The 53389-nt window shown below is 69.6% G+C and carries 39 protein-coding genes and 4 pseudogenes; 15 read left to right on the forward strand and 28 right to left on the reverse strand.

The window, feature by feature from the left end:
- A partial coding sequence (locus H504_RS41425; protein ID WP_342668789.1) for a helix-turn-helix domain-containing protein occupies nucleotides 1–245 on the reverse strand: 245 nt, incomplete at its 3' end.
- A 247-nt stretch (nucleotides 246–492) separates the two neighbouring features.
- Here H504_RS41425 and H504_RS0120385 point away from each other — a divergent pair.
- A protein-coding gene (locus H504_RS0120385) for an IS3 family transposase (protein WP_157440531.1) occupies nucleotides 493–1706 on the forward strand; the annotation gives its coding sequence in 2 pieces (ribosomal slippage) (nucleotides 493–745 and nucleotides 745–1706; 1215 coding nt in all).
- Between the two features lie 36 nt (nucleotides 1707–1742).
- Here the strand turns inward: H504_RS0120385 and H504_RS40315 are convergent.
- The 10 genes and pseudogenes from H504_RS40315 to H504_RS0120435 form a co-directional block, all read right to left on the reverse strand.
- A pseudogene (locus H504_RS40315) lies at nucleotides 1743–2517 on the reverse strand (transposase family protein).
- Nucleotides 2518–2779: 262 nt separating this feature from the next.
- Nucleotides 2780–3079, reverse strand: a complete 300-nt coding sequence (locus tag H504_RS0120390; protein WP_026424282.1) for a hypothetical protein — start codon at nucleotides 3077–3079, stop codon at nucleotides 2780–2782.
- A gap of 15 nt (nucleotides 3080–3094) precedes the next feature.
- On the reverse strand, nucleotides 3095–3709 hold the full coding sequence (locus tag H504_RS36110; RefSeq protein ID WP_051386074.1) for a toll/interleukin-1 receptor domain-containing protein: 615 nt from the start codon (nucleotides 3707–3709) through the stop codon (nucleotides 3095–3097).
- 96 nt (nucleotides 3710–3805) lie between these two features.
- On the reverse strand, nucleotides 3806–4495 hold the full coding sequence (locus H504_RS0120400; RefSeq protein WP_084467936.1) for a protein DA1: 690 nt from the start codon (nucleotides 4493–4495) through the stop codon (nucleotides 3806–3808).
- Nucleotides 4482–5456, reverse strand: coding sequence for a hypothetical protein (locus H504_RS0120410; RefSeq protein WP_026424284.1), 975 nt, complete (start codon nucleotides 5454–5456; stop codon nucleotides 4482–4484). Before H504_RS0120410 ends, H504_RS0120400 begins: the two co-directional genes overlap by 14 nt.
- Nucleotides 5453–6871: a protein phosphatase 2C domain-containing protein gene (locus H504_RS0120415; protein WP_026424285.1), complete on the reverse strand. Its 1419-nt coding sequence runs from the start codon at nucleotides 6869–6871 to the stop codon at nucleotides 5453–5455. The genes H504_RS0120410 and H504_RS0120415 overlap by 4 nt, the downstream gene beginning before the upstream one ends.
- Nucleotides 6871–7611, reverse strand: coding sequence for a vWA domain-containing protein (locus H504_RS0120420; protein WP_035305090.1), 741 nt, complete (start codon nucleotides 7609–7611; stop codon nucleotides 6871–6873). Before H504_RS0120420 ends, H504_RS0120415 begins: the two co-directional genes overlap by 1 nt.
- Before the next feature lie 11 nt (nucleotides 7612–7622).
- Nucleotides 7623–9230: a DUF4407 domain-containing protein gene (locus tag H504_RS36115; RefSeq protein WP_051386075.1), complete on the reverse strand. Its 1608-nt coding sequence runs from the start codon at nucleotides 9228–9230 to the stop codon at nucleotides 7623–7625.
- The gene (locus tag H504_RS0120430; RefSeq protein ID WP_026424287.1) at nucleotides 9227–10651 is read right to left on the reverse strand and encodes a hypothetical protein; all 1425 of its coding nucleotides are present in this window, start codon (nucleotides 10649–10651) and stop codon (nucleotides 9227–9229) included. Before H504_RS0120430 ends, H504_RS36115 begins: the two co-directional genes overlap by 4 nt.
- A 144-nt stretch (nucleotides 10652–10795) precedes the next feature.
- Entirely contained in the window at nucleotides 10796–10987 is a 192-nt protein-coding gene (locus tag H504_RS0120435) for a hypothetical protein (protein WP_026424288.1), read from the reverse strand.
- Nucleotides 10988–11299: 312 nt separating this feature from the next.
- On the opposite strand from H504_RS0120435, the gene H504_RS41430 reads away from it, so the two are divergent.
- A complete protein-coding gene (locus H504_RS41430) occupies nucleotides 11300–11443 on the forward strand; it encodes a hypothetical protein (RefSeq protein ID WP_157440532.1) in 144 nt (47 codons plus the stop codon).
- 1320 nt (nucleotides 11444–12763) lie between these two features.
- Nucleotides 12764–12883, forward strand: a pseudogene (locus H504_RS44080) (transposase); the annotation flags it as partial.
- Between the two features lie 334 nt (nucleotides 12884–13217).
- Here the strand turns inward: H504_RS44080 and H504_RS43245 are convergent.
- From H504_RS43245 to H504_RS0120505, 11 genes and pseudogenes are all read right to left on the reverse strand, one after another.
- The gene (locus H504_RS43245) at nucleotides 13218–13376 is read right to left on the reverse strand and encodes a hypothetical protein (protein WP_245614380.1); all 159 of its coding nucleotides are present in this window, start codon (nucleotides 13374–13376) and stop codon (nucleotides 13218–13220) included.
- A gap of 86 nt (nucleotides 13377–13462) precedes the next feature.
- A pseudogene (locus H504_RS43250) lies at nucleotides 13463–13899 on the reverse strand (IS701 family transposase); the annotation flags it as partial.
- 114 nt (nucleotides 13900–14013) lie between these two features.
- Nucleotides 14014–14820, reverse strand: a pseudogene (locus tag H504_RS40335) (IS5 family transposase).
- A gap of 72 nt (nucleotides 14821–14892) precedes the next feature.
- On the reverse strand, nucleotides 14893–15867 hold the full coding sequence (locus H504_RS0120470; protein WP_157440533.1) for a glycosyltransferase family 8 protein: 975 nt from the start codon (nucleotides 15865–15867) through the stop codon (nucleotides 14893–14895).
- A gap of 21 nt (nucleotides 15868–15888) precedes the next feature.
- Nucleotides 15889–18573: an alanine--tRNA ligase gene (gene alaS / locus H504_RS0120475; protein WP_026424291.1), complete on the reverse strand. Its 2685-nt coding sequence runs from the start codon at nucleotides 18571–18573 to the stop codon at nucleotides 15889–15891.
- Nucleotides 18574–18721: 148 nt separating this feature from the next.
- Entirely contained in the window at nucleotides 18722–19819 is a 1098-nt protein-coding gene (locus H504_RS42095) for a Gfo/Idh/MocA family protein (RefSeq protein ID WP_026424292.1), read from the reverse strand.
- Entirely contained in the window at nucleotides 19816–20766 is a 951-nt protein-coding gene (locus H504_RS0120485) for a zinc-dependent alcohol dehydrogenase (protein WP_026424293.1), read from the reverse strand. The genes H504_RS42095 and H504_RS0120485 overlap by 4 nt, the downstream gene beginning before the upstream one ends.
- A 49-nt stretch (nucleotides 20767–20815) precedes the next feature.
- Complete coding sequence (locus tag H504_RS36130) at nucleotides 20816–21037, reverse strand: MbtH family NRPS accessory protein (protein ID WP_035305095.1); 222 nt, start codon at nucleotides 21035–21037, stop codon at nucleotides 20816–20818.
- A gap of 153 nt (nucleotides 21038–21190) precedes the next feature.
- Entirely contained in the window at nucleotides 21191–21847 is a 657-nt protein-coding gene (locus H504_RS0120495; RefSeq protein ID WP_026424294.1) for a response regulator transcription factor, read from the reverse strand.
- Entirely contained in the window at nucleotides 21844–22923 is a 1080-nt protein-coding gene (locus H504_RS0120500) for a sensor histidine kinase (protein ID WP_035305097.1), read from the reverse strand. Before H504_RS0120500 ends, H504_RS0120495 begins: the two co-directional genes overlap by 4 nt.
- A 90-nt stretch (nucleotides 22924–23013) precedes the next feature.
- Nucleotides 23014–23928 (reverse strand): UbiA family prenyltransferase, encoded by a 915-nt coding sequence (locus tag H504_RS0120505; protein WP_051386076.1) that lies wholly within the window; start codon nucleotides 23926–23928, stop codon nucleotides 23014–23016.
- A 203-nt stretch (nucleotides 23929–24131) separates the two neighbouring features.
- On the opposite strand from H504_RS0120505, the gene H504_RS36135 reads away from it, so the two are divergent.
- Both H504_RS36135 and H504_RS0120515 read left to right on the forward strand, forming a co-directional pair.
- Nucleotides 24132–25022, forward strand: coding sequence for an AfsR/SARP family transcriptional regulator (locus H504_RS36135; RefSeq protein ID WP_245614383.1), 891 nt, complete (start codon nucleotides 24132–24134; stop codon nucleotides 25020–25022).
- A 35-nt stretch (nucleotides 25023–25057) separates the two neighbouring features.
- Nucleotides 25058–26434, forward strand: coding sequence for a hypothetical protein (locus H504_RS0120515; RefSeq protein ID WP_026424297.1), 1377 nt, complete (start codon nucleotides 25058–25060; stop codon nucleotides 26432–26434).
- Between the two features lie 120 nt (nucleotides 26435–26554).
- Here the strand turns inward: H504_RS0120515 and H504_RS0120520 are convergent, their stop codons facing one another.
- Genes H504_RS0120520 through H504_RS36140 form a run of 3 tightly spaced genes read right to left on the reverse strand, consistent with a single transcriptional unit; the run spans nucleotide 26555 to nucleotide 30379 of the window.
- Nucleotides 26555–27862: a hypothetical protein gene (locus tag H504_RS0120520; RefSeq protein ID WP_157440535.1), complete on the reverse strand. Its 1308-nt coding sequence runs from the start codon at nucleotides 27860–27862 to the stop codon at nucleotides 26555–26557.
- A 3-nt stretch (nucleotides 27863–27865) separates the two neighbouring features.
- Complete coding sequence (locus H504_RS0120525) at nucleotides 27866–29017, reverse strand: hypothetical protein (protein WP_026424299.1); 1152 nt, start codon at nucleotides 29015–29017, stop codon at nucleotides 27866–27868.
- A 3-nt stretch (nucleotides 29018–29020) separates the two neighbouring features.
- On the reverse strand, nucleotides 29021–30379 hold the full coding sequence (locus tag H504_RS36140; protein WP_169735430.1) for an MFS transporter: 1359 nt from the start codon (nucleotides 30377–30379) through the stop codon (nucleotides 29021–29023).
- Between the two features lie 338 nt (nucleotides 30380–30717).
- Between H504_RS36140 and H504_RS36145 the strand changes: the two genes are divergently transcribed.
- From H504_RS36145 to amaB, 8 genes are all read left to right on the forward strand, one after another.
- The gene (locus H504_RS36145; RefSeq protein WP_084467944.1) at nucleotides 30718–31749 is read left to right on the forward strand and encodes a TauD/TfdA family dioxygenase; all 1032 of its coding nucleotides are present in this window, start codon (nucleotides 30718–30720) and stop codon (nucleotides 31747–31749) included.
- Nucleotides 31746–34592, forward strand: a complete 2847-nt coding sequence (locus tag H504_RS0120540) for a non-ribosomal peptide synthetase (protein ID WP_026424300.1) — start codon at nucleotides 31746–31748, stop codon at nucleotides 34590–34592. The genes H504_RS36145 and H504_RS0120540 overlap by 4 nt, the downstream gene beginning before the upstream one ends.
- 12 nt (nucleotides 34593–34604) lie before the next feature.
- Nucleotides 34605–35561 carry a TauD/TfdA family dioxygenase gene (locus tag H504_RS0120545; protein WP_084467946.1) on the forward strand — a complete coding sequence of 319 codons (957 nt, stop codon included), beginning with the start codon at nucleotides 34605–34607 and terminating at the stop codon, nucleotides 35559–35561.
- A 22-nt stretch (nucleotides 35562–35583) separates the two neighbouring features.
- Nucleotides 35584–36411: a thioesterase domain-containing protein gene (locus H504_RS0120550; RefSeq protein ID WP_026424302.1), complete on the forward strand. Its 828-nt coding sequence runs from the start codon at nucleotides 35584–35586 to the stop codon at nucleotides 36409–36411.
- A complete protein-coding gene (locus tag H504_RS36150) occupies nucleotides 36404–41878 on the forward strand; it encodes a type I polyketide synthase (RefSeq protein WP_035305100.1) in 5475 nt (1824 codons plus the stop codon). Before H504_RS0120550 ends, H504_RS36150 begins: the two co-directional genes overlap by 8 nt.
- Nucleotides 41866–46581 carry a non-ribosomal peptide synthetase gene (locus H504_RS0120560; protein ID WP_026424303.1) on the forward strand — a complete coding sequence of 1572 codons (4716 nt, stop codon included), beginning with the start codon at nucleotides 41866–41868 and terminating at the stop codon, nucleotides 46579–46581. Before H504_RS36150 ends, H504_RS0120560 begins: the two co-directional genes overlap by 13 nt.
- Nucleotides 46582–46835: 254 nt before the next feature.
- Nucleotides 46836–47852 (forward strand): hypothetical protein, encoded by a 1017-nt coding sequence (locus tag H504_RS0120565; protein WP_026424304.1) that lies wholly within the window; start codon nucleotides 46836–46838, stop codon nucleotides 47850–47852.
- 65 nt (nucleotides 47853–47917) lie between these two features.
- On the forward strand, nucleotides 47918–49447 hold the full coding sequence (gene amaB, locus H504_RS0120570) for an L-piperidine-6-carboxylate dehydrogenase (RefSeq protein ID WP_026424305.1): 1530 nt from the start codon (nucleotides 47918–47920) through the stop codon (nucleotides 49445–49447).
- Nucleotides 49448–49715: 268 nt separating this feature from the next.
- Here amaB and H504_RS0120575 read toward each other — a convergent pair whose 3' ends face one another.
- The gene (locus tag H504_RS0120575) at nucleotides 49716–50246 is read right to left on the reverse strand and encodes a hypothetical protein (RefSeq protein WP_026424306.1); all 531 of its coding nucleotides are present in this window, start codon (nucleotides 50244–50246) and stop codon (nucleotides 49716–49718) included.
- Between the two features lie 796 nt (nucleotides 50247–51042).
- Between H504_RS0120575 and H504_RS40340 the strand changes: the two genes are divergently transcribed.
- Nucleotides 51043–51189, forward strand: a complete 147-nt coding sequence (locus H504_RS40340) for a DUF1059 domain-containing protein (RefSeq protein WP_084467948.1) — start codon at nucleotides 51043–51045, stop codon at nucleotides 51187–51189.
- 171 nt (nucleotides 51190–51360) lie between these two features.
- On the opposite strand, the gene H504_RS44175 is transcribed toward H504_RS40340, so the two are convergent.
- Entirely contained in the window at nucleotides 51361–51717 is a 357-nt protein-coding gene (locus H504_RS44175) for a sigma factor (protein WP_483756970.1), read from the reverse strand.
- A gap of 194 nt (nucleotides 51718–51911) precedes the next feature.
- On the opposite strand from H504_RS44175, the gene H504_RS36155 reads away from it, so the two are divergent.
- A complete protein-coding gene (locus H504_RS36155) occupies nucleotides 51912–52292 on the forward strand; it encodes a hypothetical protein (protein ID WP_051386078.1) in 381 nt (126 codons plus the stop codon).
- A 9-nt stretch (nucleotides 52293–52301) separates the two neighbouring features.
- On the opposite strand, the gene dbpB is transcribed toward H504_RS36155, so the two are convergent.
- Nucleotides 52302–53389 (reverse strand): DGQHR domain-containing protein DpdB (dbpB, locus tag H504_RS0120590; RefSeq protein WP_035305119.1); only part of this gene is annotated, 1088 nt, incomplete at its 5' end.

Below are 53389 nucleotides of genomic sequence, written 5' to 3' on the forward strand. Positions count from 1 at the left end.
TAGCCCCGCAGACGACCGGCTTGTTCCAGCTTCCGCGGTTTCGGCCGGGCCCGCATCACCCTCGCGCGTTTGCGCGCCACCCACGCCCGATAAGCGATACGACCACCATTACGGGCCACCTCGCGAGCGACCACCGAATGATGCCTACCCAACACCCTCCCGATAAACCGAAAAGACCGCCCGGCTCGCAACTCCCGCGAGATCGTCTCCCGCTCGTCAAACCCCAACACCACACGACACGCCACAGAAACGATCTCCGATCACTCGACCACGAAGATCATCCCACACCCGGCGCATCGACCCCTTGAGGTCAAGCACCCTTCGCCCGTCTTTGGTCACCACCCGGACTTACGCATTACTCGTCTAGCCGCCGATACCCCTGGCGGCCCCTCATTGATCGAGCCGCCCTCGACGCAGCGCAACACAGTGAGGTGCTTCGAAGTTTCCGGACAGGGGACCAAGTAGAATTGGGTTCTCTGGAAGGGGAAGATGGTGGCGCGATCAAGGAGGAGTTTCTCTCGGGAGTATCGGGAGGAGGCGGCGAAGTTGGTGATCGAGACCGGGCGTCCGATCGCGCAGGTGGCGAAAGAATTGGGTGTCGGCGAGGTCAGTCTGGGGAAGTGGGTCAAGGACTATCGCGCGGCTCATGACGGCGAGGAATCGCCGTTGGATGTGTCGGAGCGGGCGAGGTTGCGGGAGTTGGAGCGGGAAGCGCGTGATCTGCGGTTGGAGAACGAGTTCCTGAAAAAAGCTGCCGCGTACTTTGCCAAGGATCATCGGTGAGCGACCGGTTCGAGTTCATCGACGCACAGCACGCTGGTACCGGTATGGGCGCGGACGTCTCGGGATCGTTGCCGGTGACACGGATGTGCCGGATTCTCGATGTCTCCCGGTCGGGGTTCTACGAGTGGAGAGCTCGTCCGGTGTCGGCCACCGCAGCGCGCCGTGGGGAACTCTCGCGTTTGGTTGTCGGTTTTTTCGAGGCGTCCGATGGCACCTATGGCTATCGGCGGATCCATGCCGATCTCGTCGCCGAAGGCGTGGAGTGTGGGCCGGAGTTGGTGCGTCAGATCATGCGGGAGCTGGGGCTTCGTCCGTGTCAGCCTCGGCCGTGGCGGTTCACCCTCACCGCGGGCGACGACCAGGCCCACGACATCCCCGACCTGGTCGGACGAGATTTCACCGCCGTCGAACCCGGCCGGAAAGCGGTGGGTGACATCACCTATATTCCGACCGATGAGGGGTGGCTTTATCTCGCGACGGTCATCGACTGTCACACCAGGGCAGTCACCGGTTGGGCGATGGGCGACAACTACAAGACACCGTTGATCGAGACGGCCATCCATCGCGCCGCCCGGAACGGCCATCTCGCCGACAACGCCATATTCCACTCCGATCGCGGCAGCAACTACACCTCTGCCACGTTCGCCGCCACTCTGAGTTCCCTACGAATCCGACACTCCGTCGGGCGTACCGGTGTCTGTTACGACAACGCCCTCGCGGAATCGTTCTTCGCCACTCTCAAAAACGAGCTCGTTCACCGCACCCGATACCCGACCCGCGAACACGCCCGACGAGACATTGCCCGCTATATCGAACTCCGCTACAATTCACGGCGGCGACACTCCGCACTCGGATACCGCACGCCACGGGAAGTGCGCCACGCATACCACGCTCGAAAGTCAGCGGTCTCGACCGTTGTTTAGCCGCTTTCCGGAAACTTCGAGGCACCCCAGCCTTTTTCACCCTGTTGTGATCTCGTAATTCTGGAGGACGTGGATAGCTTTGGCGATTCGCCCGACCCGGCGTGGGCAGCAGCGGAGTTTGCGCAGGATGCGCCAGGTTTTGAGTTGGGCGTGGGCGCGTTCGCCCGGTCCGCGCAGGCGTGCGTGGGCGCGGTTGGCGTCCTTCTGGGACTCGGGCTTGTTCCGGCCCTTGTAGGGGGTGATCACGTGCCGGCCGGTGGGGTCGTAGCCGTGGTAGCCCTTGTCGGGCGATGAGTCCGGCTTGGCGCAGGGCGGCGAGGATGGTCCAGACGCGGGCCGTGGCGGTGTCGTGGGTGCTGCCGGGTAAATCGCCCGACACCCACAGGATGTCACCGTCGGGTGAGGCGACGACATGCAGATTCATCCCGTGGATCTTATGTTTGCCGGAGTAGAGGGGCCGGTCTGCGGCGATCCGGTCGATCGGGATCGGCGTGCCGTCGACAGTCACGTAGGCGTGGCCTCGGCGCTTGGCCGCCCGTAACGCCGCGCGCAGCTTCGGCGCCCGCCGGGCGAGCAGCTCGACGGTCTCGTTGACGTAGCGCCAACAGGTCGTGGTCGACACGCCGAACCCAGCGCCGACCTCGGCGAACGACTCACCTTTGCGCAGGTGGACCAGCACCAGCAAAGCCTGGCGGCCAGGATCGAGCTTGCGCCACACCGACCCCAACTCCTTCCGGTGGGCACGGATCACACCGGACACGAAGGTCAGGGTCCTATGTGACAACGGCAACGTGGCACGGTAGAACAACATATGAAGCCCTTGGGATGGACGTGGGTCTTGGTCGATTGAGGTCCTACCGAGGGCTTCGCCTCGTTCCCGGCACCGACACGCTGACGATCAACACCCGCACCACCCCAAACCCTCACCCGCCAACACATCCAGACCAGGATGAAAAGGCTCATTGATCCAGGCCTTCACCCCGGTACCGACTGGCTCGCTCAACGGAGTCGTGAACTGTCGCATTGTCGTCCACCCACCCAGTGTCGCCCTGGGACCCGTCTGAAGAGGGTTGTCACAAGCGGCGACGCAACCAGCGGCGAAACAGGCTGCCCGTCAAGCCCAGTAGAAGAAAGAAGATCACCGCCCGCCACAGGTCGCCCGTATCGCCCTCCTGGGCAGAATACGCACCCTCGCCGTAGAGGAAAAAGGCCACATCCGCGGCGAGAACAACCAAGGTCGCCCAGCCCGCCCAAGAGCGATTTCCACCGTAGTTGTGGCGGACAGAGAGCTTGCCAGGGCCCTGGTTGGCGTACACGGTGCCGCCGGTCTGCGCCTTGTTGTGCTGGTGCGACTGGTTGGGTGGGTGGTGCATGGTTCTCGGCCTCCGCTAGCGACGCCGGGACGGTGTGGGTCCCGCCTCTGTGATCTGGATGGTCTGGTCTCCATGGCCCTGGTTGGCGAAGATCCTGCCATCGCCGTTCACCACGTTGCTCTGCGAGATGGACGACGCGATCCCGGTCTGGGCCGCCCGCGCGCCTCGGGGTGGCGTCGTCGGGTCGATGTGTCCAATCAAGCCCTCGAGGTCGGAGGTAAACGTCTGGCGCCGGATCGGCCAGTAGGAGGTCCAGTGCAGCTGGCCAATGTCGGAGGGCAGCTCCTCGGGTTCCGGGAACTTGGCGTCGTCGAGGAGGACTGGGACGACGGGTATCCCACGCTCGAACGCCATGCGCAATTCAGCCCGGACCCAATCATGCGGGTCCGCGAGGCGGCGCCGCCCAGCAGAGTCCCTGACGTTCAGCCATTCCGGACCGAGCACGGCCAGCACGGTATCCGCCCGTTCCAGCGCGCGCCGGATCCGCGGTGGGTAGACCGAGCCGGGAGGCAGCGAGTCGCCGTCGCGGAAGACGTTCTCCCCACCGAAGTGCTGAGCCAGTCGGGTTGTGATCGCTATAGTCGCATGGATGCTGTCGTCGACCCGGTAGTTGACGAAGACCTTGCACATGCCGCATCCACCTCTCAATCATTGGTTCGTCCGCTGCAATCAGATCAGAAACGTCCCTGCCGGGGGCAGGACAAGAAGGCGACAAGTTTGTCCGGCTCACGGCAGCCTGCCGGTGACGCAGAGGGCGTGCAGGACCTTACGGATCCCATTGCGGACTACCGCCTCGCGCACGACCCGGTATCCCGCGCCGTAAGTCTTGTCCGGATTGGTCGCCATGGCCTCGCGCAGCCGCGGGGGCAGGGCACCCGGCTGCTTCTTCAGCCACGCCGAGGCGAACACCTCGCACAGGCCCTCCACCAGGACCGGGTGTGTGACCGCAGCGCCGCGCTCGATCAGCCAGGCGTGGCCGATCTCGTGCGCGACCGTCTGACCGAAGTGGACGGCGGTCAGCCCGCTGAGCACCTCGATGCCGATGACCTCGCCGGTTTCCTTGAAGCTGTGCGTCAAACCGGTCGGGGACGCACCATCGATGGTCGGCATGGTGTCGACCAGCGTAACCCGCACGCGGCGGTCGAGGCTGACACCCAACGCAGCCATGTCGGCCCGCACCCCCGGGATGTGCCGCCTGGCCTGCTCCTGAGTGTCGACGGCGCCGACCGAGCAGGTCGGGCAGCGCGGCCGCCTGCGGAACGGTTCGTACCAACCGGGTCCCGGCGGGCGTGGGCGGCCGCACAAGGAGCACCGGCTCGCCGCCCCGTGCGCGACGCAGGTGCGCTCGTCCTGCATCGAGACCTCGTAGGGACCGAGGGGCAGCCTGCCGCACCACGCGCACTCAGGTCTGGCCATCGGACCCAGCCTGCACCCACTGCCTGGTCGTTGGGTCGCGCACCCATCCGGACGTAGTCACCACTGGGGCCGAGATCCTCGCCGCCCGCGTGGTGGGGGCGCCAGCGCCGAGCAGTTCTGTGAAGTACAGACCCCAGTCACGGGCGGTGGGGCGGCGACGCGGCGACGCGCCTATGGCGTCCGCCAGCAGCCGGTAGCCGCGCCCGTCTAGCACGCCACGGACGTGGTCCGGGTCGCGGTAGAGCGACGCGCCGTTGCCAGGGCACAGGGTGCGCAGCACAAGCAGACCGAACTTGTAGAGGTCGGTCGACTGGCTCAGGGTCCGCTCCGGCGGATCCCAGTCCGGGGCGTTGAGCTGGGCGAGGACCGCCGCGTCCCCCCTAATCCGGATAGCGTCGCAGTCCACCAGCCGCACCGACGGGCCCGCGTTGAGCCGAAACACGGCGTTCTTGGCGTTGATGTCGCCGATGACGAAGTTATTGGTGTGCAACAGATGCATGACGCCAGCGAAGTCGCGGCACAGAGCCAGGCGCGCCTTCCGACCTGGCACCGGCATGCCCAGCCTGCGGGCGCGCTCCGGGTCGACAAACAGGTGCTGGAACTCGCACAGCGAGCGGTCCGCTGCGCCGCTGGGCAGGTACCGGGTGTGGAAGTAGTCGTCCGGGATGAGCGGCATCAGCACCCCGCACACCGCGCCGCCGTCCTGCACCGTCCGCACCGGCCACGCGGTGCGGACGTCGAGGCGGTCGCGGGTGGGCAGGTCCATCCGCAACCGCCGCAGGACCAGGGCGTGCAACCCGGCAGGCGGCTCCTGGCCCGGTCGGTAGTGCTTGAACACCAGCGGCCCGGCCACGTCCGGCAGTCGCACCGAGGGGACCGCGTAGACCTTGGCCTGCCCGCCCGAGCCGAGCAACGGCCCCAGGGTGCCCAGCGCGACCCTCGGCACCGCCATCTCGGTCACGACCGGGCCGTCGGCCAGACCGCGACGACGGTGCGGTCGTCGTCGAACGTCCGCCTGTGGAAACCGACCTGGCCGACAAACGCGACATCGTGTGGCGGTTCGCGCCAGGCCTCGGCGAGAAACTGCCCTACCGCGCCGGTGCCCGCGTGCAGCGGATCCCCGACGCCGTCGGTCATCAGCACTAACGCCTGTCCCGGGCGCACGCGGGCGCGCAGCGGGACGCGGGGGCGCTGCGCGAGCTTCGGCAGCGCCTCCACGGCCGAGGTGGCGATGTCCGCGTCCGCGTTCTTCACTGCGGACATCGGGTGCCATCCGTCCTCGGCAAGTACCCACGCCGAACTGTCGCCGACCATGACCACATACACGTCGAGTACCTCGTCGGCCAAGTCAACCACTGCGTAGGTGGCGGTGGTCCCCATCCAGCCGACCACTTCCTCGGCAGGCATCCCCTCGCCACTGGGCAACCGCTTGCGCGCGAAGGCGACGATGTGGCCTGCTACCTCCCGGAGCGTGTGGTCCCAGTCGAGGTCGACGGGCGCGCGGTGGGTCAGTTCGTTCACCAGCAGCGTCACCCCGGTACGGGCCGCCACCTCGGCGGCCTGGTGCGACCGGGAACCAGCCGAGATGCCATCGGCCACGCACAGCACGAGGTAGCGGCCGTCGGGGGTGACCTGGTAGCCGTACTCGTCCTGCCTCGTCCTGCCGAAGCTACGGTGCGACAGACCGCGCACGCTGGCCGCCCGCAGGACCGCCAACGGCGCGGTGTCCGGGCCGACGAGCGTGAATCCGTCGAACACCGAGTCGCGCCGGTGCCAGTTCTCCCGGTCGGGCAGCGGAACCACCCCGCTCGCCGCCCGGCCGGGGTCACCGACGGAATACGCGGTGAAGGCACCCATGGCCTCCGATGGCGTGACCGAAACCGCAGGGGGCAGCATGGGCCCACCAGTCTCCGTCGGTGCGGCGCGCTCGGTGAACTCGATGGGTGCGGCGGGCTCCGTGGGAGCATTGCCCTCGATCGGTGCAGCGCGCTCGGTGGTCTTCGGGGGGTCGGCCAGCGGCGAGTCGTTGACCATCGTGCCACGGCTTACCACGGGCTCGTGGTCGTCGTACACCGGGGCGACCGCCGCGTGCCTCGGCGCACTCGCGTCGACGTACGCAAGCCGGTCGAGCGGGCGCGTCCGATCGTCGGGCCCGACGTGCCTCGGTTGCCCGGTCTCCGGTGCCCGCCGGTCCGTCCCGGGCGCGCCGGGCCCATGCAGCTCCAGGCCCGGCAGGCCCTGCGCGGCGCGGGTGTCCGGCTGCGCCAGCCGCCAGGTGGCCTGCAGGCCGGGCCCAAAGTCGTGCGGCCAGGTCTGCGGGTTACGGTGCGGATCGCGCTGGTCGGGGTGCGGGGAGGTTCCGCCCGGCTCGCTCATCACACGAAGTCGTCGTCGGCGGTGTACGAGGACAGGCCGGGCGGCAGGTCGTCGCCCGAGGGCAAGATGATGCCGGAGTCGCCCCTGGTCATGCTCTCGCCGGAGGCCAGCACGCTGCTGATCAGCACCTCGGCCATGCCCGCGATCGCGGCCGCGGCGTCGCTGTCCTTGCTCTGCAGGAACATCCGCATGGGCTTGCCGCCCCCGGTCGGGTGAATCAGCTGCTGCAGCGTCCTCGGGTCGGCGTCGTCGACCCCGAACGGCACAAAGTTCGGGTACATGGAGAACCCGGTCCTGCTCACCTTGTCGAAGGTGGTGAGGTCGGCGAACGCGGACTGCCACGCGCTGTCCTGGTCGGTGGGCACGCCGTCACTGATGAAGAACACAGCGGGCCGGTGCACCAGGAAGCCGTCGGCCTTGAGCTGCTTGACATTCGACTCGATCTCGGTGCGCAGCAACCGAAAAGCCGAGACGAACGAGGTCCCTCCGCGCAGCGTGAGCGACGGCAACTGCACGCCGTCGTCGAGGATGTCGCAGAGCGGCAGCCGCACCCGGGCGTCGTCGGAGAAGTCGATGACGCTGAAGCGCACCTTGTCGGCGAGGATCGGCGCCTTCGCCACCGCGTCCAGCACGGCGGGCATGATCTGATTCGCGGTGTCGAGCTTGACCCCGGACATGGAGTACGACACGTCGATCACCACGTAGAACGGCAGCAGCTTGCCCTGCTCGCTGGTGTCCATGGCACTGCCTTTCAGTCAGTTGGCTCAGGTCGATCAGAAGGTGAGGAGTGGGCCGGACCGGAGCCGTTGCGCGGGACGCTGTCGTTGCTGTGGAGCACGGGGATCGGCACGGTCGACTCTGCGGCGTTCGGGAAGGCGAGCAGGCGGGTCAGCGGCAGGGTGACCGCTCCCGGCCGTCCTCCTGACTGGGTCTGTCCTGGGGTGCCCCCTGGTCTGGTGTTCGCGTGCTGGCACGCGCCGCCCAAGCCGACGTGCTGGGCGCCGACGACGGCGCCGGGCTGGGCCCCGGTGGTCCCGGGCCGCACGGCGAGCGGGCCGACGTGCCTGCGGTACCACTCGTCGAGTTGTTCATCGGCGCGCAGCTTGGCGACCTCGGCCCAGGTGCGGATGGCGTCCATGGAGATCTGGCCCTGGCGGGTCACCAGCTCGTCCATGGCGTCCTGGCTCGCCTTCACCTTCGCGTCGGTCTGCTGCTTGGCCAACAGCACGACCGCGTCGGCGTCGTCCTTATCGATCTGGCGCCTAGCCGCGGAGTCCAGCTGGTCTTTGTTGTCGATTTCTTCGTCGTGGCGGGCGAGCACGAGGTCATAGACTGTCCGCTTGCCGATCATGGTCAGCAGCTTGCCGACCACCGGGAGCACCTCGATCAGGAAGAACAGCAGCGACAGCGCCCACTTGGCGGCCGAAGCGGTGGCGTGGCCGTCGGTTATCCGGTCCAACGCCTCCAACCGGGCGAGCAGGCCCGTGTTGCCGCCCTCGGCGTCGAGCGCCTGGCCAGTCGCCTGGCGCTTGCGCTCCTCGGCCGCAGCGAGGTCGGACTGGACAGCACCGAGCTTCTTCTCGGCGTCGGTGGCCGCAGCGGAGGCGCTCTGCTGGATCCGCGACGTCGCCACCTGCGTGGCGTTGTCCAGCTTGCGCTTCGCGTCGTCGCGCACGGCGATGGCCTGGTCGGCGGCGGCGCGGGCGGTCAGGTAGGCCTCGCCAATTCCGGGGCGGCCGGTGCCACAGCCGCCGTTCAGCTCACACTGGGCCGCGCGCTCCGCGTCGAGGTATGTGGCCTGTGCCTTGTCGTACACGGCCTGCGCGGCCACCACGTCCTGGTCGGCGGAGACGGCACCCGTGCCCCGGCCCGCGATCGCATCCTGCAGCTGTTTCTCCTGCGCCTGCAGGGCATCAATCTGCTTGTATGCCTCATTGAGCTTGACCTGCACCTGCGTGACGGCCTCTGCGCGCATGGTCTGCAGTTCGGCGTTGATCTCGGGCTGGAAGATCTGCAGCGTCAGCGGAGTGGCGACCACGGTGCCGATGACCGCCGCCATCAGGATCCTGGGCACCGCCACCCCGACCGCCCGCCAGCCGGTGGTGTTGTTGAGGGTGACCACCAGCATCCGGTCCAGGTTCAGGATGATCACGAACCAGATCAGCCCGCTGATCAACGCGATCCACCACGGAAGGTCGAGCGTGGACGCCAGCGCGAAGAACGCGGCCACCCCGGCGAGGCCAGCCGTGCTGAGCAGGACACCACCCATGACAGCGTGCTTGGTGAGGTCACCTGGAGCCTTCGCCAGGATCTCGGGTCGGGCGCCCGCCAAGACGGCGAGCGGGCGGCGCAGGCTCATGCCTTTCCCTCTGGTTCGGTGAACAGTCCGGCGCCAAGCGCGGGACCGCCGAGGAGCAGGTCGGTCAGGTCGAAGGGGAACGAAGTGCTGGCGAGGTCGGGCCAGGCGAACGGCCGCGGCGCCCCGGTTGGCGCGGCTGAGGGCATGGCGGGCAACACCAGCTCCGGCATCCGCGGGCCGGTGTATTCCGGGAGCGCAACGGGTGCCCCCTGCACCACGGGCAGCATGGGCAACGCCACCGGCACCGGCTCGATCCGCGGCGGCGGGATGACCGCCACCGGCCCGACCTGCGCCGACGCCTCACCGAGCCCGTTGGCGGCGACCACGTCGATCCGCGCGACGCTGCGATCCAACCACAGTTCCTCGACACCACCCCCGGCCCGCGCATCGATGGACGTCGTCCGCCCATCGACCACCACGTCGAGCGTCCGCGCGTCATCCGCGCCCCAGTGCAGCAGGACCGGCTGGCCCCGTACGACGAACCCTCGGTCGAGCCGCACCTCGGTCAGCACCGGCGGGTCGACTGGCTCACCTAGCAGCTTGCTGAAGTACCGCCACCACTCCTCGGCGGTCGGCTGCTCCTGATGAGCGCGGCTGGAGTCGATCGCCTTGGTCAGCAGCCCCATCCCCTCGGCGTCCAGCACCCCGGCGGCCCCCGCGGGGTCGCGCCGGACCGAGGACTGGGCGCCGGGTGCCAGCGACCGCAGCACGTACAACCCCAACTTGTACCGATCGGTGTACAACCCCAGCGGCCCGCCGCCGGGCGGATCCCAATCGGGCGCGTTGAGCTGCGCGCTCAGCACCGCGCCGCTGGGCCGCACGCCGTCGCAGTCGATGAACAGCACCGAGGGGCGGCCGTCGAGTCGATAGAGTTCGTTGCGCGCGTTGATGTCACCGAAGATGACCCGCAACTTCCGGTGGTAGAAGTCCAACAAATGAGCGAAATCGCGGCACACGCCCAAACGCTGTTCCCAGGTGGGAACCTGTCGCCCGACAACCCGGCCGCCCAACCGTGCGGGATCGATGAAAAGAAATCCCACCTCGCGGATCGACCATTCCATCGCCTTGGACACATGCGACGTCACCCGATCACCAAACTGGACCGGGATCCGTCGCATCAGCACACCGACCGGAACGCCACCGCTCTCAACCACCCGCAGCGGCCACGTGGTCCGCTCGTCGAGAAAGTCCCGATCCGCCTCGGCCAACCTGGCGCGCAGCGCCACGAGCCGCCGGAGGTCATCTGACCGATCTTGCGGGGCCCTGTACTTCTTGTACACCAACGGTCCCGGTGCATCAGCCAGCCGCACCCCAGGTGCGTCGTGGACAGTGGCCTCGCCGCCGCGACCGAGCTGATCGCCCAACCCGCCGATGTCGGCCAACTCGACGGATAATGGAACGGTGGTGGCCGGTCCGGTCACCGACATTCACCTCTCTCACTGATGGTCACCCGGGCTGATCGCCCCAGAGCACCCCTGGCACTTGCCAGGAACATCGGCCCGGATCATGAACTGTTACCCGGCGCGAAAGTTGACACCTTTGTGTCCAGTCGGCAGGTGTCGAGGTCAGACGAAGTCGTCCTCGTCGTATGCCTGTCTCGATGCCGACCCGATCGTGACGAACGCCGTGGCGAGCATGTCGTACAACCTGGTCAGCACAGCCCCCTCTCGACCGCGGACCGCCTCGGCCAGGTCCGAGATGAACGGCGGGTGGGCGACTTTCCGCAGAAGGTCCGAGGGCGGCCGCGACGACCGCATCGTCGGCAGTCAGTCCACCGCACGGCTCCGTCGAGTGCAGGGCCGCCGACAGGTCGGCGAGCTGGCGGACCATGCGGAGAGCCAAGTCGCGGTTCTCGGCCACGGCCCGAGCCGTGGCGACGTGAAGTCGAGTGCGTTCCATCAGGCCTCCGATTCCACCGTGGAATAGCCAAGGCGTCGGTTCCGGCTGGAGACTGACCTCCTGTTTCCGGGTACACTTTGACCCACCCACGAGCATCGTGAGGCGTTGAACGTATAGGATTGGGCGGAAATCCGCCGGTTTGTGTAATCGCGGTCGCCAGGCTGCACGACTTGGCCACCGCCGTTGCCGAAGCCCAGTCGCTGCAGGAGAGCCTACTGGTGGACGCCGCCGCCACCAGGGACGAGGTCGTGGCAGCTATGAGCAAGGCGACCTGGGCCCACTTCGCCTGCCACGCCATCACCGACCCGGCCTAGCCCGCAGCGGGCGGACTGGTCCTGCACGACCACAACGTGCTCCTACCGGAATCGGCGGACTGCACCTACCGGACGCCGAACTCGCCTCCTGTCCGGCTGCTCCACGCCAACCACGGCACCGCCACGCCGACGAAGGGGTCTGCCCCACCTCGCACCCGCCTTCCACCTGGCGGGCTTTCGCCACGTCTTCGCCACCCCTCTGGCCCCTCCACGACACGACCGGCTCCACAACCGCCCGCGCCTTCTACGACCAACTCCCGGACAGCCCCACCGCCACCGACGCGGCCACCATCTGCACCACCTCACCCGCGAACTCCGCGACACCGACCCTCAACACCCAGAGCGCTGGGCAGCCCTCATCCACAGCGGCCCACAGACCCCCTTGCTCGAACCGGCACGCTTCCTGGCAACCCGCCCCGAGCGATGGCCCGGCTGGTAGCGAACTCACCGCGAGCTCGCACATCCTCGATGTGGCCGTGTGCCTGGGCCTCGAACCAGCCGACCCGATGCACAACCTGTACCCGCAGCTCGTGCGCTGCCATCCAGGCGGTGCCGGTTCGAATCGCCCACCACGAACCTGCACCACTTCATACTCCCCGATGCGCAGGTCGCAGCCATGATCGCCGAGGTGCAGGTTCGAGCCCTGCCAGGGGCACACACAACACGGGCAAGATCGACAAGTGACCGTCTGGTGCTCGAAGACATCTATCAGGTGTGAGTGCCAGACGGTCGCTGTCGTTGGTCGACCTGCATCGCGTTCATCGCTCCTACAGACGTGAAGCGGACCGACCGCCCAGTTGGGCCGCACTTCGCCTTCAGTTCGGAATCGGTCTGGTCGCCAGGCCGACGTCTGATGACCAGACCTCCCTCATCTAGCGGCGGTCGCTGCCCCCGACTCTCGACGTCGGCCGTCGCGTTCCGCTTTCGTTCGGCTCGGAGCGCGCCGTCGCTTGCGACGTTCCCGGCGAGGTCGCACGCCTGCTGTTTGATGGCACAGACGGCCGCGGTCAAACCTGGCAGTAGGTGAAGCCGCGATACGTCTCTGAGAGCCCGCTCGCGTTCGTCGTGAGCAGCTCCGCGTGATACTCCGATGAAGGGGACGCGCAGCAACTCGGCCACCGGCTACGTGTCGAGGTCGCCGACGCGACCGGCGACTGGGACGCGATACTCGCCGACGCGCGCCGGGGTCTGCTGCACCGTTAGGTGACATCTGAGTTGGCTTGCCGTGATGGTGAGCTGGGAGGGTGTCGTTGTGCCAAGCCCTGCCCCTAGGAGTTCCGCGACGATGTCGTGCGGGTCGCTCGTGACCGAGAGCCCGGTGTGACGGTCGAGCAGATCGCGAAGCACTTCTGGGTCCACCCGATGACGCTGTTCAAGTGGCTGCGCCAAGCCGACACTGACGAGGGCATCAGACCGGGTGTGACCAGCAACGACTCGGCTAAGCTTCGCGAGGCCCGCAAGCGGATCAAGCTGCTGGAGCAGGAGAACGAAGTCCTGCGCCGCGCGACGGTGCATCTGTCTCAGGCGAACCTGCGGAAAAGGCTCTACCCGCTCGTGACGGAGCCGGCTGCGGACGGGATTTCCGTCGCGGTGACGTGCCGGGTACTCGACATCGCTCGACAGCCGTACCACCGATGGCGTGCCCGGCCGGTCACCGAGACAGAACTCGAGCAGGCCCATCGGGCAAACGCGTTGTTCGACGCTCACCGCGACGACCCGGAGTTCGGCTACCGGTTCCTCGCCGACGGGGCCCGCGACGCCGGTCGATGGCGGATCAGACCGCGTGGCGGATCTGCTCGTCGATGGGCTGGTGGAGTGCCTTCGGCAAGAGGCGCGGCCGCAACGGAAAGAAGACCGGTCCGCCGGTCCACGGCGACCTGGTCCGGCGCGACTTCACCGCTACCGCGGCGAACCGGCTGTGGCTGGCCGACATCACCGAACACCACACCACCGAAGGAAAGCTGTATCTCTGCGCGATCAAGGACGCCTACTTCAACCGGATCGTCGGCCACTCCATCACCGCGCCCGATCATCAGTCCAATCCCTCGGCACATACAACTCCCGGTCGATCAACGCCCGACCACGCGCAGACGCATACACCAGAAACACACCGATCCGCGAATTCTCGATCCGGCCCGCCGTCTCCGAATACCGCCGTTCGACCCCGCCGACTTCGTCCCCTTCTTCACAAATCCCGTCTCCTCGACAACCAACACCCCATCAACCGGATCGGCCAGCACCTCCACCACCGCCGACCGCAGATCATCCCGCACACCGTCGGTGTCCCAGGCATAGGAATTCAGCAACCGCTACATCCGCTCCGGACCCGCCTCACCCACCACCTCAGCCAGAGTCCACCCATTCCTCCGCTCCGCCTCAGACAGCAAACCCCTGATATACCACCGCATCTGACGCCGAGACTCCACCCGGGGAAACCTGGACGCAAACCCGCCCACGAACGCCTCGAACCAGCCGACCACGACCGCACACCCTCAACCAACATCAAGATCAACTACCATGTCGGCACACGACATCACAACCTGTCGTTGTCGTACTAAGGGCTCGTAGCACTATGAGTGGGTCTTGAGGCGGCGCCAGGCGATGATGCTGCAGCCGATGGTCAGGAATGCTTCATGGATGTCTGCGCGGACTTCCTGGCGGATGCGGAGTCGTCAAAACCGGTGCAGCAGGGTGAACGCGCCTTCGACGACCCAGCGGTACACGCGGGGCCGGAGCCGTGTTCGACGCCGCGGCGGGCGATGACCGGCTCGATCCCTTTAGCGCGGACCAGATCGCGGTACTTGTCGTGGTCGTAGGCGCGGTCGGCGTAGATGCGCTCCGGCGCTGCCGCGGCCGCCCGCGCCTGCCCCGCACGGGTGCACTGCGTCGATCAGCGGCATCAGTTGGGTGGCGTCATTGCGGTTGCCGCCGGTCAGGATGGCCAGCAAGTGGGCTGCCGGTGCCGTCGGTGATCACATGGTGCTTGGAGCCGGTCCGTGCCCAGTCTACCGGGCTGGGACCGGTCTTGAGCCCACCTTAGCGCCCGAACATGAGAACCATCGACCGCCGCGCGTGAAATCCAGCAGACCGGCGGCGTTCAACTCGGCCAGCAGCACCTCGTGCAGCCGCTGCCACACGTCGGCTTCGTGCCAGTCCTCAACCGACGCCAGCACGTCATGCCCGACCCGTAGCCCATCTCCTGCGGGAACTCCCACCGAATCCCGGTGTAGAGCACCAACAAGATCCCGCACAACGCCTTAAGGTCGTCCAAACGCTTGCGCCCCGGACACCGAAACCGGCGCTCCACCCGCCGGCAACAGCGGCTCAATCTGCTTCCATAGCCTGTCATCGACCTCCCACGGCCGCCGCTGCGCCACCCAAAGCCACCTTCCAGAAGATCAGCAATGCAGCGAGATCAAACCGAATCCAAGATCATTCTGTTACGAGCCCTAAGGGGTTTGCGGGCGTTTCGGCCAGGGTAATGGTGGGGCGCCGTGGTGGTTTCTTGATTGGACACAGAGATAGTCGACCTTCGCGTAGGCCTCAAAGTGGGGGAAGTCCACGTCCGGTTGGAACCACGGCTTCATCTTCGCCTCGAAGTGCCGGATGACCGGATTGGCGAGGAGTCTGTCGCCGACGGCGCCATTCCCTTCGGGCAGTCCCCAGAAGTTGAATGTGTTCCAGCGGCCATCGAGGAACTGAATGTCGCCGGCGAGTACCGCGTTGAGAGCTTCCTGCTCGAAACAGGCGACGCGGTCGAAGTAGGTGTTGAGATAGTGCAGTGCGCGCTCAGTCACCGATAACTCGCGCCAGCGGGTGAAGTCCGCGAGGATGACGCCGCTGTTGACGTACGGGGCGTCGCCGTCAAGGCCCAGTTCACGCCACATCTGCACGCCGTAGTGGTCGCCGATGGTCGGGATGTGGGGGTCCACGACCGCGCCGATCGGGTGGCCGCCCAGGTCGTGGTCGCGGAGTGCGCGCAATGAGCCTAGAACGAGCGTGTCCGCGTCGAGCAGCACCGCGCGACAAATCTCGTCGTCGACGAGCAGCGGCGCGAGCAGGCACGCGTATACGGTGCGATTGAGGTGGCCGCCGATCGTGGGGCCGTAGCACGAATGCGGCGGGAGTCCCAGCAGCGAGTCGATCGGCATGTCGATGAACTCTACCGAGTGGTGGCGCAGATCCCACGAGGCGGCGAGCGCGGATTTGACCTCTTCGCCGATTCCGATGGTGATTACCGTGGCCGCGATGACATCGTCCGGATCCGCGTTATCGAGCAGCGATCGAATGCAAACGCTCAACGGTCGCGCATAGTTCTCATCAATGAAGAACATGACGCTGATCGGGTTATGTAGTTGTACACCAACAGCCAACAGATTGACCTCCAAAAAGAGAAAACGCACACCGCGAGGGCTGTCGACCACTCGCGGTGTGCGTTCGGCAGATCAGTGCGGCATGGTCTCAGAGACCAGCGCCGCCACGGCGCGGAAACCGGCCTCGATCGATCGCGGGTCGCCGCCGCCGCCCTGGGCGACGGCCGCCGAGCCGCCGCCGCGGCCGCCGGTGGCCGCGGCGAACCTCTCGAGCAACGAGGCCGCGGACAGCCCCGCCTTGACACCGGGCTTGTTGACCGCGCACACGCAGGTGATCTGGCCGTCCGACAACGAGGTGAACAGGACGACGGCAGGCGCGTCGGTGATCCCGTTCGCGGTCTTGACCGTCACCGTGCGGACATCGCCCGCCTGCTGGTCGCTCGGGAGGGCAGTGGTCAGCACCCGGGCGCCGTGCACGGTCTCCGCGCAGTCGACGAGTGCGCTCGCCTCGGCGGCCAGCCGGGCGGACCGAATCTGGACGAGTTCCTTCTCGACCGCCCGCAGGCGCTGGACCAGACCCGAGACGCGGTCGACCAACTCCCCTGACGACACCTTGAGCAGCGACGAGAGGTTGCTGACGAGGCTGCGCTCGTTGGCGAGGAAGCGCACCGCGTCGATTCCGACGTGCCCCTCGAGGCGACGCACGCCCGCACCGACCGAGGAGTCACCGGTCAGGGTCACGATCCCGATCTGCGACGTGTGCTCCACGTGAGTGCCACCGCACAGTTCCCGAGACCACGCGCCACCCATCTCGACGACGCGGACGGAGGTGGAATCGTAGGTCTCGCCGAACAGCGCCAGCGCGCCCAGCTCACGGGCCCGCCCGAGCGTCATGTACTCGACCGTGACGGGCAGGTCCCGCCGCAGGGCGGCGTTGGCCGACTCCTCGACTCCGCGGAGGTCGAGCCCGTCCAGGGCCCGGGACCACGCGAAGTCGAGCCGAAGGTAACCGGGCTTGTTGTAGGAACCGCTCTGCAGCGCGGTCGGGCCGAGCACCTCCCGCAGCGCGGCGTGCACGACGTGGGTGCCGGAGTGCGCCTGCCGCGCGGCGAGCCGCCACTCGGGATCGACCAGCGTCCGCGCCGCCAAGCCCGCCGTCAGCTCCCCGGACTCGACCTGGACCCGGTGCACGACGAGCTCTTTCAGCGCCTTCTGAGCGTCGAGGACGCGCAACCGCGCGTCGCCCAACTCGATGACGCCCTCGTCGGCGACCTGGCCACCGGACTCGGCGTAGAACGAGGTGCGGTCTAGGACGACCTCGACGATCTCGCCCGGGGTGGCCACCCGGACCAGCTCACCGTCCTTGATCACGCCGAGCACCTTGGCATCGGCTTCCAACGACTCGTACCCGACGAACTGCGTCGGACCGAAGTCGCGGTAGACCGACATGTCGGCGCCACCCGACTTGCGCGCGCGTGCGTCGTCCTTGGCCCGCTGGCGCTGCTCGGTCATCAGCCTGCGGAACTCGCTCTCATCCACGGTGAGGCCGTGTTCGGCGGCGATCTCCACGGTGAGGTCGATCGGGAACCCGTAGGTGTCGTGCAGCGTGAAGGCTTCCTTACCGGGCAGGCTGCCGCCGCGCTCCTTGGTCTGGCGGACCGCGAGGTCCAGGATCGTGGTCCCGGAGCTCAGCGTGCGCAGGAACGCGTCCTCCTCGCCGTAGGCGATCATCGCGATGCGGTCGTAGTCCGTGTCGAGCTCGGGGTAGGACGGAGACATGGCGTCGCGCGAGATCGGCAGCAGCTCGGGGAACACCGGGCCGGTAATGCCAACGAGGCGCGCGGCGCGGATGGCCCGCCGCATGATCCGGCGCAGCACGTAGCCACGGCCCTCGTTGCCGGGGCTGATCCCGTCACCGATCAGCATGAGCGCGGTCCGCACGTGGTCGGCGATGACCCGGAACTGCACATCGGTCTGCGCCTGGGCGGAGTGGTCCGACGTGCCGGACCCGCTGTACACGCGGTCGCTCAGCTCGGTCGCCCGGCGGAGCACCGGGTAGGTCTCGTCGATCTCGTACAGGTTGTCGACGCCCTGCAGCAGCGTCGCCATCCGCTCGACGCCCAGGCCGGTATCGATGTTGTTGTGCGGGAGCTTGCCGACGAGCTGGTAATCCGACTTGGTCTGGCCGGGCCCGCGGATGCTGGTCATGAAGACGAGGTTCCAGAACTCCATGTAGCGGTCCTCATCGACCTCAGGGCCGCCCTCGGCGCCGAACGCAGGACCCCGGTCGTAGAACAACTCGCTCGACGGCCCGCACGGACCGGGAATGCCCATGGACCAGAGATTGTCCTCCATGCCCCGGCGCTGGATCCGCTCCTTCGGCACCCCGATCTTGTGGTGCCACAGGTCGTACGCCTCGTCGTCGGTCTCGAACACGGTCGGCCAGATCCGCTCCGGGTCGAGGCCGAACCCACCTTCCTCGACCGGCGATGTCGACAGCTCCCAGGCCATCGCGATCGCTTCCTCGCGGAAGTAGTCGCCGAAGCAGAAGTTCCCGGCCATCTGGAAGAACGTGCCGTGCCGGGTGGTCTTGCCGACCTCTTCGATGTCGATGGTCCGGACGCACTTCTGCACACTGGTCGCGCGCACCCACGGCGGATCGATGTCACCGCTGTAATAGGGGACGAACTGCACCATGCCGGAGTTGACCACCAGCAGGTTCGGATCGTCGAACGGAAGCGGGACGCCCGGTACGACGTCGTGACCGTACTTCACGAAGTGGTTCACGAATCGATTGCGAACCTCAGCGGCCTTCATCGTTCTGCCCCTTAGGCTGTGTGTACCCCGGCACGAAAGACATCCGGTTACACGTCCCGACGGCTTCGTGTCCGCGCGCTTGGTCGCGCGGTGTCACACATAGTACTTGGCTGCCGACCCGACCGGCGGCCAGGGGAGCCGGCTCCGGTCACCCCAGCACCCCCGGCTGCTCGTAGTCAACCCAGGTCTCCCGGGTGGACAGCGCGCGCCGGACCAGGCGCGCGTCGGCCACGGCGTCGGCAATGGACACAGCCGGGGTCCGATCATCGCGCACCGCTTCGACGAAGTCGCGCTCCTGCGCGACCATCGCCTGCGCGTAGGTGAGCGGCGGCCTGCCGCCTCGGTAGCTTGTGGACACCGGGTCACTGTCCGCTATCACCGGCAGGTCGACCCGGCGGCCGTCGTCCCAGAGCAGGCTGGCCGTCAACTCCTCCTCGCCTGGCTGGTCGTCCGCCCACGCGGCGTGGTACCGGACCACCAGCCCTTCGCGCGTCCGCACGGTCGTCGTCCCGGTGTCGTCGCCGGCGAACCGGTCCGCGCCGAAGCGCTGCCTGCCCCGGTCACCTGATCCTGAGTGGTACAGGAGGTGCGGTGTGTGCGGCACGAGCGCCTGCGCGATCCGTGACATGTGCGGGTACAGATCCGGCACGACTCCCGCGTCCGACGTGTCCCAGAAGTGCGACGCGTGCGGGATGCCGTCGCGACGGCGCCAGGTCACGTGCAGCCGGGTCGGTTCGTCGTCCCACTGTCCGCGCAGGTCGTCGGCACCGAGCGCGTGCACGAACGGCGACGCGATAGCGACCGGCACGCGTGCGCGGCGGGCCGCGGCGTCGATGCGGGCGACCGCTTCGGGGGTCGGGGCGGCGGGTTTCTCCAGGAGGACGGGGAGTCCGGCCTCGATTGCTTGCAAGGCCATGGCTTCGTGCGACCGCGGGGGCGTGGCGATGATGACCGCGTCCACGTCAAGTGCTTCCCGTGCGGCGGTCTGCGTGGGATAGACGGGCAGCTGCGGGACGAACCGCGCGCCGTCTGCTTCGACCAGGTAGCCGCGCTCGCGCCACTCGGTGTGCAGCACGTTCGGGTCGACGACGTCGAGCCAGTCTCGGGCTTGTTCTCGCGCGAGTTCGACGAGGCCGACCAGGGTCACGCCCTCGGACGCCAGGGAGGCGAGGGCGGGGAGGTGGTGTTCCCGTCCCTGCTTGCCGAAGCCGGCGAGCAAGACCCGGGTGCACTCGCGGGGACTCACAGCGTCACCACCGGCTTCCTGATCGCGCCGGACGCCGCCGCTTCGAACGCCTCGCCCACCTCGGCCAGGTCGAACGACTCGCCGACGAGGTCGGCCACGTCGAGGCCGCCGCCGATCAGGTCGGCGGCGGTTCTCATGTACCGCAGCTTCAGGTCCAGGTCGCGCCAGTGCAGCGTTCGGAGCTGGATGGCGCGACCACAGATCGCGTGCCAGTCCATGACCACCCCGCCGGGCGGGTAGCCCGCGATGCCGACCGTGCCGCCGACCCGCGCGAAGGTCGGCGCCGCCGCCATCATGGCCTCGGCCCCGGAGGCTTCCAGGACGACCGCCGCGCCCGCGCCGCCGGTGTCCGCCAAGACGCGTCGCCGGGCGTCGTCGGTGCCGTTCGACACGTCGACGGCGATGGTCCGCGGCTGCTTTTCCGCGCGTGCCAAGGACTCCGCGTCGCGGCCCAGGACGTACACGGCGGGCAGGTCCGGGTACCGCGCGGCGAGACAGCGGCGGATGAGCGTGCCGAGTGTCCCGGTTCCGCCACTGATGACCACCGTGTCGGTGGTGTCGACGCCGACCTCGTGGACGGCTCCGATAGCACAGGCGGTCAGCTCCGTGAGGATCCCGCCCGCCAATCCCGGTCGCGTCGGGACGAATTGGCGCGCGGGCACCGCCACGTACTCGGCGCAACCGTGGATGGGTTCGTCGTAGGGCACGCCCCAGGTGCCGACCTGGACAGCAGTCACGTCCGCGCCGACCTCGACCACTTGGCCGTAGACCTCGTGGCCGAAGCGCATCGGCTTCGTCAGGGCGGCCCTGCCGGTGTAGCGATCGACCTCGGAGGCGCACAGCGCCACTTGCGCCACCTTGACCAGGATCTCGTCCGCGGCGACACCGGGGATGTCCCAGTTGGTGACCTCGACCGCCCGCGGGCCGAACATCGTCGCGCCGCGCATACGAGAACCTCCGATTGTCGATCCGACATGTGTAGTGAATAGCCAGCCGTCATCTACCGGATCGGGTGCGGTCCTCGTGATCGTTCCGTTCGGCTCGAGCGAGGGCGGTCCGCCACAGTTCGGCGATTTGGTTGAGCGCCGCGTCGAGCGGTCCGACGAACCCCGTCAACGTCCATCCGGGGGGTGGGACCAGGTCGATCGGCCACATGCTGTAGCACTTCATGTCGTTGACGATGACGTGGAAGTATTCGCGATAATCGGCCAACCGCATGCGCTTTCCCGGGCAGGAGAATAGTTCTTCGAAAACGGACGACCGAAGCCTAGCGCGACTTGGTTCAACCACGGTTACGTGCGGTCGAAGCCTACAGGGCGGTCGATGCGCCACCACCACACGCGTTCGGCCAGCGGCGGCGCGGCCACGTCGTCAGTCGATGTTCCGGATCAGTTTCGCCCGCACCGCCTTCTTGATCGCGTCGACGCGCGACACCGCACCCAATTTCCCGTAGATGTTGGTGAGGTGCCGTTTGACCGTGCCCTCGCTGATGCACAGGCGGGCGGCGACCTGGGCATTGCTCATCGCCGCGGCGACCAGCTCGAGCACTTGGAGTTCCCGGGCCGACAGGAGCGTCCGCTGCCGGTCCTGGCGTTCGAGTGACTCGAGGGTGCCCCTGGGGACCGACAGCAGGACGTTGTCCCGACTGCGGCTCACTGACCGGACCGCCGAGATGAGCTCCTCGCGGCCGATGTTCTTCATGAGGTAGGCGGCGGCCCCGCTCTCCAGCAGACCACGCACGATCGCGGGCTCGTTGTGCATGGTGAGGATGATGACCGCGGTCTCCGGCGAGCTGGTGGCGACCTGGGAGATCACCGCCTTGGCACCGGGCCCCGGCATCTCCACGTCCAGCAGCAGGACGTCGGGGCGGTGCTGCCGGACCAGATCCACCGCCTCGTGGCCGGTGCGCGCCTCGCCGATGATCTCGAAGCCCGGGTCCGTGGACAGCAGTTCCCGGAGCCCTTGGCGGAACAGGGTGTGGTCGTCGCTCAGCGCGATGGTGACCTGGTGACCGCCGGCGCCGGTCACGAGGTAGGTCCGAAGTGCGCGATGTGGATCGAGATGACCGTTCCTTTCCCGGGCGCGCTGTCGATGTCGAGCGTTCCGTCCAGCAGTTCCAGGCGTTCTCGCATGGACCACAGCCCGACCCCGGTCGCCTGGGACATGGCCGCGGTGACGTCGAACCCGCGACCGTCGTCGTGCACCATCGCGCGGATCCCGTGGGCGTCGGCGGCGACGACGACCTCCAAGTTCCGCGCGCCCGCGTGCAGGACGGTGTTGCGGATGGCCTCCCGGAGCACGAAGTACAACTCCTGGCTCACCTCGCCCGGCACGGTGAGGTCACCGGTCACCGAGAGCCCCGCGCGGATGTCTGCCGGCACCTGCCAGCTGAGGTAGGCGGACAGGGCACGCTCCAGCCCGCCGGTCTCGACGGCCGATTCGCGGAGTTCCCTGGCGAGATTCCGAACCACGTCAAGGGCTTCGCGCATCGCGGCTTGGGCCGACTCGAGCCGCTTCGTGGCCATCGGCGGATCGCTGTGCTGGTAGGCCTCGTGCAGTTCCAGTTGCTGAAGGGCCACGCCGACCGCGTGCGCGGCCTGGTCGTGCAACTCCCGGGCGATGCGGTGCCGCTCGTCCCGGTGGGAACCGCTGACCTTCTTGAGCAGGAAGCTGGCGTACGACACGGCACCCAGGCCGAACCGGTGCAGGATCGACGCGTGCAGGCTCGTCGCCGCCCGCAGTGTCGCCGCCCGCTCGTCGGTACTCCGTGCCCGGGACTCGCGGTAGACGACCGGCAGCAGCACGTCGAACATGATGGCGGCGACCTTCAAGGACTCGACGGGGCGCACGCCGTGATCCGCCCTGCTGACACCGATCTCGGTGCTGAGCGTCAGCGCGGCCTGGTGCCCGCTCGGCGCGAAGTCGACACCCGCGATGTCCGCCGCGACGTCGTCCAGCACCGAGTCGGCCTGCCGCCAGAGTTGCGCGGCCCGCTCGCCATTGGCGGCGAGGGGGCTGCGCACCGCCACCAAGCGCTGCCGAAACGACTCGAGGACATCGTGCCGGACCGCGGCGGAGAAAATCGGATCGTCGTCGTTCGCCACGTATGACAGGACAATCACCCCCCAGTTGGGGAGATCTTATCCCATTCGATGCCGGTGTGCCTTGGCCCACAGCGATTGCGGCCCGACCGTTCAGGCAAACTGCAAACAGGTGAACAGCGTGAGGTGCGCGGCGTACTGCGTGGTCATGAACACCTGATATGGCCGCCGTTTGGTCGACCGGCCGCCGGTACCGGCGGAGCCGAGCGCGACGAGCGCGAGCGCGACCGAACCGACGGCCACGACGATGGCGACCGGCAGCAGGTACCCGGACGCCGAGGCGCAGGCGACGAACGCCCACCCCACCAGGCTGGCCGCCACCGCCATGACGACCCGGGCGGGCTGTTCCCCCAGCAGCACCGGCAGGGTTCGCCTGCCCGCGAGGCGATCGCCGACGGCGTCCGCCAAGTCTTTGGTGGAACCGGCGAAACCCATCCACAGCGACATCATGGCGCCGAACAGCAGGACCGGTCCCGGCAGCACGGATACACCGGCGACGGCCCACCCGGCGAGGTAGGTCAGCAGGCCGAGGGCGATCACCGCGATCGCGAAGCCTGCCATGGTCCGCTTGAGGGGACGCGGTCCCATGGAGTAGGCCCAGCCGACGGCCAGCATCAGCGCCACGATGACCAGCATCGTCACCGAGACCGCCGCGCCGAGCACGAGTCCGGCCGCCGCGAGCAGCCACACAACCCGGGTCGCGGTGTCCGGATCGAGGTCGCCGCGCGCGATCGGCCGGGCTAACCCGTTCGCGCGGTCCTCCACCACGTCCGCCACCCCGTTGAGCAGGTAGATCGCCCAAGTGGTCGCCAGCCAGGCCAGCGCCCCGGTGGCGACGCGGGCAGCCGGGACCTCGTCGGCCGCCGTCCCCGCCAGGCACACCCCGGCGAGCAGCCGGAGCAGGAAGACGACTTGGACCACGGGCCGCGCCTCGCGCCAGGCGAGTCGCACCGACCAGATCCACCAGCGTGGGATGGCCAGTTCACGTGACCGGACCAGCACGACCATGGTTCCCCCAAGTGACCATCGAATGATCCTTCTCCAGTGATGTGCTCAATGGTGATCTGCATACCCCGTACCCACCTCGCTCAGACGTGCAATCGCCACTACGACCTTCGTGACATCGAGAGCACCACCATCGACCCGAGTCCCTCCACCGTTCCGGGGCGCGATCTCTCGCCCCCTGAATCGCTCGACTTAAAGTCGGTCAGGTGAGTGGGGCGGTACTAAAATCGATGACGACTGGGGCTGATCATCCGGTGTTCGAGTTGGTGGCGGGTCACGATTCCGGAACCGTCTTCGCACGGTTCTTCGGTGATTTCACGCTGCTCGTCGGCGGCCGCGAGGTGAACCGCTGGCAGGCGGGCAAGGCCCGGGAACTGTTCCAGTACCTCCTGCTTAACCGCGGTCAGGTAGTACACCGCGAGCACCTCTTCGAGGTACTGTGGCCAGGCCGCACGTGGTCACCGACCACGAGTTCGCTCAAGGTGGCCGCGCATTCCGTCCGGCGGATCCTCGACGACGCCCCCGGTGCGGGTCGGGCACGACCGGCTCACATCACCAGCCAGGACCACGGCTACGCGCTGCACGCCGACGGCGTCCGGCTGGACGTCGACGAACTCGACGCGAGCATGGCGGCGGGCCACGACGCCGAGGGACGTGGCGAGAGCGACCTGGCCCGCGCCGCGTACCGCCGGGTCGGCGACCTGCACACCGGCGACTTCCTGGCCGCGCAGCGGGCCGACTGGATCACCGAGCGGCGCCAGTTCCACCGCTCCGCCGCCCTGCACGCCCTGGCCTGGCTCCGCGACGACGCGCTGCGCCGACACGCGGACGCCGAGGTCATCCGCCTGTGCGGGCGCATCCTCGGCATCGATCCCTGCAATGAGGAGGCGTACCAGACGCTGATCCTCATCCACGGCAGGCGAGGCGAACTCGGTCAGGTGCGCGAGTGGCACCGGCTCTGCGTCCGGCGCCTGCTGGGCGATCTCGACCTGAACCCGTCCGAGACCACCCAGCGGATATTCGCGCGCGCGGTGCGCGGCGAGCTGCGCACCGCCTCGCGGTCGTTCACCCAGGCTCTGGCAACCACCTCGGCTTGACGATTCCCAGCCATTCCGTCGAAAAGGAGAATTCCGTGCTCATGGTCAACGACGTCGGCGTGGACACGCGGGTCGAGCCGTCCTCCGCACATGGAGAATGGTCTCGACGACTCGTCGACCTGAACCGCGACGAACTGGCGCAGCACGCCCAGTACGTCGAGAAGTCGGCGAGTGAGCTCGGCGTCTGGGAGCGGGGCGGGTACATCCCGCTCCAGCCGTTCCTGGTGAGCACCGCGGCGCGGAGGCACCTGCAGAGAGTCCACTCAGGACTCAAACAGCTGCAGGTCGGGTACGCGTCGGACGTCGCGCAGGGCGACGCGCGCCGGCTGGCCGACGCCGTCGGCTGGAGCCCAGCGGAGAGCTGGTTCCTCGGCGCGAAGCGACCGCTCGCGGACGCCCTCGGCGCCAGTCGGTCCGATGTCTTCGTCGCCGGGGGTCGACCGCGGTTCCTGGAGATCAACATCGGAACGTGCCTGAACGGGAACATCTCGTCGTCCGTGCTCGGCGAGGTCTTCCCGAGCACCCCGGTCGGCTCGCAGATCGGCCAGGACCACCCCGTCGAGGGATCGTCCTATCTGGCCGAGCTGATCCGGTGGGTTCGGCGTGACCGGTCGGGTGGACCGGTCAACGTGGCCCTCCTCGGTTTCCGCGACGACGCCTCGGAGGCGTCGCTGCGCTGGGCCGACGAGCAGGCGGAGCGGTTCGCCGCGGTCGGGATCTGGTGCCAGTTCGTCCCGGTGGACGAGGCGGAGATCGTGGACGACACCCTCTGCTGGCGGAACAAGCGCTACGACGCCGCCATCCGCTACTTCATGGCGTCGGCGCGGGTCGCCGAGCACCGCGACTTCTTCCACGCGCTCGAACACGCCACGCGGACGACCCTGTACGGGTCGTACGTCTCCCAACTGTTCGCCAGCAAGACGCTACTGGCCGACCTCTACCAGAACGACCGGAACACGGCCAAGCAGCGGCGACTGCTGTCGTACCTGCCCTGGACCGCGCGGCTCGTCGAGCGGTACGCCCGGAAGGAGGGCATGCGGATCGATCCGATCGCTTGGGCGGCGGGGCACCGGTCAACGGCCGTTCTCAAACCGGGGAACCAGTTCGGCTCACGCGGCGTCGTGGTCGGTGCGCTGACGTCCGACGCCGAGTGGCGCGAGGCGCTGGCCGACGGGGTCCGCGCAGGCGACCACGTCGTGCAGGAACTCGTGGAGCCCGACACCTGGTCCTGCATGTACTGGCACATCGAGTCGGAGTCGCTCGTGCGCGTCGAATCCCCGGTTCTGCTCGGCCAGTTCGATGTCAACGGAGCGGATGGCGGGTGTCACGTCCAGCAGCCGATCAAGGGTAGCGAGGTGGATCTCCTTACCCGTGACCGCGATGTCTCGCTCGGCTGCGTCATGTCCGCGTGAGCGGGCGGAGCCGTCCTGCTGGCCCCGGCACCCTCCCCCGTCGGTGGTGCCGATGAGCGCCACCGCAGGGGCCAGCCCGGCACCGGCTCCCACGCCGTGGGTCGCCACCACCGCGGCGCCTCACAGCACGACGTTGGTCGACGCCCCCTGTGCGTGGTTCACGACCATCGGGTTACCACCTGGGGTGTGTCGGAGGAAGATCCCCGAGTTGACCCCGTCCACCACGTAGGGGCCCAGCACGTACGTCACCGGCAGCCGCTTCACGCGTCCCGCCGCCGGGTCGTAGAAGTCCATGTCCAGCGGGTCGGCGTCGACGATCTGCTGGAGGACCGAGTCGCGATCGGCCGCGGCAGTCCTGAGCCGCTCGGCCCACTCGGCCGGATCGGTGTTGCGTCCGATGAGGACACCCTGCCCCGCGCACGAGTCGATCGGCTTGAGGACGAACGCCTCCCGCTGCCCGACGGCCAGGTCGAGCAGGTCATGTTCGCGATCGGCGAAGGACACCGCGCCGTGTTCGACGCGCCTGGTCCACGGTATGTGGGCGCGGACGAAGTCGCGGTCCGCTTCGGACAGGGGCACCGATTCCTCGCTCAACCAGGCGAAGACCAGCTTGCTGGACAGCGCCAGGCACGAGTCGGAGGCCAGGAAGACCGTGTCGGCGTGGGCGCGCGCGATACCGGCGAGCGGGATACCGGCATCCTGCCACGGCCCCGAGAGGAAGTGCTTCAACGCGATCGAGTACCGCCGGTCGGGTTCGTCGAAGAACTCCGGTTCGACGAAGGCGCTGTCGAACCCATGTGCTCGCAGGTATCGGGCCTCGGCCTCGAAGTAGCGCGCGTCGGCGATGTCGGACTCGCGCATCGACCCGACGATGGCCACCGACTCCGGCAGGTCTCGCGCCGCGCAGATCCGCCGGTAGAACTCCAGCCTGCTTCGGAACGGCTCCGGATCACCGTCCCCCGGCTCGAGCCCGTACAGCCTGCGGTAGGCCACGCGCAGGTGGTGGGTCGACACCGGGTCGGCGTTCGCCGCCCCGAAGTTGCACTCCAGGAAAACTGGTGTGCCACCGCTCAGCAGGACGTCGGACCGAACGTTGCACCCGGAGTACTCGATCTCGTGTGCCGTGCCGCCCGCGTTCAGCAGCGGCAGGTCCGCCAGGGACAGTCCAGTGCGGCGCGCCAACTCCGCCGGATCGCCGGTCAGCGCCCAGCACACCCGGCGCACCAGGTCCGCCAGCCGGAGGGCGGCGGAGTCCACCGCTGCTCGAACGGAATCGGCCAGCACCACCGGGCGGACCGGCACCAGCGCGCCTGCCGCGGCGAAGGGCAGTCCGGCGAGCTCGTCGACGAGCAGGCGGGCCGCGCGGCCCGCCTGCTCGTCACCGAACCCGGCCGCGATCGGGAGTTCGTGCCACCGGTCCACGGTCACCTCTCAGAACAGGAAGGCCAGGCGCCGGTCTTGGCGCAGCGCGTCGACGTCCAAGCCCTCTTCGGCCAGGATTGACCGCGCCATCGGCTTGATCTCGGACTTGTCGATGCCCGCCTCGGTCCGCAGGCGCTCCTTCTGCGCCGCGCTCAGCTCCTGGTACTGACCGGTCACGCCTTGCGCGACCAGTTCGTCCGCGAGCAGCACCTCGAACAGGTCGGTCAGCCGGAAGCGCGCGAGGTAGGTGGCGTTCGCGCCCTCCGTGCGCATTCGATCGCGGTAGCTGCTAGCGCCCACGTGGACGATGTCGTCATTGATCTGGACGTTGTCCGGGATGACGCGCTTGGTCGTGAAACCGTTGGCCCGCAGCACGACCTCCGCCATCATCGGTGTGTCGACGAGCCACCCGGTCCGGCGCACCTCGGGACCGAACCAGTTCCCGACGAGGTGGCGGCGGCGGGTGTTCACCGTCCGGCCGTTGTCGAAGACGTCGAGCAACCCGTCGTGCGGGTTGAGTTCCCTGTCGCCGTCCACGCCGAGCACCTGCTGGAGGTGGCGGTGGTGGTTGTCCTTGAAGATCCGGGAGATCGAGTACGGGGCGGCTCGGCCGACGTTCGTCGGCTCCAGCGCGTAGCTGTTCAGCGTCGTGTTCTCCGCTCGCAGCACCTCCCGGACGTCCTTGTTCCACACCACGAGCGGACTCATGGCGAATCCCCCGGGGTCATAGGTGAAGGCCGTGTGCGAGCCCACGTCGGCCGCGTGCGGGGCGAGCAGCTCGTCCCAGACGGCCGTCTTGAGCACGAAGCAGTCGGCATCCACCCAGCCGAACGCGCCGGAGGTGCCGTCCATCAACATCTCGTAGACGAGCTCGTTGTCGAACCGCTGTTCGTGGTTGAACACCGGACGTCCGGTACGGGCCAGGAAATCGATCTCCGCACCGCTCAGGTTCGTGCCGACGACCAGTACCTGCTGCTCCTGCGGCACGAACTCCAGGGCTTTCGCCGCGAAGTGCAAACCACCCGTCCGGAAGGTGAGCCCGAGCACGGTCGTGTCCGTGTCGAGCAGCCCGACGTCGGCGAGGAAGGCGGTGAACGCCTCCCGCACGGGCTTCTCGACGCTGTCGAGCTCCGCTTCCGACGCGACTCGTTCGATCGTCATGGATCACCTTCCGGTGTCGGGATCGCGTGCCTCGCGGACCGGGAGGTCACGCATCCGGGCGATGGGCGAGAGGAGCAAGAGCACGGAGGGCAGCAGGCCCATGGCCACGCACACCCACAGGGCACCCCTGGTGCCGAGCTGTTGGCCGAGCACACCACCGAGCAGAGCGCCGAGGGGGACGGCGCCGAACAGCACGAGCCGCATCGTGGCGGTCACTCGGCCGAGGGTCTCCGGCAGGCAGTAGTCCTGCCGGAACGCCCCGGCGACCGTGTTGTACACCGTGACGCCCAGGACCGGCACGATCGCGCCGACCGCGAACAGGGCCAACCCGGGCCCCGGTGTGGTCAGCGGCTGCAGCAGCGCGAAGGGCGCGGTGACGACCGCCGACGCCACCAGTGTGCGAGCGGTGCCCAGGAACGACGCGACGCGGCGGGCGATCAGCGCACCGATTAGCGCGCCCACCCCCCACAGCGCGAGCAGGGTCCCGGTCGTCCCGGGGTTCAGGCCCACCGTGCGCACCAGGAACACGACCACCAGGACCTCGGCCGCGCTCCCGGCGAAGTTGGCAAGCGCCGCGTTGACCGTCATCACGCGCAGGAACGCGTCGTGCGCGACGATCCGGACGCCTTCCCGGACGTCGTGGAGGAACCCCCGCCTCCGCACCCGTTCCACCGGTGCCCGGCCGCGGCGGATGCCGAGGAGACACGCGACGGAACAACCGAACCCGACCGCCGCCACGAACAAGCCGGTCGCGGGTCCGGCGGTCTGGGCCACCGCGCCGCCCAGGCTGGGTCCGAGGATGAGCGCGGCGGACTCGCTGGCTTGCAGCTTCGCGTTGCCCTCGATGAGCTCGTCCCGGGTGACCAGCGCGGGCCAGTACACGACGCTCGCGGTGCTGGAGAACACCCCGGCGGCGCCCACCAGCAGCGCCGCGAAAATCAGCAGCGGGACGGTGACCACCCCTGTCCACGCGGCGGTGGTGAGCCCCACGAGCACCGCAGCCGACACAGCGGCCGCGGTCATGAGCAGGGGTTTCGGCGGCACGCGGTCCACCAGCACACCCGCGGGCAGACCGATCAGCAGCCAGGGGGCCCAGGTCGCGGCCATGAGCACGCCCACGGTCACCGGTCCGGCGTGCAGCGAACTGAGGGCGAACAGGGGCAGGACCACGCCGACGACCGCCGTGCCGATCCGGTTGATCGTTTCGCCCAACCAGAAGAGTCCGTAGTCCCGCTGCCCGAGCAGGCCCGCGGTGAACCGTCGGCGCTTGGCGCGGCCCGCGGGCGCGGCGTCGGTCTGACCCGCGGGCACCGGGTCGCCCCCGTGGGCCACGACGGCGGCCGGGGAGCGGTCCTCGGTCATCTCGACCGACCGATCACCCGACGGCGCCCATCGGGAAGCGGTCCACATGGGACGGTGGACGGGCGGCGGGCGAGACTTCCACGCACGGACCCATTGAATACCGCGAAGCCCACGATGCCCCCCATCGCATTGTTCGGTCTCCTCAGGCAACCACGGCGAACATCACCTGTCAATGTGCCCACTAGACGGTGATCGACACCGTCCACGAAGCGGTTGCTGCGCCGTTCAGGTGAAGCGACAGGGCTCTCCTTGCCTGCCTGCGGGGGCACTGCTACGAAAGTATAGGGATAGCCTCCCGTTGTGGGGACTGGGGCTGGGACGAGTGAACTGAAAGGAATATGGTTCGCGTGGCAAACGAAAAGTTTGCAAAGCTCGGCAGCGGTGGCGATAGAAGCCAGCTGGCCGAGTTGGTGACGCGTACACACTATAATTCCGAAGAAATTCCACTCGCATTCGAGGCTGACCGGGACGTCGATTTGCCGTCGTGGGTGGCGGGCCACCGGGACGCGCTGCGCGCCGGGCTGCACGACAGGGGCGCGGTGCTCCTGCGGTCGCCGGGCAGACCGAGCTTCGAAGCGGTCGTCGACGCCTTCACCGAGGCGCTCGTCGACTACCGCGGCGGCGCGGCGATCCGGAGTCGCACGAACGACACCACCTACACCGCGAGCGAGTACCCGAATGAGCTGGAGATCAGGCAGCACAGCGAGTTCTGCTACTCCCACGACTGGCCGATGCTGCTTTTCTTCCACTGCGCGACCGCACCCGGTGATCGCGGGCAGACCCCGCTCACGGACAACCGCAAGGTCCTGAGGGAGATCCCGGCCGAGATCCGGGCGGAGTTCATCCGCCGCGGGCTCCTCTATGTCCGCGGCTACGGTTACAACCGGACGTGGCAGCGGTCGTACGAGACCGACAGCCGCCAGGAGGTCGAGGCGCTCTGCGCGGCGGAGGGCAGGCGGGCGGAGTGGGTCGGCGACGACCAGCTCCGCACCTACGAGACCCGACCCGCAACCGCGCGCCACCCGGTCACCGGTGAAGAGGTGTGGTTCAACTACGCGCACGGGTTCCACATCTCCCGGATGGACGACGGAATCCGCGATGTGCTCTCGACGTCGCCGGAGGACACCGACGAGCAGCTGTGGCCCAACAACGTCTTCTGGGCCGACGGCGGCGAGATCGATCCGGAGATCATCAACGTGGTCAACGACATCGTGGCGTCCTGCACGACGCAATTCGATTGGCAGGAAGGCGATACGCTCATCGTGGACAACATGTTGTGCGCCCACGGCCGACGCCCCTACACCGGACCGCGGCGCATCCTGTTGAAGATGGCGGAGTCGTACGCCGAAATCGCCGCGGAGAACAGGTGAACACCGACCAGCCGATCGCCTACGACCCGAGTCCCTTCCAGCGTTCGACATTCCACGCGCGGCCCCGGCACCTCCGAGCTGTTGTCGACATCCCCAAATCCACACCCGCGGAGCTGCGCGCGGTCATCGCGGCGGTCGTGGCGCGCGCCGGGGTGCTGACGGCTCGGCCAGTCACCGTCGACGGCCTCCTGGTGCCGCGACAGGAGCCGACGAGTCCGAGGTGGACGGACACCGGCGGCCGATCGCGGCTGACCGCGGGCACGCTGACGATCGAGGTCACCCCGACGGCGGCGGGCACTCGGCTGGTCGTCGAATGCGACCCCGCGTTCGCGGACGCCACGTCGATCGGACTGCTGTTCTCGGCCGTCGTGGGCCAAGCCCTCGGCGACGTGGACTTCTTCGACGTCGCGGCAGGGCACAACGCGATGGTGCGGTCCGGGGAACTCGCCGAGGAGACCGCCTTCTGGGCGGATCCCGCGCTGCGCGTCCCACCCGGAGCGCTCACCCTCGCCGAGGTAACCGGTCCCGCCGGTGCGGCAGACCTGGTTCCGGTCGAACTCGACTGGGAAGCGGCGCGGGTCGTGGCCGACCGGGCGGGCGCGGGCGTCGCGGACCTGGCGCACCTCGCGCTGGCCGTCGTCCTGCGCAGGATCGATCTGCCCGCACAGGCGCTCGGCATCACCGTCGACGCGCGCGAGGTGATGGGGCTGCCGGACGTGATCGGCCCCCTCACCCAGGTCGTGCCCGCGCCGTGGCGGCTGGACGTGACTGACGACGCGGTCACCGCGCTGCGCGCGCAAGCGCAGGAGCGGGCCCGGACGACGTCCATGGCGGGCGGTCCGGCACTCGACGATGAACCGCCTACCATCGTGCTCAACACCAGCGGTCCCGCGGTGCCACCGGGTTGGGAGCTGGTGTCCTGGTCATGTCCGGTCGACGGCCGGACCACGCTCGGCGCGCACCGGCGCGGGGAGGCACTGGTCCTGTCAGCCGAATCCGCCGACGCCGGTGTGCTGCTGTCCATGTGGGGTGCGCTACTGGCAGACCTGCTAAGGCGTCCGGAGACAGCTCTGCGCGATCTCGCCTTGGTACCGCCCGGGCAAGCGGACGAGCTCGCGCGCGAACTCACCGCCGAGGTCTCCCTCGCGCCATCGCTGGTGGAGCGGTTCAACGACCACGTCGCGGCCATCCCCGACGCGCCTGCCGTCCGCCACGGTGACACGACCTGGACCTACGCCGAGCTCGCCGGGCGTGTCGACGGCATCGCCACCGCGCTCGGTGAACTGGATCCCGGCGCGGTCGTCGCGGTGATCGCGGACCACGAGCCCGTCGCGCTCGCGGCGTTGCTCGCCACAGCCTTGCGAGGTGGCACTTTCCTGCCGCTCTCCCCCGACGAACCCGAAGCCCGGCTGCGGGACGCGGTCGAGCGCTCAGGTGCCCGTGTGGTGCTGGTCGGCACGCGGGCGCGGATCCCGGCGAACGGCCGGGCCATCGTGCTGTCGGAGGTGCGGGCCGGGACCCCGGGCGGTACCACTGCCGCGCCCGCGGACCCCGGGCGGCACGCGTACCTGCTGCGCACCTCCGGGTCGACCGGGGTGCCGAAGCTGGTCGGCATCCGCTGGTCCAGTGTGGACAACTACCTCCGCTGGGCGGCGACGGCGTGGCTCGCCGACGACGCCGAGATGCCGGTGCTGTCCAGCCCCGTCTTCGACGCCTCGCTCAAGCAGACGCTCGGCGTGCTATATGCGAGCAGGTGCGTGTGGATGCCAGCGTCCGATCGCCTCGACACCGCCGCCGTGCACGCCGAACTCGCCGCGGCGGGCGTTCCGCTGGTGCTGAACTGCGTGCCGAGCTACCTGGCGGTGCTGCTCGACTCGGCACCGGACCGGCTGCCGGTACGGCGGTTTCTGTGCGGCGGCGAGGTGCTCAAACCCACCGTGGTGACGCGGCTGCGCACCCAGTGGCCGGACGCGGAGGTGTGGAACCTCTACGGCCCCACCGAGGCCACGGCCACCGCGACGGCGGGGGTGGTCGTCGACCCCGACGACATCACCGTCGGCAGGCCGGTCGCCGGAGCCGGTGTGCTCGCCCTCGACGCGTTCCGCGGCGTGCTCCCCCGCGGCGTGCGGGGCGAACTCGCCATCACCGGCCCCGGGCTGGCCACCGGGTACGTCTCCGGGGACGGGTCCCCGTTCGTCCGCCTCGCCGTCGGCGAGCACCAGGTCCCGGCCTACCGCACGGGCGACATCGGCGTGGTGTCCACTTCGGGCACCGTGGCCGTGGTCGGTCGCGCCGACGACCAGGTCAAGGTCAACGGCTGGCGGATCGAGCTCGGCGAGGTGGAGGCCGCGGCGCTGCGCGCCGCCGGGGTGACCGGGGCCGCGGTGGCGCTGGACGACCGCGCGGGCGAACCGAGGCTGCGGCTGTTCGTGACCGGCAACGGGTCAGCGGTCGAGGAATCGCTGCGGACCACGCTGCCCGCGCCGATGATCCCCTCGTCGGTCACGGTGCTCGACCGGTTGGACACTACCCCGAGCGGCAAGGTGGACCGGCACGCGCTGCTGCGCCGCGTCGCGGCGACCGACGAGGGCGCGCCGCCGGAGTACGACACGGTGGAGCTGGAGGTCGCCACCGTGTGGCGCGACGTGGTGCGCCACGGCTGGCCCCGGGCCGACGACGACTTCTTCGGCGTCGGCGGCCACTCGCTCCTGCTGGCTCGCGTGGTCAACGTGCTGCGCTCCCGCGGCTACGAGCAGCTCTCGCTCCGCAAGGTAGTGCGCAGGCCGACCGTCGCCTCGATCGCCGCCGCGATGCGAACCCCGTCGCGGTCCGGTTCAGACTGACAGGGATCCGAGATGTCGCAAGACACACAGCGCCCGGTGACCGCCGACGACTTCCTGGCCGCGGCCTCGGCGCACCTGGGGGTCGACCCGCGCAGGTTGCCGATGGCGACCGAGGAACCCGCTGTCGAGGCCCCCCGCGTCCTCGTCGAGGACCCGGGGAACCTCACCGCCGACGAGGTGGATGCCCTGGCCGCGGGCTTCCACAGCCGGTTCGGCGTCGTCGCCTTCGAGTGCCGCGCCTACGACGTGCGGCCCGCGGTCCACCCGCTGATCCACATCGGGTCGGGGCTGCGCGACCGCGTGCCCTGCCGGTGGCCGGTCGCCAACTGGGAGGACGTGTCCGACGGCACGACGAAGATCTTCGACGCGGGCCCGCGCGACGGCGCGCCGCGCGCCCTGTCCAACCAGGCGCTCGCCGCGCACCAGGACGGGTGGGTGTCGCTGTCGGGCGTGCTCGCGGTCACCGGGCTGTGCGCCGACAGCGCGCCGTTGATGGCCGCCGCGACCTACATCCAGAACGTCGTCCGCCTCGCCCTCGACCTGTGGCGCCGGGACGAGCGCGCGTTCGCCCGGCTGGCCGACCCCGACGCCGTGGCGATCGTGCGGACGTCGGACGGCAAGCGGTGGACCTTCCCGGTGCTCGGGGTGAGCGGCGGCGGGCCGCGGGCGTTCTTCCGCGCCCCGAACGACGAGTTCGACGTCCTGCCCGGTTCGGCGGACCCGGATCTCGCCCGCGCGGTGGAGTTCCTGATCGAGCACACCCAACCGGATTCCCCGGGGTCGACCTACACCCGACTCGACCAGGCAGGCCGCGGTTTCTTACTGGACAACCACCAGTGCGTGCACGGGCGCACGGCGTTCGTGGACGCGGACGGGCACAAGCGCGTCATCGCGTCGAAGTGGTGGGCCAAAGACGACCGGTACCGGGACGTCCGCTGGGGTGCGCCGGAGGCCGTGCCGGGCCGGTGACCGATCACCATGGGGGGACTTCATGCACGACAACCTCGTGCCGCTGCGCGGCGGCGGCGGGCCGACCGTCGCGTTCGCCCACCCGTCCAGCGGCTTGGCCACCGGGTTCCGCAGGCTGGTCCAACACCTGACCGGACCGGGCCCGGTGTACGCCTTCGAGAACCTGGAACCAGGTCCGGCGGACCTGTGCTCGATCGCCGCGCTCGGCACCGAGTACTGGAACCAGCTGCGGGCGTGCGCGCCGGGGCCGCTTGTGCTCGCGGGCTGGTCGTTCGGCGGGCCGGTGGCGTTGCGGATGGCCGAGGCGGCCGAGGCCGACGGCGCCGAGGTGGCACACGTGGTGTTGATCGACTCCGGCAGGCCGGACCTGCTCGCACCGCGGGCGGAGACATCGGTCCGGCGGCTCGCGGGGCTGTTCGAACTCGACCCGGACTCGATCGGCGGAAGTGACCTCGACGGCGACGACCTCGACCGCGAACAAGCTCTCGAGCTGGTGGCGCACCTGCTGCGCGCGACGCACGCCAACGACAGCATCGAGGTCGCGGACCTGCGGCCCTTCGTCGAGGTCTTCGAGTGGCACGTCGCGGCAGGCAGGCGGCCTTGGCGGGTGCCTGCCGTGCGCACCCCCGTGGTGCTGGTCCGGGCGCGCGACGAACCCGGCTGGCACGACGCCCCCACCGACCTCGGCTGGTCGGCGGTGCTCGGCGGCCCGGTGGACACCCACTGGACGCCGGGCACCCACTACGACCTCATGTCGGGGAAGAACGCGCCGCACCTCGCGGCGCTGCTGAACCGGCTGCTCGCCCGCGTGCCGGTCACCAGCAGGAAGTGGAGTGATTCGCGTGACTGACCGCGGCTACGACCCCGACCTCGACATCGCGGTGGTCGGCATGGCGGGTCGCTTCCCGGGGGCCAGTGACGTCACCGGGTTCTGGCGGGCGTGCGTGGCGGGCACCTCGAAGGTGTCCACTTGGGACGGACCGAGGCGCGGTGCCGGGCAGGTGCTCGCGGGCGGCCTGCTGTCGGATCCGGACCTGTTCGACGCCAACGCTTTCGGCGTCACCCCGGCCGAGGCGGAACTGCTCGACCCGCAGCACCGGGTGTTCCTCGAGGTGTGCTGGCTGGCGCTGGACGACGCGGCGATCCGCGACGACCTGGTGTCGGTCTACGCCGCCGCCGCACCGAGCCGGTACGCACCTGTGCCCGGCGCGCGCGACGACCTGAACGCGCGGTACCAGCAGATGATCGCCAACGCGCCGGACTACCTGGCGACCAGGGTGAGCTACCTGCTGGACCTGCGCGGTGAGGCGGTCAACGTCCAGACGGCGTGTTCGTCGTCACTGGTCGCCGTCCACCTCGCCGTGCAGAGCTTGCGCGCGGGCACCAGCGACGCGGCCCTCGCCGGTGGTGTGTCGATCGATCCCGACCAGCACCTCGGGTACGTCCACCAGGAAGGCATGATCAGCTCTCCGGACGGCGTGCTGCTGCCGTTCGACGCCGCGGCGCGGGGGGCCGTACCCGGCAACGGAGCGGCGGTCGTCGTGCTCCAACGGCTCGGTGACGCGCTGGCGGGTGGGCGGCGGGTGCACGGGGTCATCCGGGGCACGGCGGTCAACAACGACGGCCGGGACAAGTCCAGCTTCATGGCGCCCGCCCCACGCGGGCAGACCGAAGCGATCGCGTCGGCGCTGGCCGACGCGGGCGTCGACGCCGGGACCATCGGGTACCTGGAGGCGCACGGGACCGGGACGCGGTTGGGCGACCCGATCGAGTTCGCCGCGGCGTCCCGCGCCTTCCGGGCGTTCACCGACCGGGAGGCGTTCTGCGCGCTCGGGTCGCTCAAGGCCAACTTCGGTCACCTGGACCGGGCCGCGGGCATCGCGGCGCTGGTGAAGGCCGTGCACGTGGTGCGGGACGGGGTCGTGCCGCCGCTGCTCGGGTTCCGGACGCCGAACCCGCAGGTGGCGCTCGCGGGATCACCGTTCCGCATACCCGGCGTCGCGGACACCGCGTGGCCGTCGGACGGCCCGCGGCGCGCTGGCGTCAGCGCGTTCGGTGTCGGCGGGACCAACGCGCACGTCGTGGTCGAGGAGTACCGGGAGACGCGGACTCGCGTGAACGCCGTGGGACCGTTCGCGTTGCCCCTGTCGGCACACGACGCCACCGCGGTGGCCGAGCTCGCCACCGGCCTCGCGGACCGTGTTCAAGCGGCGTTCGCGGGTGTTGCGCGCACGCTGGGCGCGGGGCGCCGCGATCTTGGGACGCGGGCCGTCGTCGTGGCCCGGGACGGCGAGGAAGCGGCCCGCCAGCTGCGGGAACCCCTGTTGACCCAGAGCCCGGGATCGGGGTCGCTGGCGTTCCTGTTCGCCGGCCAGGGGGTCGCAGTCCGGTACGACCCCCGCGAACTGCTGGACCGGTACGCGGTCTTCCGGCGGGAGATCGAGGCCTTCGCGGACGCCCACCGGATGTCGGTGGACGACCTGCTCGACGGGGTGAGCGGCGGTCCGGAGAAGTACCGGGGGCTGGCGTACCAGCCGTCGCTGGTGGCCGTGCAGGTCGCTCTCGCGCGGCTCGCCGAGCACCTGGGCGCGACCCCCTCGGCGTATTGCGGGAGCAGCATCGGCGAGTACGCGGCGGCGTACCTCACGGGCGTGTTCGGCCGCGCGGAGCTGATGTCCGTGCTCGGTGCGCGGGACCGGTTGATGCGCGCCACGCCAGAGGGCCGCATGATGGCCGTGTACTGCGGCGCCGAGCAGATCACCGGGCTTTTGGCGCCCGGGATCGAGTTGGCCGGGGACAACGCCATCGACCGCGTCCTCGTCAGCGGCACCCCGGACGCGATCGAGCGGCAGGTCGAGGTGCTGGCCGCGCGGGGTGTGGAGACGCGCGTGCTGCCCGGCCGCATCGCCCCGCACGGCTCGATGATGAGCTCGGCCGCCGACGGACTGCGCGAGGTGCTGGCCTCGACGAGCCTGAACCGGTCGACGGGACTGCCCATCGTGTCGTCCCTCACTGGTGACTGGGTCACGCCGGACCAGCTCGCCGGTTCGGAACACTGGGTGCGCCACCTGTGCCGCCCGTTCCTCATGCGGCAGGCGTTCGAGGCGCTCGCGCGGTCCGGCTACCACCGGATGGTCGAGGCGTCACCGGGCGCGGCCCTGACCAAGCTCGCCGCGCGGGCCGTGGCGGCCACCGGGCAGGCGGTGACCCTGGGTGGTCTGCCGGGAGACGAGGCACTGGTCGCGTTCCTGGGCGGGCTCGGGGCGCTGTGGAGCCAAGGCACGCCGGTACGCTGGGACGAGGCCAACGGCACGGCGGGCGTCGAGTTCGCGAGCCTCGCCCCGTACCCGTTTCGCCGCCGCCGCTTCTGGAACCACGCCCTGCCGACCGTTCCCTCGCTGGAGGGCCTGCCCGCGGGCAGGACCCTGGCCCGGCCCTCGTGGCGGCCCGCTCAGCCCACCGCGGGCGGACTCCCACGGCACGTCGTGCTGCGCGGTGGCGACGGCGGCCTGGCACCGGCGCTCGAAGCCGAGCTGATCCGGCACGACGTGCGGGTAGACCGGCTGCGCCCGGACGCGCCCACGCCGGAGGCCGGGGCCGTGCTGATGGATCTGACCCTGGTGGACGGGGGACCCGACGAGCCGACTTCCTGGCTGGACGCAGGCCTGTTCGGTCCGCTCGACGCGGTCCGCCTGCTCGCCCCGTCCCGGTTCATCGCGGTGACCCGCGGCCTGTTCCCGGTACTGCCCGGTGAACAGGCCGATCCGCGGCTCGCCGCCGTCGTCGGCCTCGTGCGGTGCGCGCCGCACGAGTGGCCCCGCCTCACCACCGCGCTGGTCGACCTCCAAACGGACGACGTGAGCGCGCTGGTCACCGAGCTGGGCGCCGACGAGGACCGTGACGTCGCCTACCGCGACGGCGTGCGGTACCGCCGGTACCACGAGCCGATCCACTCGACCGCGCCCACGCGACTGCGCGATGGCGGCGTCTACCTGGTGCTCGGCGGCACCGGCAGACTCGGACCGGTGGTGGCGGCCGCGATCGCGGCCGAGGTCCGCGCCGAGGTGGTGCTCACCGGGCGGAGTCCCGATCGACCGCGCCCGGAGGCCGAACGGGCTCTGCTCGACCAGGCCCGTGGCCGAGGTCTCGCGGTCGTCGAACGCCGCCTCGACTCGAGCGACCCGGCGGCGCTGACCGCGCTGCTGGACGAGCTGACCCACCGGCACGGTCGGGTGGACGGCGTCTTCCACCTGGCCGCGCACACCGCGGTCGACCAGTTCCCGCTGCTGGCCGACGTCGATCCTCCCGGCGCGTCGGTGGTCGTCGACGCCAAGGTGCGCACCGCGGCGAACCTCGCCACCGCGCTCCGCGACCGGGACCACGACTTTGTCGTGTTGTTCTCGTCCATCTCCACGCTGATCGGGGCGCTGCGGTTCGGACCTTACGTGAGCGCGAACGCCTACCTGGACGCGCTCGCGTCTCGGATGTCGACCGGGATCCGACCGTGGCTGTCCGTCGTGTGGGACAGCTGGACGGCTTCCGGTGCCACGACCGAGGACGCCCTGGGCTCCTCCGACGGCGCCGGTCTGCTACGCCAGGTGCTGCGCTGCGACGAGCCCGTGGTGTTCGCCGTCGCGGGGGACGTCGAGCGGCGCCGGGCGGCCGTGCTGGCCGATCTCGCCGCGGTGGCCGACGCCGCACGCACCGCGGTGGCGCCGGACGGGGCGTCGCCGACGCGGAACGCCGTCCTGGACACGATCGAGCGCGTGACGGGGCACCGGATCACGGACTCGACGCGCAGGCTCGCCGGGCTGGGCATCGACTCGCTGCAGATGATGCAGATCGCGGCGCGCCTGCGGCCGGTGCTCGGGCCGGAGGTGTCCCTAGGTGCGATCCTCGCCGCGCGGTCCCTGTCCGACATCATCGGACTCGCCGACCGCGACCGCGCGGACGACGCGGTGCGCGGCGGTCCGGACGTGCCCGCGGTGGAGCCCGGCGAACTGTCCAGCGTCCAGCAGCGCCTGTGGTACCTCGCGCAGTTGGAACCCGACCTCCCGACCTACAACGTGCCGTTCGGCTGGCGGCTGCCGGGAACGGTCGACGACGCCGAACGCGCCGTGCGTGCCGTGCTCGCGAAGCACGAACTCCTGCGGTCCACCTACCGGAGCACGGCCGACGGCACGCCGCGGCGGATCGTCCTCAACGCCGACGAGGTCGAGGTCGACCGGGTCGAGCTGACCGGCGCCCCGGACGAGGCGTTCCAGACCGCGGCGCGCGCGTGCGTGGACCGGGTGTTCGACCTGGAACGGGCGGCGGGGCGGGTCCTGTTGGGGCACGTCGGCGGCGGCGGTGTCCGCGTGCTGTTCGTGTTCCACCACATCTCGATGGACGCCTGGTCGGCGCGGATCATCCGCGACGACCTCCGGCGCGCGCTGGCGGGCGCGCTGGAGCCGCCGAGTGGGGGCTACCACGAGTTCGTGCGCTGGGAGCACGAGGTCCGTTCGGCCGCGGACTATCCACGACACCTGGAGTTCTGGCGCACGGGGTTGGCAGGTGCTCGGCCGACCGAACCGCCTGCCGACGAGGGCGTGACCGCCGCGCCGGGCACGGTGGGCCTGCTGCACCGGTTGGTACCGGGTGATGTGACCGACCGGCTGCGCGAGGTGCTGCGGGCGGAGGGCGTCACGCTGTACACGGCGGGGTTGACCGGGCTGGCGCTGGCGCTGGCGCGGTGGTCCGGTGAGCGGGACGTCGTCGTCGGCACGAATCTCGCCAACCGGGCACGGGTCGAGTTCGAGGACGTCGTAGGCATGTTCGTGGACCCGGTCGTGCTGCGGCTGCGGCCGACCGAACGACCCGACGGCACGGCCGCCACGACGCTCGGCGACGCGCTCGCGGGCGTGCGGGCGAGGTTCGCCGAAGCGCTGGGCCACGCGGAGGTGCCCCACCTGGACGTGGCTCGAGCGGCGGGACGCGGCGCGCTCTTCTCGGTCATCGCGACCATGTTCGCCACCGAGGACGCGGACGGCCTGCCCGCGATCGACGTGCCGCTCCCGACGACGTCGAAGTTCCCGTTCGCGATCGAGTTACTGCCCCGCGCGGACGGCCTGCTGCTGCACGTGCTCTACGCGGCCGACCGCTACCGGAAGTCCACAGTGGAGCGTTGGGTGGCGTACGTCGAGGACTTCCTGCGCACCCTGGCCAAGGTCGGGGTGGAGGCGGCGCTCGACGCTCCAGACGCCCCGGCCGCCGCGGAGCGGTTCGCTCGCCGGTGGAACCGGGCAGGTGCGGCGGAGGACACCCCATGGGCACCTTGATCGACGCCGTCCTGTCCCACGCGGACGACCGCGCGGCGCTGGCCGACGGTGCGGGACGCCGCTGGACGTACGGTCAGCTGCGTGCCCGGGTTTCGGCCGTCGCGGCGGACCTCGCACGCGGCGGTGTGGGACCGGGCGGTCGTGTGGCCGTGGTCGGCGAACGGACCGCGGACACCGTCATCGCGCTTCTCGCCGCGCTCCATGTGGGTGCCGCCTACTGCGTCCTGGACCCGGACCTGCCGGCGGCGCGGCGCGAGGTGGTCCTCGACGCCCTCGCGCCGGACCGGGTGCTCGTCGTGGCGCGAACCCCGGACGGCGTGCCCACAGCGCCGTTCCCCGGCCGCCCCGACGACCTGGCGTACGTCATCTTCACTTCCGGTTCGACCGGCACGCCCAAAGGGGTGATGGTCGAGCACGGCAGCGTGTTGAACATGCTGCGGTCGTACGACATCCTCGCACCCCCGGGCGACCGGCTGGCCGGTTCCCTGGTCGCGCCGTGCGGGTTCGACGTGTCGGTGTGGGAGATCTTCTCGGTGCTCACCCGGGGTGGCGAACTGCACGTCCCCGGCGCCGAGGCGCTGCGCGACGGGGAGGCGCTGTGGCGGTTCGTCGTAGCGTCGAGCGTGACGAGCGCCTATGTGCCGCCCGGCCTGCTGGGGTCCGTGGTAGCCGCGGCGGAACGGGACCGGACCGGGCGCGTGGTGCTGGACCGCGTGCTCGTCGGTGTGGAGCCCATCCCGCAGGGGCTCTTGGACCGGTTCCGCAACGCGGTCCCCGGCCTGCGCGTGGTCAACGGCTACGGCCCGACCGAGGCGACCATCACCGCGACGCTGCACCTGCTCGACGCGGTCACGGAGCCCAATCGGCGCACGCCGATCGGCGGGCCGGTGCTCGGTTCGGAGGTCGAACTGCTGGACGACCGGCTGGAACCCGTCCCACCCGGGGAACTGGGCGAGATCGTCGTCTTCGGCGCCTGCCTGGCCCGCGGTTACCTCGGCGCGGCAGGCGGCGGGTTCCAGGACGTGCGGGGCAGGCGCGCCTACCGCACGGGTGACTATGCGCGGCTGCGGCCGGACGGCGCGCTCGAGTTCGCCGGGCGCCGGGACGGCCAGGTGAAGATCAACGGGTTCCGGGTGGAGATCGGCGACGTGGAGGCCGCGCTCGTCGCGGTGCCGGGCGTGCGGCGTGGCCTGGTGCTCGTCACCGGTGATCCGGGTGCGCTCCGCCTGATCGCGGCGGTCGAGGTCCTCGGCACGTCGGGTTCCACCGTCCACGAGCACCTCGCGGCGCGACTGCCCGCGTACCTCGCGCCGTCACGGGTGATCGCTGTCTCATCCTTTCCGCTGACCGCCAACGGAAAAGTCGACACGATGGCGTTGCTGGCTGCCGACCGGCGGCGGCAGGCGGACGCTTCGGGGTTCGTGCCCGCGGCGACCGACGACCAGCGCCGCGTCGCGGAGGCGTGGGCGGCGGTGCTCGGCGTCGCGGAGGTCGGGCTGGACGACGACTTCCACATGCTCGGCGGCACCTCCCTGGACGCGGTTCGGATCGCGGCGCGGCTCACCGATGACAGCTCGCTCGTGCCCGCGACCGCCGTGCTCCAAGCGCGGACGGTGCGTGGGTTCTGCGCCCTCGAACCGTTGCTCCTGCGGGTGTCCACTCCTGCGGAGCCCGGGCGCTACCCCGCGTCCCGCGCGCAGGAGGGTCTGTGGGCGTGGCGGCGGTTGCGACCTGACGACGCCTCGTCCACGGTGGTGCACGCGATCGACCTGGGCGAGGTGGATCCGGAACGAGTCCGCCGAGCGCTGACGGCCGTGGTCGCGCGGCACGAGGCGTTGCGGACCACGTTCCACGGGACCGGTGCGGGTGTCGAACAGCTCGTCGCCCCGCCGCGGCCGCTCGACCTGCCCGTGGCCCCGGTGACCGAACGGAGCGACGTGGACCGGCGGTTGCGGGACCTGCTCGGACACCGGTTCGACGTGGCGGTCCGGGCGTGGACGGCGGAACTGCTGGTGGGGCCGGACTTCACCGCGCTGGTGTTCGCCGCGGACCACCTGGTGTTCGACGGCGAGTCCGCAGCGGTCCTGGAACGGGACCTCCTGGCGGACGGGCCGGGGGCCGCCGTGGCGGGAGCGGCGTCGGTAATCACGCGGCCGACCCTGGAACGCGCGGCGGTGGCGCGCGCGTACTGGGCGCAGGTCCTCAGTGGACTAGCCGACGTCCGGCCGCTGCCGGAACCACTGGAACGGACTCCCGCCGAGGGGCGTCGGCGCCTGGCGCGGACGCTCCCGGACACCACCCGGGCACTCGTGGCGGCACTGGCTCGAGCGGAGCGCACCACGCCGTTCGTGGTGGTACTCGCGGCGTTGAAAGCGTTCCTGCGGGCGCGGTGCGACGCGGCGGACAACGTGGTGTCGATCGCGGTGTCCCAACGGCAGTCCGCCGGGTGCCCGGACGCGATCGGGCACTTCGTCAACCTCGTACCGGTGCGGGACGTCGAGCCAGACGACGGGCTGTCGTTCGTGCGGTACCTGGCAGGCGTGGTGGATCTGACGCGGGAGTCCCTCGCGCACGGCGACCTCCCGTTCGAGGACATCGTCGCGATGCTGCCGCGCCCGGCGGGCGACGGCGTCGCGCCCGCCCGCGTCGTGCTGGCCCAGGAGGCCGCGCGCGGACCGCGGTCCTGGCCGCGGATCCCGCTCAACTCGCTCCACGACCTGGCCGTGTTCCTCGCCGATAATGGCGTGCTGACCTGGGTCTGGGACACCGCGAGAACACTGCCCGGGACGGCGGAGTGGACCGCCGAGGCGTTCGAAGCGTTCCTCGCCGCGGTCGTGGCGCGACCCGACCGACCACTGGCGGACGCACCCGTGCTCGCCGCGGCCGAAGCGGCGTTGATCTCGACCACGGCGGACGGGCGGGAGGTCGACCACAGCACCGTCGTCGACCTCGTGGCGCACCAGGTCCGAACCCGCCCCGACGCGGTGGCCGTGCAGGACGGCGACCGCCTGGTCAGCTATGCCGAGCTCGACCGGCGAGCCGAGGAGATCCGGGCGAGGCTGCCCGCCGGACCCGTGGTCGCGATCGTGCTGGCCAAGTCGGCGGACCTGCCCGTGGCGATGCTCGCCGTGCTGCGAGCCGGGTCCGCCTATCTTCCCCTCGCTCCCGAACACGCGCCGACGCGTCTGGCCGACCTGATCCGGCGGTCCGGTGCGACGGCGTGCGTCACCTCCTCGGACTTGGCCCGCGTGCCCCACGGCACGTCGACCGTGCTCGTCGACCAGCCCGGTGACCGACCGGCACCGGAGGCACCGCGGTTGACCGCCGGGCAACTCGCCTACGTCATGCCGACCTCAGGGTCCACCGGCGAACCCAAGCTGGTCGGCGTACCGCACCGCGCGGTGGCTCGCCTCGTGCACCGCAGCAGCACCTTCCCGCTGGACCACGACGACCGCACCATGCTGGTGTCCAACTCGTCGTTCGACGCGGCGACGTTCGAGATCTGGGGCGCCCTCGCGAACGGCGGTCGCGTTGTCGTGCCCACGGTGGAAGAACTGCGCGAACCCACTCTGCTGTGCCGCGCGATCGAGCGGCACGGGATCACCGCGGGCTTCTTCACCGTCACCCTGTTCCAGCGGCTCGTGGCGGCCGAGCCGTCCCGGCTGGCGGGGATGCGGCACCTCCTGGTCGGCGGTGAGGCCGTGCCACCGGCGCTCATCGCCGAGGCAGCCAGGCACATCCCGCGGACCTCCCTGCTGAACGGCTACGGCCCAACGGAGAACACGACGTTCTCCTGCTGCCACCGGCAGACCGAGAACGCGCCCGCGCTGCGGTCCGTCCCGATCGGCGCACCCATCACCGGGTCCGGCGCCGTCATCGTGGACGCCCGCCGCCGGCCATTGCCGATAGGTGTCGCCGGTGAGATTCTCGTGACCGGCGCGGGACTCGCGGTCGGCTACCTGAACGACGCCGAACTCACCCGGGGGCGATTCGTTCGCTTCCGCGACCGAGCCGCCTATCGGACCGGGGATCTGGGCAGGCTCCTGCCCGACGGCACGCTGGAATACCTCGGCCGTATGGACCGCCAGGTCAAGGTCCGGGGGTTCCGGGTCGAACCTGGCGAGGTCGAGGCCGCGTTGGAACGGCACCCGGCCGTGCGCCGCGCCACCGCCTACGGCAAGGACGTCGCGGGCGCGAACACACTGCACGCCGCGGTGGAAGCCGGGGGCGTGAGCGGCCGGGAACTCCGTTCGTGGCTGGCGAGCCTGCTGCCGGACTACGCGGTCCCCAGCCAGATCGCCGTAGTCGAGGCGTTCCCCATGACAGCCAACGGCAAGCTGGACAGAGCCGCGCTGCTCCCCGAACCGAGCGCCGAGCCCCCGGGGGAACGCCCGGAGCTGGAACACAAGGTGGGCCGGATCTGGTCGGAGCTGCTCGGCCTGCCCGCCATCGGACTCGACGACGACGTGTTCGCGTGCGGCGCCGACTCCATGACGGTCCTGGCCGTCACCGAACGCATCAGGCAGGACCTGGGCCGGGCCGTACCGGCCCACGTCGTGTACACGGTCCGAACCGTGCACGGCCTGGCGAGCTACCTGCGCGATTCCGCCGCGGTCGACGATTCCGGGCTGCGCGAGGCCACCGAAAGGCGTGCCGCGGTGCGCCGAAAAGCTCGATCGCGCCGAACCGGGCCGGGTGGGTGAAATTCCCGTATCGGCGACCCGACCCCCAAACAATGCTTGTCCACACGGCCGGCCTGAGATTCTTCCCGACAACTCGGCCAACGTCGGGATAACCCTTCATGACCACGTGATCACCACCTCAGATACTCTCGGCGACCAGGTCCCGATCACACTGATGGCGGTGTGCGGAACCGGCGGTGGAAACTACATTCGAACCGCTGGGAATAATTCGCGACCATATTTCCTCCCATCCCTGAATTCGGAGGTCGATCTCGTTGATCGCACTCGTGATGCCCACGATCTATCCCCCGAATGTGCTGACCTGGTACCGCGAGATCGTGCCCGACATGCAGTTCTTCGTGATCGGTGACGAACACACCCCCGACGACGAGATCCGCGCGGTGTTGGACTCCATCGGCAACGCCAAGTACTACTCTGCCGCGGACCAGCGCGCGCTCGGCTACGAGTCCTGCGACCTGATCAGCTGGCGCCACCCCGGCCGCCGGTCGATCGGCTTCCTGGAGGCGGTGCGAGCGGGCGCGGACATCGTGGTGACCGCCGACGACGACAACGTCGCCCTGGACCGGGATTACTTCGCCCACTTCGAGCGGCTGGTCGGGTCCAACTTCGACGGGCTGCAGGCCTCGGCGTCCAACGGGTGGGTGGACGCGGCCTACTTCCTGCAGCCCTCGGTGCACCACCGCGGCTTCCCGCACCAGCTGTGGCACCCGTTCGAGCCGCCCGCCATCGGCTCGGCGACCGGTGTCCGCGTCGGCGTCGCCGCAGGCCTGTGGCTGGGCGACCCGGACATCGACGCGGTGACCCGGATCGTGGAGCAGCCGACCGCGCTGACCGCCTCGCCGGTCGCGGACGCGGGCTTCGTGCTCAACCCGTCCTGCTACAGCCCGTTCAACTCGCAGAACACCGCCTTCGCGCGGGAGCTGCTGCCCGCGATGCTCATGCTCACCCCCTACGGCCGCTTCGACGACATCTGGTGCTCGTACCTGGCCGAGCGGGTGATGCGCGAGCACGACTGGGCCGTGCACTACGGCAAGCCCTACGTCTGGCAGCAGCGCAGCCCGCACAAGCTGGTGCGCGACTTGGCGGTGGAGCTGGAGGGCATGGAGGCCACCCTGCGGTTCACCAAGGCGCTCGACGACATCGAGCTGCCCGGCAAGTCCATCGCCGACGACGCCGCCCACATCCACCGGTCGCTGGCCGACACCGAGTTCGGCCGGATGTCCGAGCTGGGCCTGGCGTGGGTGCGCGACGCCGAGCGCGCCCTGGGCTGAACCCCGGACCACCGGCCCCGACCCGCCGACCGACGACCGGCCCAGCACCCGAACAGGAGCCCCCGTTGACCGCACTGCCCACGCACCCCGAGGTCGCCGCGCTGGCCACCGGGGTGCTGGCGCGCCTCGGCGTGCCCGACCCGTTCGACCCCGGTGGCGACCTCGCCTGCCGGACCCCGGTCACCGGCGGCATCCTGGGGCGGGTGCGCGGGCACCGGCCCCAGGACGTCGACGCGCTGGTCGGCCGCGCGGACCACGCCTTCCAGCAGTGGCGCCGGGTGCCCGCCCCGGCGCGCGGCCAGGTCGTGCGGGAACTGGGGCAACTGCTGCGCGAGCACAAGCGCGATCTCGGCCTGCTCGTCAGCATCGAGGCCGGAAAGATCCTCGCCGAGGGCTTGGGCGAGGTGCAGGAGATGATCGACATCTGCGAGCTCGCCGTCGGCCAGTCCCGGCAGCTCTTCGGCCGGATCATCGCCTCGGAGCGGCCGGGGCACCGGCTGATGGAGCAGTGGCACCCGCTGGGCGTCGTCGGCGTGCTGAGCGCGTTCAACTTCCCGGTCGCGGTGTGGTCGTGGAACACCGCGATCGCGCTCGTCTGCGGGAACACCGTGGTGTGGAAGCCGTCCGAGCACGCCGTGCTCACCGCGCTCGCCTGCGACCGGCTGCTCGCGGAGGCCGCCGTGCGCGCGGGGGCACCGGACGACCTCGGCGTGCTCGCCCTCGGCGCGGCCGAGGTCGGCGCGGCCGTGGTGGACGACCCGAGGGTGGCATTGGTGTCCGCCACCGGGTCGACCGAGACCGGGCGGGCCGTGGCCGGGCGGGTAGCGAACCGGTTCGGCCGCTGCCTGCTGGAGCTGGGCGGGAACAACGCCGCGGTGGTGTGCCCGTCGGCGGACCTGGACCTGACCGTGCGCAGCATCGTGTTCGCCGCAGCGGGCACCGCGGGCCAGCGGTGCACCACCCTGCGCCGGGTCATCGCCCACGCTTCCGTCGCGGACGAACTGGCCGAACGGCTCGTGGCCGCGTACCGGAGCCTGCCCATCGGGTCCCCGCTCGACGAGGGCACCCTGGTCGGGCCGGTCATCAACGCGGTGGCACACGAACGGCACCGGGCCGCCGTCGAGCAGGCCGTCGCCGAAGGCGGGCGGCTGCTGCACGGCGGCGACCGGGTGCTCGCCGACGACGCGGCCGATGCCTGGTACGTCCAGCCCACGCTGATCGACATGCCCGAACAGACCGCGGTGGTGCGGCGGGAGACCTTCTCCCCGCTGCTCTACCTGCTCACCTACACCGACCTGGCCGACGCGATCGAGCTCAACAACGCGGTGCCCCAGGGCCTGTCATCGGCGATCTTCACCCGGGACGTGCGCGAGGCGGAGCTGTTCGTGTCGGCCACCGGCTCCGACTGCGGCATCGTCAACGTCAACACCGGCCCGTCGGGTGCGGAGATAGGCGGTGCCTTCGGCGGCGAGAAGGAGACCGGCGGCGGCCGGGAATCCGGTTCGGACGCCTGGAAGGGCTACATGCGACGCGCCACCAGCACCGTGAACTACTCATCCGACCTCCCCCTCGCCCAAGGCGTCTCGTTCGGCTGACCAACTGCCCGCGGGCGGATCCCGCTCGTGACAACCGACCGGTGGCACAAGGACCCTCACGTCGTGGGGTCCAGTCGTCGGTTTCCCAGCGGGCGCCGTAGATGAGGCCGGGGTCAGGTGGCGGAAGCGGAAGTGGACCTCGCCTGCCGTGTCCACCGGGTGTTGGTGCATGTGGTTTGTGGTGGGGTGGCCTAGCAGGGTTCAGACGTACCGGGTTTCGGTCTTGTCCGAACCGGACGCGGAGGTCGACAAGTTCGCAGGGCGTCGGCTATCCGGTCCGCGTGGACGCCGGATCGGTGGCGGTCAGCTTCTTGTCCTTGACGTTCCACGTCTGCGACGAGACCTTGCCGGTCGCGTCGGTTGTGGCCAGAAGGCCGCCGGCATCGTCGCAAGTCACCTTGGTGGAGAACCCGATCGCGGGAGTGATGCCTGCGATGTCGGTGTAGGCGATGCGGTTGGGGCGGTCGTAGCGGTAGAAATGCTGCGGCCGCGACGCGCCTGAGGAAGGCGCGGGGTTGGTGACCGAGGTGGCGACCGGTTTGGCCGCCGCGGTGTTGTCGTATCCGATCGCGGTGTGGGTGTCGGCGGTGTCGCGGACGCCCGGGTTGACGGCGACCCAGTCGGCTGCCAGTGGGTCGCGGACGCCGGTGAGGATGCCGTTGGTGTAGGTGTGGTCGGTGATCTCGCTGCCCGGGTCCTCGATCCGGAACAGCTGTCCTGCTTGTACCAGAGCCGGAGGTGGTGCCGTCCCAGTAGGCGATGCGGCACAGCATCTGCGCGGGCGGCAGCGTGTCCGCACCCGACGGTGGGGTGGCGCCGCCGTAGCAGTCCTCGCCGGGTCGGTTGTAGAAGAGCTGGTGCTGGCGTTGGACACCGTGTCCTTGATCTGGACCAGGCGGGACGGGGTGCCGTTGTAGAGGTTCCTCCTCGCGTGGCGGCGCGGGGCGCGCGCCGATGTTGCCGACGCCGTTGGGCAGCGAGGGCGACCGACGAGCGGTGGACCCGGACCGTCGCCGAGCCGAGGGACACCAGGTCGGACTCAGCGACATCGTGGTGACCCGCGCCCGGACACCACCCACGGTGAGCAACACGGACCGCACCACAAGTCGACCCGAACCCACAGCACCCCCCCCAGAAGAACCTGGAGCCGCGGTCAGCGACCGCCCACGTGATCGCCCCACGGACCACCCGAGGGCGACAGCACCCCAGGGCGGTCCCCGACCCATGTCCCTACACCCATCCGCGCCACCTACGCAGCGAAATGCTCCCAGCCCTGCAACAGGCAGCCACCACCTCGCCCTGACCAGCGCAAACACCCATTCCGAGGTGCAAGTCCCCCGCAACCAGGATCCGGTGATGATGTTGCCCATGTTTTGCGGGTCCTGCCGGGGGCACTCGCTCTAGGCGAATCGTGCCTGCGGAATGCGCGGGCCTTTCGGGGTCTCGGGCAGAACCGAGAGGCCGACCTTCTTTGCGGCGTCCCTCTGGTGGCGCAGGGGATGACAGCGCCCGAGCACAGTGATCCACCGTCGGCGGTGCGGCGGTACGCGGGCGGTCGGTAAGGTCGGTGGTGGGGATCCGGCGAGGGAGGACCGATGAAGCGGAACATCACGTGCCCGTGTGGGGAGCACATCACCGGGACCGACGAGGACGACTTGGTGGCCAAGACGCAGGAGCACCTGCGGGAGAAGCACCCGGGGCACGAGTACTCGCGGGACGAGATCCTGTTCATGGCGTACTGATCGGGCGTTCTGTCGCTCGGTGAGCTTGCGCGTGGGCGGCGGACGCGGGTTGGCCGTTGGCGGGGCTCTCCTTGGTGCGCGCGGACTTCCCGCGCGGCGGTGTGTGGACTGGGCGTAGTCGCGGTTGTCCGGGTACTACAGCGGGACCGGCGGCACCTTTAGCACGGCACGTTACTTCTTCGGCATGGCGTCGCTATTGCCGGGTTGGCTTGCGACAAGCCGCTGTTCGCGGGCGCGACCGTCATCCCCAATTGTTCGGCTACTTTCGCCGCGCTGAACTGGGAATTCTCCCGCGACACGAGCACCGCCGCCGAGGGCGAAGGGACTGCATCGTCTCGCCGTGTCGACGCGTCCTGCTCGCCAGAGCCGTCGACAGACATTGGTCGCGATCCGGTACAGCCAGGTCCGCACCCGAGGCCCGGCGCGCGTCGTGCCACTCACGCGCTTCCTCGCCCGCACCATCACGTCTTCGACCTCGTCGAACGACTCGAATCCACCCCGCCATGATGCGCTACCGGTCCTGAGCAGCGCTTATGTGGACAACTGGTATAAGTTGACCCACTATATAGGTCAAATTATATCTAATTGCGGGAAATTTAGGATCGCCGTAAGATGCTTTGTAGACCCGGGCTTCGAAACCACTTCCAGCCACTCGGCTGGTACACCGGAGGGAATACGTGGAGAAACCCTGGAAGGCCGTTGCCAAGGCGATAAGCACGCGAATGACCGAGTTGGACATCAACCTGGCGCAACTGGTGAAGAAATCCCAGGTGTCCAAGTTGGTGATCCGGGAACTGCGCGAGGGTGACGTCGTCCGCAAGCGCAGCCCGCGCACTCTGGAAGCGGTGTCGGTGGCACTCGAACTGCACCCCCAATACCTCTGGGCCATCTCCAAGGGCGAGCCCCCACTCGGCGTCGACGACCCGGTGGTCAGCATGGACGACAGCACGACCGTCTTCGAGTTGTTCATCGCCCGCGTGAACAAACTCGAGAAGCGGCTCGACACCATCGACCTCAACGGCAAACGCATGGAGAAGAGCCTGCGCTGGCTGATCGAGAACACCGACGGCCCCAACAAACCCGACCTCGACCCAGCAGGCTGACCCAGCGGCTCACACCCCCAGCACGCGCAACAGGTGCTCGGTAAGTTGCCGCACGTCGTTGGGTGTGTTCTGCAGGTTGTTCCACCGCCGCTCGTCGTCGGTGAACCGCCAGGCGCCGGAGGTCCAGGCCACGTGCGGCCGAAGTCCCTCGATCGCGTCGACCAGGTTGTCCGAGCGCACCTGGTCGGCGGGGACCTCGTCGGTGAGGCTGTCCATGACGTAGCCCAACGACTGGATCCCGACGCCGTGGGTGAGCCGGGACTGCCGCGGCGGCTTGGCCCACTCCTCGGGGAAGGTGTCGCGGACCACGGACCAGAACTCGATCAGGTGGTCCAGCATCCGCCGGACGTCAGCGGACCCGTCGGACGGGTCCCGGTACTGGTAGAGCGCGCCGTCGGTCAGGCTGTTCTCCACCATCTTCAGGATGCTGTTGTCCTTGATGTAGCCGTCCGGCGCGGTCGGCGTCGCGATGATCCGGAAGAACGGGCTGCGCTTCTCCCCGTTCAACCGGGTCATCACCTGCGCGGGCAACTTCCGCTTCACGTACGCGGGCGGCAGGTGACCGGTCGTGTCCGGCAACAGCTCGTGGATCAGACCCTTCGGCAGGGCTTTCGTCGAGTTGACCAGGATGAACTGTGATCGCTGCTCGTCCTCGGTGTCCGCGATGAACCCCACCACCGCCACCGGGAACTTCCGGATGTTCGCGTCCCGGATCGCCGCACTCCGCTGCTGCCCGTCCACCAACCACGCCGGCTTGCGCTCCTCCGCCTGACCCTCGTCGACCGGGATCACCAACTCACCCATCACCGAGTAGTCCACCGACTCGCCCTGCATCACCGCGGGCACGAACTCCACCCGCTTGTCGAACGCCACCACGATCGCGTTCGGCAACATCGCCCCATCCGACTCCAGATACCGGCGAATCGCCCGAATGTGACTAAGCACCTCCGGCCGCTGATACCCCTGCAACTCCTCACCCTCATCACGCCGCACCCGCGACACCGCCGCGAACCCCGGCAACTTCTTCCCATCCACGGCGAAGCAGTAAATCCGCCGCCGCCCCTGCCGAACCTCCAACGCGGGAAGGCGCAGGGTGT

It is taken from the genome of Actinokineospora inagensis DSM 44258 (assembly GCF_000482865.1).
Lineage (GTDB): Bacteria > Actinomycetota > Actinomycetes > Mycobacteriales > Pseudonocardiaceae > Actinokineospora > Actinokineospora inagensis.

Bases quoted from the DNA above. Each gene is read 5' to 3' on its own strand.
- H504_RS40340 (WP_084467948.1), top strand. From the start codon at position 51,043: ATGAAGCGGAACATCACGTGCCCGTGTGGGGAGCACATCACCGGGACC.
- H504_RS0120485 (WP_026424293.1), bottom strand. From the start codon at position 20,766: ATGCGCGGCGCGACGATGTTCGGCCCGCGGGCGGTCGAGGTCACCAAC.
- H504_RS36110 (WP_051386074.1), bottom strand. From the start codon at position 3,709: ATGTGCAAGGTCTTCGTCAACTACCGGGTCGACGACAGCATCCATGCG.
- H504_RS36155 (WP_051386078.1), top strand. From the start codon at position 51,912: ATGACCGAGTTGGACATCAACCTGGCGCAACTGGTGAAGAAATCCCAG.
- H504_RS43245 (WP_245614380.1), bottom strand. From the start codon at position 13,376: ATGTCGGCCAGCCACAGCCGGTTCGCCGCGGTAGCGGTGAAGTCGCGC.
- H504_RS0120550 (WP_026424302.1), top strand. From the start codon at position 35,584: ATGCACGACAACCTCGTGCCGCTGCGCGGCGGCGGCGGGCCGACCGTC.
- H504_RS36145 (WP_084467944.1), top strand. From the start codon at position 30,718: ATGGTTCGCGTGGCAAACGAAAAGTTTGCAAAGCTCGGCAGCGGTGGC.
- H504_RS0120390 (WP_026424282.1), bottom strand. From the start codon at position 3,079: ATGCACCACCCACCCAACCAGTCGCACCAGCACAACAAGGCGCAGACC.
- H504_RS0120420 (WP_035305090.1), bottom strand. From the start codon at position 7,611: ATGGACACCAGCGAGCAGGGCAAGCTGCTGCCGTTCTACGTGGTGATC.
- H504_RS36115 (WP_051386075.1), bottom strand. From the start codon at position 9,230: ATGAGCCTGCGCCGCCCGCTCGCCGTCTTGGCGGGCGCCCGACCCGAG.
- H504_RS0120545 (WP_084467946.1), top strand. From the start codon at position 34,605: ATGTCGCAAGACACACAGCGCCCGGTGACCGCCGACGACTTCCTGGCC.
- H504_RS0120415 (WP_026424285.1), bottom strand. From the start codon at position 6,871: ATGAGCGAGCCGGGCGGAACCTCCCCGCACCCCGACCAGCGCGATCCG.
- H504_RS0120435 (WP_026424288.1), bottom strand. From the start codon at position 10,987: ATGCGGTCGTCGCGGCCGCCCTCGGACCTTCTGCGGAAAGTCGCCCAC.
- H504_RS36130 (WP_035305095.1), bottom strand. From the start codon at position 21,037: ATGCGGTTGGCCGATTATCGCGAATACTTCCACGTCATCGTCAACGAC.
- H504_RS0120560 (WP_026424303.1), top strand. From the start codon at position 41,866: ATGGGCACCTTGATCGACGCCGTCCTGTCCCACGCGGACGACCGCGCG.
- alaS (WP_026424291.1), bottom strand. From the start codon at position 18,573: ATGAAGGCCGCTGAGGTTCGCAATCGATTCGTGAACCACTTCGTGAAG.
- H504_RS0120525 (WP_026424299.1), bottom strand. From the start codon at position 29,017: ATGACGATCGAACGAGTCGCGTCGGAAGCGGAGCTCGACAGCGTCGAG.
- H504_RS0120400 (WP_084467936.1), bottom strand. From the start codon at position 4,495: ATGGCCAGACCTGAGTGCGCGTGGTGCGGCAGGCTGCCCCTCGGTCCC.
- H504_RS36140 (WP_169735430.1), bottom strand. From the start codon at position 30,379: ATGACCGAGGACCGCTCCCCGGCCGCCGTCGTGGCCCACGGGGGCGAC.
- H504_RS0120505 (WP_051386076.1), bottom strand. From the start codon at position 23,928: ATGGTCGTGCTGGTCCGGTCACGTGAACTGGCCATCCCACGCTGGTGG.